Source organism: Prauserella endophytica (genome assembly GCF_005146945.1).
GTDB lineage: Bacteria > Actinomycetota > Actinomycetes > Mycobacteriales > Pseudonocardiaceae > Prauserella_A > Prauserella_A endophytica.
In genome coordinates, this window is record NZ_SWMS01000029.1 from 1 (window position 1) to 56,449 (window position 56,449).

At 68.5% G+C, this 56,449-nt stretch carries 54 protein-coding genes and 4 pseudogenes (1 of these 58 cut by a window edge); 25 read left to right on the forward strand and 33 right to left on the reverse strand.

Going from position 1 to position 56,449, the window contains the following annotated elements; translation table 11 throughout:
- Window positions 1-264: pseudogene (locus FCN18_RS32770) on the forward strand (integrase core domain-containing protein); the annotation flags it as partial.
- A gap of 13 nt (window positions 265-277) precedes the next feature.
- Here FCN18_RS32770 and FCN18_RS32775 read toward each other — a convergent pair.
- The gene (locus tag FCN18_RS32775) at window positions 278-1,297 is read right to left on the reverse strand and encodes a GlxA family transcriptional regulator (RefSeq protein WP_113642851.1); all 1,020 of its coding nucleotides are present in this window, start codon (window positions 1,295-1,297) and stop codon (window positions 278-280) included.
- A 131-nt stretch (window positions 1,298-1,428) separates the two neighbouring features.
- Here FCN18_RS32775 and FCN18_RS32780 point away from each other — a divergent pair, with 131 nt between their 5' ends.
- Window positions 1,429-2,007, forward strand: coding sequence for an HD domain-containing protein (locus tag FCN18_RS32780; RefSeq protein WP_112273746.1), 579 nt, complete (start codon window positions 1,429-1,431; stop codon window positions 2,005-2,007).
- Window positions 2,008-2,067: 60 nt separating this feature from the next.
- On the opposite strand, the pseudogene FCN18_RS32785 reads toward FCN18_RS32780, so the two are convergent.
- Window positions 2,068-2,399 (reverse strand): annotated as a pseudogene (locus FCN18_RS32785) (transposase); the annotation flags it as partial.
- Between the two features lie 288 nt (window positions 2,400-2,687).
- On the opposite strand from FCN18_RS32785, the pseudogene FCN18_RS40915 reads away from it, so the two are divergent.
- Together FCN18_RS40915 and FCN18_RS40920 are read left to right on the forward strand one after the other, a co-directional pair.
- Window positions 2,688-2,786, forward strand: a pseudogene (locus tag FCN18_RS40915) (cyclase family protein); the annotation flags it as partial.
- 23 nt (window positions 2,787-2,809) lie between these two features.
- Window positions 2,810-3,157, forward strand: coding sequence for a hypothetical protein (locus tag FCN18_RS40920; RefSeq protein WP_407675806.1), 348 nt, complete (start codon window positions 2,810-2,812; stop codon window positions 3,155-3,157).
- A 280-nt stretch (window positions 3,158-3,437) separates the two neighbouring features.
- On the opposite strand, the gene FCN18_RS32795 is transcribed toward FCN18_RS40920, so the two are convergent.
- The 7 genes from FCN18_RS32795 to FCN18_RS32825 all read right to left on the reverse strand — a co-directional run bounded on the left by FCN18_RS32795 (window position 3,438) and on the right by FCN18_RS32825 (window position 9,171).
- The gene (locus FCN18_RS32795; protein WP_112273722.1) at window positions 3,438-3,554 is read right to left on the reverse strand and encodes a methionine/alanine import family NSS transporter small subunit; all 117 of its coding nucleotides are present in this window, start codon (window positions 3,552-3,554) and stop codon (window positions 3,438-3,440) included.
- Window positions 3,555-5,066, reverse strand: coding sequence for a sodium-dependent transporter (locus tag FCN18_RS32800; protein WP_137096932.1), 1,512 nt, complete (start codon window positions 5,064-5,066; stop codon window positions 3,555-3,557).
- Between the two features lie 47 nt (window positions 5,067-5,113).
- A complete protein-coding gene (locus FCN18_RS32805; protein WP_137096933.1) occupies window positions 5,114-5,899 on the reverse strand; it encodes a 2-keto-4-pentenoate hydratase in 786 nt (261 codons plus the stop codon).
- Window positions 5,896-6,906: a 4-hydroxy-2-oxovalerate aldolase gene (dmpG, locus tag FCN18_RS32810; RefSeq protein ID WP_137096934.1), complete on the reverse strand. Its 1,011-nt coding sequence runs from the start codon at window positions 6,904-6,906 to the stop codon at window positions 5,896-5,898. The genes FCN18_RS32805 and dmpG overlap by 4 nt, the downstream gene beginning before the upstream one ends.
- On the reverse strand, window positions 6,903-7,784 hold the full coding sequence (locus FCN18_RS32815; RefSeq protein WP_137096935.1) for an acetaldehyde dehydrogenase (acetylating): 882 nt from the start codon (window positions 7,782-7,784) through the stop codon (window positions 6,903-6,905). Before FCN18_RS32815 ends, dmpG begins: the two co-directional genes overlap by 4 nt.
- Window positions 7,785-7,850: 66 nt before the next feature.
- Window positions 7,851-8,318, reverse strand: a complete 468-nt coding sequence (locus FCN18_RS32820; protein ID WP_137096936.1) for a RidA family protein — start codon at window positions 8,316-8,318, stop codon at window positions 7,851-7,853.
- A 130-nt stretch (window positions 8,319-8,448) separates the two neighbouring features.
- Window positions 8,449-9,171 (reverse strand): aspartate/glutamate racemase family protein, encoded by a 723-nt coding sequence (locus FCN18_RS32825; RefSeq protein WP_112273712.1) that lies wholly within the window; start codon window positions 9,169-9,171, stop codon window positions 8,449-8,451.
- Between the two features lie 42 nt (window positions 9,172-9,213).
- On the opposite strand from FCN18_RS32825, the gene FCN18_RS32830 reads away from it, so the two are divergent.
- Window positions 9,214-10,209 (forward strand): LysR family transcriptional regulator, encoded by a 996-nt coding sequence (locus tag FCN18_RS32830; RefSeq protein WP_137096937.1) that lies wholly within the window; start codon window positions 9,214-9,216, stop codon window positions 10,207-10,209.
- Between the two features lie 490 nt (window positions 10,210-10,699).
- Here the strand turns inward: FCN18_RS32830 and FCN18_RS32835 are convergent, their stop codons facing one another.
- Together FCN18_RS32835 and FCN18_RS32840 are read right to left on the reverse strand one after the other, a co-directional pair.
- Window positions 10,700-11,443 carry an SDR family oxidoreductase gene (locus FCN18_RS32835; protein ID WP_112273708.1) on the reverse strand — a complete coding sequence of 248 codons (744 nt, stop codon included), beginning with the start codon at window positions 11,441-11,443 and terminating at the stop codon, window positions 10,700-10,702.
- A 115-nt stretch (window positions 11,444-11,558) separates the two neighbouring features.
- Entirely contained in the window at window positions 11,559-12,449 is an 891-nt protein-coding gene (locus tag FCN18_RS32840; protein WP_112273706.1) for an alpha/beta hydrolase family protein, read from the reverse strand.
- Window positions 12,450-12,520: 71 nt separating this feature from the next.
- On the opposite strand from FCN18_RS32840, the gene FCN18_RS32845 reads away from it, so the two are divergent.
- Window positions 12,521-13,069, forward strand: a complete 549-nt coding sequence (locus tag FCN18_RS32845; protein WP_158303213.1) for a TetR/AcrR family transcriptional regulator — start codon at window positions 12,521-12,523, stop codon at window positions 13,067-13,069.
- Between the two features lie 96 nt (window positions 13,070-13,165).
- Here the strand turns inward: FCN18_RS32845 and FCN18_RS32850 are convergent, their stop codons facing one another.
- The gene (locus FCN18_RS32850; RefSeq protein WP_228714248.1) at window positions 13,166-15,883 is read right to left on the reverse strand and encodes a helix-turn-helix transcriptional regulator; all 2,718 of its coding nucleotides are present in this window, start codon (window positions 15,881-15,883) and stop codon (window positions 13,166-13,168) included.
- Between the two features lie 94 nt (window positions 15,884-15,977).
- On the opposite strand from FCN18_RS32850, the gene FCN18_RS32855 reads away from it, so the two are divergent.
- The 4 genes from FCN18_RS32855 to FCN18_RS32870 are packed head-to-tail and all read left to right on the forward strand — an operon-like array spanning window position 15,978 to window position 18,552.
- A complete protein-coding gene (locus FCN18_RS32855; protein WP_137096939.1) occupies window positions 15,978-16,364 on the forward strand; it encodes a nuclear transport factor 2 family protein in 387 nt (128 codons plus the stop codon).
- Window positions 16,361-17,017, forward strand: a complete 657-nt coding sequence (locus FCN18_RS32860) for a CatB-related O-acetyltransferase (protein ID WP_112273700.1) — start codon at window positions 16,361-16,363, stop codon at window positions 17,015-17,017. The genes FCN18_RS32855 and FCN18_RS32860 overlap by 4 nt, the downstream gene beginning before the upstream one ends.
- A complete protein-coding gene (locus tag FCN18_RS32865; protein ID WP_112273698.1) occupies window positions 17,014-17,895 on the forward strand; it encodes a Vgb family protein in 882 nt (293 codons plus the stop codon). The genes FCN18_RS32860 and FCN18_RS32865 overlap by 4 nt, the downstream gene beginning before the upstream one ends.
- A gap of 6 nt (window positions 17,896-17,901) precedes the next feature.
- Window positions 17,902-18,552 carry a DUF5701 family protein gene (locus FCN18_RS32870; RefSeq protein ID WP_113642836.1) on the forward strand — a complete coding sequence of 217 codons (651 nt, stop codon included), beginning with the start codon at window positions 17,902-17,904 and terminating at the stop codon, window positions 18,550-18,552.
- Between the two features lie 200 nt (window positions 18,553-18,752).
- On the opposite strand, the gene FCN18_RS32875 is transcribed toward FCN18_RS32870, so the two are convergent.
- The 9 genes from FCN18_RS32875 to FCN18_RS32915 form a co-directional block, all read right to left on the reverse strand.
- Window positions 18,753-19,523, reverse strand: coding sequence for a PIG-L deacetylase family protein (locus FCN18_RS32875; RefSeq protein ID WP_112273694.1), 771 nt, complete (start codon window positions 19,521-19,523; stop codon window positions 18,753-18,755).
- Between the two features lie 225 nt (window positions 19,524-19,748).
- Window positions 19,749-20,618, reverse strand: a complete 870-nt coding sequence (locus FCN18_RS32880; RefSeq protein ID WP_112273692.1) for an SMP-30/gluconolactonase/LRE family protein — start codon at window positions 20,616-20,618, stop codon at window positions 19,749-19,751.
- 32 nt (window positions 20,619-20,650) lie between these two features.
- Window positions 20,651-21,967 (reverse strand): MFS transporter, encoded by a 1,317-nt coding sequence (locus tag FCN18_RS32885; protein WP_158303214.1) that lies wholly within the window; start codon window positions 21,965-21,967, stop codon window positions 20,651-20,653.
- 2 nt (window positions 21,968-21,969) lie between these two features.
- Window positions 21,970-22,764 (reverse strand): VOC family protein, encoded by a 795-nt coding sequence (locus FCN18_RS32890; protein WP_158303215.1) that lies wholly within the window; start codon window positions 22,762-22,764, stop codon window positions 21,970-21,972.
- Between the two features lie 8 nt (window positions 22,765-22,772).
- Window positions 22,773-23,816 (reverse strand): phosphotransferase family protein, encoded by a 1,044-nt coding sequence (locus FCN18_RS32895; RefSeq protein ID WP_206078032.1) that lies wholly within the window; start codon window positions 23,814-23,816, stop codon window positions 22,773-22,775.
- A gap of 85 nt (window positions 23,817-23,901) precedes the next feature.
- Window positions 23,902-24,534 (reverse strand): TetR/AcrR family transcriptional regulator, encoded by a 633-nt coding sequence (locus FCN18_RS32900; protein WP_112273684.1) that lies wholly within the window; start codon window positions 24,532-24,534, stop codon window positions 23,902-23,904.
- Complete coding sequence (locus tag FCN18_RS32905) at window positions 24,531-25,739, reverse strand: acyl-CoA dehydrogenase family protein (protein WP_112273682.1); 1,209 nt, start codon at window positions 25,737-25,739, stop codon at window positions 24,531-24,533. The genes FCN18_RS32900 and FCN18_RS32905 overlap by 4 nt, the downstream gene beginning before the upstream one ends.
- Before the next feature lie 10 nt (window positions 25,740-25,749).
- Complete coding sequence (locus tag FCN18_RS32910) at window positions 25,750-27,351, reverse strand: AMP-binding protein (RefSeq protein WP_112273680.1); 1,602 nt, start codon at window positions 27,349-27,351, stop codon at window positions 25,750-25,752.
- A 29-nt stretch (window positions 27,352-27,380) separates the two neighbouring features.
- A complete protein-coding gene (locus tag FCN18_RS32915; protein WP_112273678.1) occupies window positions 27,381-28,196 on the reverse strand; it encodes an SDR family oxidoreductase in 816 nt (271 codons plus the stop codon).
- Between the two features lie 845 nt (window positions 28,197-29,041).
- Between FCN18_RS32915 and FCN18_RS32920 the strand changes: the two genes are divergently transcribed.
- Window positions 29,042-29,422, forward strand: coding sequence for a hypothetical protein (locus FCN18_RS32920; protein ID WP_206078033.1), 381 nt, complete (start codon window positions 29,042-29,044; stop codon window positions 29,420-29,422).
- A gap of 17 nt (window positions 29,423-29,439) precedes the next feature.
- The gene (locus tag FCN18_RS32925) at window positions 29,440-29,763 is read left to right on the forward strand and encodes a DUF4387 domain-containing protein (protein WP_137096941.1); all 324 of its coding nucleotides are present in this window, start codon (window positions 29,440-29,442) and stop codon (window positions 29,761-29,763) included.
- 451 nt (window positions 29,764-30,214) lie between these two features.
- Here the strand turns inward: FCN18_RS32925 and FCN18_RS40925 are convergent, their stop codons facing one another.
- The 4 genes from FCN18_RS40925 to FCN18_RS32945 all read right to left on the reverse strand — a co-directional run bounded on the left by FCN18_RS40925 (window position 30,215) and on the right by FCN18_RS32945 (window position 32,809).
- Window positions 30,215-30,406 (reverse strand): TetR family transcriptional regulator, encoded by a 192-nt coding sequence (locus FCN18_RS40925; RefSeq protein ID WP_137096942.1) that lies wholly within the window; start codon window positions 30,404-30,406, stop codon window positions 30,215-30,217.
- Window positions 30,407-30,858: 452 nt separating this feature from the next.
- Window positions 30,859-31,398 (reverse strand): 2,4'-dihydroxyacetophenone dioxygenase family protein, encoded by a 540-nt coding sequence (locus tag FCN18_RS32935; RefSeq protein ID WP_112273651.1) that lies wholly within the window; start codon window positions 31,396-31,398, stop codon window positions 30,859-30,861.
- 41 nt (window positions 31,399-31,439) lie between these two features.
- Window positions 31,440-32,213, reverse strand: coding sequence for an SDR family NAD(P)-dependent oxidoreductase (locus FCN18_RS32940; RefSeq protein ID WP_137096943.1), 774 nt, complete (start codon window positions 32,211-32,213; stop codon window positions 31,440-31,442).
- A complete protein-coding gene (locus FCN18_RS32945) occupies window positions 32,210-32,809 on the reverse strand; it encodes a hypothetical protein (protein ID WP_137096944.1) in 600 nt (199 codons plus the stop codon). The genes FCN18_RS32940 and FCN18_RS32945 overlap by 4 nt, the downstream gene beginning before the upstream one ends.
- Before the next feature lie 161 nt (window positions 32,810-32,970).
- Between FCN18_RS32945 and FCN18_RS32950 the strand changes: the two genes are divergently transcribed.
- Window positions 32,971-33,882 carry a LysR family transcriptional regulator gene (locus tag FCN18_RS32950; protein ID WP_137096945.1) on the forward strand — a complete coding sequence of 304 codons (912 nt, stop codon included), beginning with the start codon at window positions 32,971-32,973 and terminating at the stop codon, window positions 33,880-33,882.
- A 333-nt stretch (window positions 33,883-34,215) separates the two neighbouring features.
- Here FCN18_RS32950 and lipA read toward each other — a convergent pair whose 3' ends face one another.
- The 4 genes from lipA to pdhA all read right to left on the reverse strand — a co-directional run bounded on the left by lipA (window position 34,216) and on the right by pdhA (window position 38,830).
- Window positions 34,216-35,229, reverse strand: coding sequence for a lipoyl synthase (gene lipA, locus FCN18_RS32960; RefSeq protein ID WP_137096946.1), 1,014 nt, complete (start codon window positions 35,227-35,229; stop codon window positions 34,216-34,218).
- A 325-nt stretch (window positions 35,230-35,554) separates the two neighbouring features.
- The gene (locus tag FCN18_RS32965; RefSeq protein ID WP_206078034.1) at window positions 35,555-36,736 is read right to left on the reverse strand and encodes a dihydrolipoamide acetyltransferase family protein; all 1,182 of its coding nucleotides are present in this window, start codon (window positions 36,734-36,736) and stop codon (window positions 35,555-35,557) included.
- A gap of 10 nt (window positions 36,737-36,746) precedes the next feature.
- The gene (locus tag FCN18_RS32970) at window positions 36,747-37,742 is read right to left on the reverse strand and encodes an alpha-ketoacid dehydrogenase subunit beta (protein ID WP_112273641.1); all 996 of its coding nucleotides are present in this window, start codon (window positions 37,740-37,742) and stop codon (window positions 36,747-36,749) included.
- The gene (gene pdhA / locus FCN18_RS32975) at window positions 37,739-38,830 is read right to left on the reverse strand and encodes a pyruvate dehydrogenase (acetyl-transferring) E1 component subunit alpha (RefSeq protein WP_112273639.1); all 1,092 of its coding nucleotides are present in this window, start codon (window positions 38,828-38,830) and stop codon (window positions 37,739-37,741) included. Before pdhA ends, FCN18_RS32970 begins: the two co-directional genes overlap by 4 nt.
- Before the next feature lie 160 nt (window positions 38,831-38,990).
- Here pdhA and FCN18_RS32980 point away from each other — a divergent pair, with 160 nt between their 5' ends.
- Window positions 38,991-39,587: a TetR/AcrR family transcriptional regulator gene (locus FCN18_RS32980; RefSeq protein ID WP_137096947.1), complete on the forward strand. Its 597-nt coding sequence runs from the start codon at window positions 38,991-38,993 to the stop codon at window positions 39,585-39,587.
- 316 nt (window positions 39,588-39,903) lie between these two features.
- Here FCN18_RS32980 and FCN18_RS32985 read toward each other — a convergent pair whose 3' ends face one another.
- Window positions 39,904-41,499 carry a PucR family transcriptional regulator gene (locus FCN18_RS32985; RefSeq protein ID WP_137096948.1) on the reverse strand — a complete coding sequence of 532 codons (1,596 nt, stop codon included), beginning with the start codon at window positions 41,497-41,499 and terminating at the stop codon, window positions 39,904-39,906.
- A gap of 45 nt (window positions 41,500-41,544) precedes the next feature.
- Window positions 41,545-42,261 carry a hypothetical protein gene (locus FCN18_RS32990; protein WP_137096949.1) on the reverse strand — a complete coding sequence of 239 codons (717 nt, stop codon included), beginning with the start codon at window positions 42,259-42,261 and terminating at the stop codon, window positions 41,545-41,547.
- 360 nt (window positions 42,262-42,621) lie between these two features.
- Between FCN18_RS32990 and FCN18_RS32995 the strand changes: the two genes are divergently transcribed.
- The 4 genes from FCN18_RS32995 (at window position 42,622) to FCN18_RS33010 (ending at window position 47,302) form a co-directional block, all read left to right on the forward strand.
- Entirely contained in the window at window positions 42,622-43,353 is a 732-nt protein-coding gene (locus tag FCN18_RS32995; RefSeq protein WP_199542897.1) for a haloacid dehalogenase type II, read from the forward strand.
- A 156-nt stretch (window positions 43,354-43,509) separates the two neighbouring features.
- A complete protein-coding gene (locus FCN18_RS33000) occupies window positions 43,510-44,511 on the forward strand; it encodes an alpha/beta fold hydrolase (RefSeq protein ID WP_228714249.1) in 1,002 nt (333 codons plus the stop codon).
- A 174-nt stretch (window positions 44,512-44,685) separates the two neighbouring features.
- Complete coding sequence (locus FCN18_RS33005; RefSeq protein ID WP_137096950.1) at window positions 44,686-45,891, forward strand: CaiB/BaiF CoA transferase family protein; 1,206 nt, start codon at window positions 44,686-44,688, stop codon at window positions 45,889-45,891.
- 64 nt (window positions 45,892-45,955) lie between these two features.
- The gene (locus FCN18_RS33010; RefSeq protein ID WP_113642820.1) at window positions 45,956-47,302 is read left to right on the forward strand and encodes an SLC13 family permease; all 1,347 of its coding nucleotides are present in this window, start codon (window positions 45,956-45,958) and stop codon (window positions 47,300-47,302) included.
- A 118-nt stretch (window positions 47,303-47,420) separates the two neighbouring features.
- On the opposite strand, the pseudogene FCN18_RS40930 reads toward FCN18_RS33010, so the two are convergent.
- A pseudogene (locus FCN18_RS40930) lies at window positions 47,421-47,924 on the reverse strand (transposase); the annotation flags it as partial.
- Between the two features lie 152 nt (window positions 47,925-48,076).
- On the opposite strand from FCN18_RS40930, the gene FCN18_RS33020 reads away from it, so the two are divergent.
- The 7 genes from FCN18_RS33020 to FCN18_RS33050 all read left to right on the forward strand — a co-directional run bounded on the left by FCN18_RS33020 (window position 48,077) and on the right by FCN18_RS33050 (window position 55,440).
- Window positions 48,077-49,243, forward strand: coding sequence for an SMP-30/gluconolactonase/LRE family protein (locus tag FCN18_RS33020; protein ID WP_137096952.1), 1,167 nt, complete (start codon window positions 48,077-48,079; stop codon window positions 49,241-49,243).
- Between the two features lie 29 nt (window positions 49,244-49,272).
- Complete coding sequence (locus FCN18_RS33025; protein ID WP_158303216.1) at window positions 49,273-49,992, forward strand: SDR family NAD(P)-dependent oxidoreductase; 720 nt, start codon at window positions 49,273-49,275, stop codon at window positions 49,990-49,992.
- 63 nt (window positions 49,993-50,055) lie between these two features.
- Window positions 50,056-51,204: an acyl-CoA dehydrogenase family protein gene (locus FCN18_RS33030; protein WP_112273619.1), complete on the forward strand. Its 1,149-nt coding sequence runs from the start codon at window positions 50,056-50,058 to the stop codon at window positions 51,202-51,204.
- A gap of 79 nt (window positions 51,205-51,283) precedes the next feature.
- Window positions 51,284-52,183, forward strand: a complete 900-nt coding sequence (locus tag FCN18_RS33035) for an SMP-30/gluconolactonase/LRE family protein (protein ID WP_158303217.1) — start codon at window positions 51,284-51,286, stop codon at window positions 52,181-52,183.
- Between the two features lie 11 nt (window positions 52,184-52,194).
- Window positions 52,195-53,757 (forward strand): class I adenylate-forming enzyme family protein, encoded by a 1,563-nt coding sequence (locus FCN18_RS33040; protein WP_158303218.1) that lies wholly within the window; start codon window positions 52,195-52,197, stop codon window positions 53,755-53,757.
- A gap of 72 nt (window positions 53,758-53,829) precedes the next feature.
- Complete coding sequence (locus FCN18_RS33045; RefSeq protein ID WP_113642814.1) at window positions 53,830-54,648, forward strand: enoyl-CoA hydratase/isomerase family protein; 819 nt, start codon at window positions 53,830-53,832, stop codon at window positions 54,646-54,648.
- Between the two features lie 45 nt (window positions 54,649-54,693).
- Complete coding sequence (locus tag FCN18_RS33050; protein WP_267285381.1) at window positions 54,694-55,440, forward strand: SDR family NAD(P)-dependent oxidoreductase; 747 nt, start codon at window positions 54,694-54,696, stop codon at window positions 55,438-55,440.
- Window positions 55,441-55,666: 226 nt separating this feature from the next.
- On the opposite strand, the gene FCN18_RS33055 is transcribed toward FCN18_RS33050, so the two are convergent.
- Window positions 55,667-56,449, reverse strand: the 3' portion of a protein-coding gene (locus FCN18_RS33055) for a sodium:solute symporter family protein (RefSeq protein ID WP_137096957.1). The gene runs 675 nt beyond the window's last position; only the last 783 of its 1,458 coding nucleotides appear in the window; its start codon lies beyond the right edge, outside the window; its stop codon occupies window positions 55,667-55,669.

Sequence of the window (56,449 nt, forward strand, 5' to 3'; positions counted from 1 at the left end):
GGGCCTACCGCTACTCACTGCGGGCACTGTGTGCCGAGCACGGCATCCTCCAGAAGTTCATCAAGCCCCAATTGCCCCTGGCAGAACGGCAAGGTCGAGAGACTGAACCGCACCCTGGCGACCGAATGGGCCTACCGCCAGGTCTTCACCAGCAACGCCGAGCGAGCCACCGCCCTTGCGCCTTGGATCGAGCACTACAACACTCAACGCCGCCACAGCGCACTCGGAGCCAAACCCCCGATCAGCCGGCTGCCACCAACCTGATGGCCGGGTACACCTAGAGCGAGGGGTGCCTGTCCAGGTCAGGACGGGTCGAGAAGCGGCGGCGGTACTCGCCAGGGCTGACCTTGTACTTGCGGGCGAACGCGCGGTGCAGGCCGGTGACGGAACCAAATCCAGATGCCGTGGCAACCTTCGAGAGCGGCGCATCGGAGTGCAGGAGCTGATCGACGGCGGACTGCAGGCGCATTCCCTCGACGAGGGCGCCTGGCGTGGTGTTCATCTCCTCGCGGATGAGGCGGGACAGGTGACGAGGACTGACGTTGACTCGCGCCGCAAGCGTCTCGACAGACAGGTCCTCGCGGAGATGTTCGGGAATCCACGAGAGCAACGCCTCGAGCCGATCGGAAACGGACCGGCGAGGACCCAGAAGCGCACTGAACTGATGCTGGCCTCCCGCGCGACGGAGGTAGACGACCAGCCACTGGGCGACCTGCCTGGCGACCTCCTCGCCATGGTCCGCGGCGACCAGGGCGAGCGCGAGGTCGATGCCGGCCGAGACCCCGGCTGACGTCCACACGTGTCCATCCCGAACAAACACCGCGTCCGACGCGACCTCGGCCTCGGGATGCTCGGCGGCAAGGAGATCGGCGGTCGACCAGTGAGTGGTAGCCGAGCGCCCATCGAGGAGCCCCGCTGCGGCGAGCATGTGCGCGCCCGTGCAGACGGAGACGACGCGGCGCGGCACGCCGGCGAAAGTCCGCAGCCACGTCACGAGACCGTGATCGATCAGCGGATAGCGGTCGCCATCGTCCTGGAGGCCCCCGGGAACCACCAGCGTGTCGACATCGGCGCCAAGATCGTCCCATGTCCGCTCAGCCAATAGCGTCATTCCACCTGATGTCCGAACGGCTCCACGTTCGGCCGCGGCGATGACCACCTCGTACTGGGCGCTTCCCCTGGTCCGGGATGCGGTGCTGAAGACCTGCATGGGGCCGGCGACATCGAGCACCTCGACGCCATCGAAGACGGCTATCGCGACTACCCGCCGCGAGGGCGGCGAGGCGAGCTCATTCATGGCACGTCCGATCTCACGTGGCCGGTGACGTGGTTCGTCCACGGCGGCATGTCCTGATATGCAATGAGTATGTCATTGCAGACATGGTTCTGGGCGGGTGACGATCGGTCTAGCCTCAGAAAGGAGCCGACATGGCGCCCACGATCCCCGATACACCCACCGCACAGGCAGCCGCTGGCTTCGCGCACGAAGCGGCGCCTCCTTTCCTGCTGAACCACAGCTATCGCACGTACCTCTTCGGCGTAGCCCTCGTGACCAAAGACGTCGACCACGAGGCAGCCTTCATCGCGGCAATGATCCACGACCTCGGACTGACGGACGCCCACCGCGGCGACACGGACTTCGCCGAGGTCGGCGCCGCGCTGGCTGCCACGTTCCTGCAACAGCGAGGATGGGACAGGGACCGGATCCGGCTCGTCGAGAAGGCCATCCTTCGCCACACCGAACTCATTCCGGACGGCAACCCCACCGCGCGGGTTGTCCAACTCGGCGCACAGATCGACGTCGCCGGACGCGGCATGGAGGAACTCGACGAGGCCGCGCTCATCGGCATCCTGCGGACCTATCCCAGGCTTGACTTCGCCGCCCGGATGCGTCACAGCTTCCTCGAAGAAGCCAAACGCCAACCGAAAGGGTCCTTCGCGAAGCTTGAGCGGACCGTCCAGCTCTCCGAACGCTTCACCGCCAATCCCATCGACCATCTCGGCTGACCGGCAGCGCAAATCCGCGTGCTGGGGAGCGTCAGTTTTCGGTGTAACTGGTCGGTGTTCAGTTGCTGGTTGGGGGACGATGCGTCCGGGGGAGGTGATGGCGAAGGCGTTCAATGCCGGCTTCCAGCGCATCGCCCACCTAGCCCGGCCGGTGGGGTTGAGGGAGCGGGTGACGAGGTAGAGGTACTTCAATGCGGCTTGTTCGGTCGGGAGTGCCCGCGTGCCTTGATGGCCCGCCGGTAGCGGGCGTTGAGGCTCTCGATCGCGTTCGTCGTGCAGATCACCCGCCGGATCTCGACGTCGTAGTCGAGGAACGGCACGAACTCCCACCAGGCATTTCGCCACAGGCGCACAATCGCAGGGTATTGCTGGCCCCAGACCTCGGCGAACTCGGCGAACCTCTCGGTTGCGGTGGTCTCACTGCGGTGCGGACATCATGGCGGGAATCGAGGACCACCTGCCGGAGACGCGGGTGACGGACGACGCCGTCTACATGCCGTCGCAGTCCTCGACCCAGTGGGACGCGCTGTGCCATGTCTTCCACGACGGGTACTTCTACAACGGCCGCGGCCCGGAAACGGTGACCAGCCTGCGGCGCGCAGTTCAACAGCATCACGAAGGGCAAGGACCGTGCCGTCGGCCGGGGCGTGCTGCTCGACCTGGCCCGGCACCTCGGCCGCGTGCCCTGGCTCGAGCCAGGGCACGCCATCCAGGACGACGATCTTGTGGAGTGCGCACTGCGACAAGGAGTCGAGGCGGGGGAGGGAGACATCGTCCTGGTGCGCACCGGTCAGATCAGGCAGTGCCGCAGCCAGGGCAGCTGGGGCGACTACGCCGGCGGCGGCCCGGCTCCGGCCTCGGCCTCAACGCCGCCCACTTCCTGTGCGAGCGCCGCGTCGCCGCCGTCGCCACCGATACCTGGGGCATGGAGGCGAAGCAGTACGAGACCCCGGATGTGCTCGGCCCGCTGCGCATCGTTCTGCTGGTGAACGCGGGCGTACTGATCGGAGAGATGTGGGACATGGAACAACTCGCTGACGACTGCGCCGACGACGGCACGTACGAGTTCTTCGTGACGGCGCCGCCACTAGTGCCATCGGGGCCACCACCAGGCGCCCTTGCCGACCAGGGCCAGCACTGCGGGCACTGATGCTGTCGGGACGACCCTTCACTGGTCGCGAGCAGCCTGTCGGTCGCCGCCTCGGGGCTCGTGTCGGCGTCGGCCGGAGGAGATCCTGCCGTACGCAGTTCGTCACCCGGCATGCGCTCGCAGGCGAGGCCGGCGGGTCCGTCGCCGTCGACGAGTGACGACGAGGCCGGCGCTTCGGGCCGATGTTCAACGGGATGGTGGCGTTACGCGGCCTGCTGCGCCTGCATGGCTTCGTCGCCACCGTGGTTTCCTGTGCTTCTTGATCGATATGTTGCCGGGATCAGTCCTCCGGACGCGAATCGTCGGGATGCCGCCGCAGGTGCGCGAGGCACAGGGCCAAACCTCCCCAGATCAACCCGGCGAACACGGTGAGCATGACGATGGCTTCGGTGGACATTCAGAGCGTTCCTTCCCGGTCACGGACATCGGCGGACCCGCGAAATGATCGCCGGGCGAGGACGACGCTGAACACGATCACACCGACGACGACCGCCCAGCCCGCTGTTATCAGGAATGGGACTGGATAGCCACCGTAGGGGTCACTGAGCTCCGAGCGCAAGCTCTGGACCAACATCATGCCGAGGGCGATCGGAGTGATGACACCGAGCGCCAGCCGCCACCAGCGTCCGAGGGTGATCGACGATGTTCTGTTGACGTGGTCCTGAAGCATGGGCAGCTTCCGGGACCCCGCCACGACGATCACCAGGACGAGTGCGGAGAGCACGATGCCGTAATGCGACATGAAATGGTCGACGACGTCCAGCAGGTGCAGCCCGTGTGTCGTCGGGAACAGCAGCAGGGATACGGCGGCGATGCTGCCGCCGACGCTGGCCACGGCGACCGTCCTGCTGCTTCCGGTCCGCTCCTGAACGGCGGCGATGGGCACCTGGATAATGCTGATGAGCGAGGTTATCCCAGCCATGGCGAGACAACCGAAGAACAGTACGCCGAAGATCGTCGCCCCGCCCGGCATCTCGGAGATGACCTGTGGAAAGGCGATGAATGCCAGGCCGATACCGTCGGTGACGACCTCGTCTACACCGCTACCGGCGGACAGTGCCATGAATCCGATCACGGAGAAGACACCGATCCCCGCCAGAATCTCGAATGAGCTGTTGGCGAATCCCGCGGCGAGGGCCGGGCCGGTCAGATCGGCCCGGCGACGCAGGTATGAGGCGTACGTGGACATGATGCCCATGCCGATTGAAAGAGAGAAGAAGACCTGTCCATACGCGGCCATCCAGACGCTGCCGTCGGCCATCGCGGACCAGTCGGGAGTGAACAGCGCGTCCAGCCCCTCGGCGGCTCCGGGCAAGAACAGCGCACGGAGCACGAGGAGGCCGAAGACGACGAACAACGCCGGCAACAGAATCCGGTTCAGCCTCTCGACACCTCGCCGGATGCCGAAGGCGAGCACGCCGAGTGTGACGATCCACACCCCCAACAGCGGCCAGGCGACACTGCCCACCGGCGACAGAGAGATCCCTGGCTCTTCAGCGGTGCGCAGGTGTTCGTCGAAGAAGAACGAGTTGGGGTCATCGCCCCACCGTTGGTCGAAGGAGAGCCAGGTGTACCTGACCGCCCAGGCGACGAGCACGGCGTAGTAGGCCCCGACCACGACACAGAGCAGAGCCTGCCACCAGCCTATCGTCTCGGCGCGGCGGGACAGCCGGCCCAGCGCGGCCGGTGCCGAGCCGCGGAACCGGTGGCCGATCGCGTATTTCATGACCAGGAGCGGGAGTCCGGTTGTGAACAACGCCACCAAGTACGGCACGAGGAAGGCGCCCCCGCCGTTTTCGTAGGCCATGTAAGGAAATCGCCAGATGTTCCCGAGCCCCACCGCCGAGCCGATTGCGGCCAGCATGAAGCCAGTGCGGCCACTCCATTGTTCCCGCTGTTCTCCAGGCACCTCGCGATTCCCTTCTGCCGGTCAGGTAGGGCCGGTGACGAGCGTGTCTACTCGGAAAGGACTGCTGTCACGCTGCCGAATCCGTTGGTGGCGGCGACGACACAGTCACCGGCCGCGATAGGAACTGTTCTGGTCATCGATCCCGACAGCACGATGTGTCCCGGTTCTAATGCGATGCCCATGGGCGCCAGTGTGTTGGCCAACCACGCGAGCGCGTTCAAAGGTGAACCCAGTACCGCCGCGCCGGCGCCGGTCTCGGCGACGGCTCCGTTGACGGTGAGCACGCATCCAGCCAGCCGCAGGTCGGCATCGTCCAGCCGGACCGGGGTGCTGCCAAGAACGAACCCGCCGGATGACGCGTTGTCGGCGATGGTGTCGACAATGGTGATCCGCCAGTCGGCGATCCGCGAGTCGACGATCTCCAGAGCCGGCAAGACGAACTCCACCGCGCGAGCGGCGTCGGCGACGGTGACGTGCGGACCGCGTAACGGAGCCTTCAGGACGAACGCCAGCTCTGGCTCGACACGGGGTTGGAGGAACGCGGCCGAGGGGATCGGCTCGTGCTCCGGGTGGATCATCCGGGAGGTGAGATGGCCGTAGTCGGGTTCGGCGACCCGCATCTGCCGCCGGATCGCAGCCGAAACCAGGCCCACCTTGTGTCCGACGACCACCTCGCCCCGCTGCGTCCAGGCGCGGACTTGTTCCAGCTGCATCCGGTAGGCATCGGAGACCGTGGCATGCGGATACGTGTCGCTCAACGGGTCGATGGGTTTCCCGGTCTGGTATGCCGTGAGCAGCGAAGCGGCGGCGCTGCGAATCGAATCGGGCGTCATGGCCGGCCGATCGTGCCAGCCAGCTCGGCGGCCACGCTGACGATCATGTCCTCCTGGCCGCCGATGACTCCCCGCCGGCCGAGCTCGACGAGAATGTCCCGAACCGGGACGTTGTACGTCGTGGCCGCACGCTTCGCCGGATGGAAGAACGTCGAGTACAGGCCTGCGTAGCCGAGAAGCAGCGCGGTCTCGTCAATCACCTGCGGCTCGGTCATCATCGGCGCCATGACCCGTTCCGCCACATCGATGAGGGCGAAGATGTCGACTCCGGGGTCGTGACCGGCGCGTTCCAGCGCCGCCGCGAGTACCTCGGTTGGGGCGTTTCCGGCGCTTGCGCCAAGGCCACGCAGCGAACCGTCGAGATAACGCGCGCCATGTTCCATCGACGCCAGCGCGTTGGCGACTCCGACGCCGAGGTTGTTGTGAGCGTGGAATCCGATGTCCGCCTCGACGGCACCGCGTAGTGCGCTCACCCGAGCGGCGGCGCCGGATGGGACCAGCGCTCCCGCCGAGTCGACCACGTAGATCACCTGGGCCCCGTACGAATCCAGCTTCGCCGCCTGTTGGGCCAGCGCGGCCGGCTCCAGTTTGTGGCTCATCATCAAGAAGGACATGACGTGCATGCCGCGTTCGCGGGCGTACCGGATGGGCTGCTCGGCGCAGTCCGCCTCGGTGCAGTGCACCGCGACCCGCACCGTCGTGGCGCCGGCCTGATGGACGGCGTCCAGCACACCTAATGTGGAGATGCCCGGCACGTAGAGCACGGCGATCCGAGCGTCTCGCACCGCGCTTGCCGCCGCGCTGACGTACTCCTCGTCAGTGGCCGCCGCGAATCCGTACTGGACCGATGAGGCCCCGATCCCGATGCCATGCGCCACCTCGATCACCTGGATGCCGGCCGCGTCCAGCCCTCGAGCCACGGCGGCGACCTGTTCGGTCGTGAACTGGTGCGAGACGCTGCTCATGCCGTCGCGCAGGCTCGTGTCGACTATGGTGACGGGCTTCATCGGATGTCCTTTCCAGACAGGCGGTAGGCGGCGATCCGTTCCCCGACCGCAGTCGCGGCGGCGGTGATGATGTCGAGGTTTCCGGCGTAGGGCGGCAGGAAGTCACCTGCCCCTTCGACGTCCAGCATCACTGTCACGAGGTCGGAGTCGATGACGAGGAGGCGCAGCTGGTACCCCGGCACGTAGTTCTGGACTCTGGCCACCATCGCGCGGACGGCCGTCTCGATCTGCTTGTCGTCGCGGTGGCGGATTCGTGCGTAGATGGTGTCTCGCATCGCCATCGGCGGTTCGGACGGATTGATGACCGAGATCGCCTTCGCGTTGTCGACTCCGGCCACGATGGTGAGTGCGCGGCCGGTTTTCTCGCTGAACTCGCTCAGGTTCTGCCGCGTTCCGGGTCCGGCCGTGGCGCTCGCGATCGTGGCCACGATCTCGCCGTAGGAGACGTCGGCTACCTCGTTGATCGCGTGCAGGATGGGAATGGTCGCCTGGCCGGCGCAGCTGATCATGTTCAGGTTGGCGGAGCTGAGGTGTTGGTCGAGATTGACTGCCGGGACGACGTGGGGCCCGACCGCTGCGGGCGTGAGGTCAATGGCGGTGATGCCGGCGGTGGCATAGTGCGGAGCCGCCGCGGCGTGGACTTGTGCTGAGGTGGCCTCGAAGACGAGCGCGGGCGGCTCGGGTCGACTCAGCAGCCACCCGATCCCCTCGGCCGATACCTCTACGCCGAGGTCGGCGGCCCGCTTGAGTCCAGGGCTATCGGGGTCGATACCGACCATGTAACGGGGGTAGACGTTGTCGGCCCGGTTGAGCTTGTACAGCAGGTCCGTGCCGATATTGCCTGAGCCGACGATCGCCGCCGGTACCCGTAACGCCACGCTCTGTCTCCTTCGTGTTGGATGGTTTGATCGCCGGAAAGCGGGCCGGTCTGGATCGTCGAGGGGTCAGCCGGCTTTGACGACGAGTTCCACTTCGACTGGCGCGTCAAGGGGAAGCGCTGTCACGCCGACCGCCGACCTGGCGTGCTCGCCTGCTGAGCCGAAGACGTGACGCAGCAGCTCTGAGACGCTGTCGCCTACCGCTGGCTGTTCGGTGAAGTCCGGAGTGCAGGCGACGAACACGAGAACCTTGACGACCCGCGACACTCGGGAGAGATCGCCGAGCTGGGCCCGTAGCGCCGCCAGTGCGTTGAGTCCGCACTGGCGGGCGCATTCGCGGGCTTGCGCTGTGGTGACTGCTGCACCGACCTTCCCGGTGGCGAGCAGCGCGCCGTCTCGGAGCGGGACTTGCCCAGACGTGTGGACGAGTCCACCGGCAGCGACAGCGGGCCGGTACGCCCCAGCGGGGCTGACAGGTTCAGGAACGGCCAGGCCGAGGTCGGCGAGCCGTTCTTCAGGAGTTGCCGGCGGCATGGTCTCTTCCCTCCGGTAGGCATGGCTGACGGACGTGGCCGCCACGTCCGTGGCATCGCCGCGCCCATCGGTGAGTACTGGCCGGCTATCGAGATCTGTGCGGTGCCGGCCCAGGTCGGATGGTGTGAGTTCAGATCGGCCCGCCGCGCCAGCGGGGCAGCTCCCGCTGGCCAGTCGCGACCTCGAACGCGGTATGGGCGAGGAGTCGGGTGGAGTCGAGTGTGGGCAGGGCCGACACGTCAGGGGTGACGAGCAGCGGGATCTCGGTGCAGACGAGCGCTACGGCATCGCAGCCCCGGTCAGCGAGCCGGTCGATGATTGCCGCGTACGTGCGCCGTGACTCGTCGGTGAAGACCCCGGCGACGAGCTCACCGAAGATGATCTCGTGGATCTTGGCTCGGTCGTCCTCGTCGGGGATCACGGCGGCGAGGCCGCGAGCCGCGAGTGAGCGAGGGTAGAGGGGACCTTCCATTGTGTACCGGGTGCCCAGCAGCCCGATACGGGAGTAACCGTCAGCCAGGGCGCGATCGGCCACCACCTCGCAGATGTGCAGGCCCGGGATAGCGAAGTCGCTCCCGGGCCGCTCCAGTGCCATGTGGGCGGTGTTGTCCGGGCAGGCGAAGAAGTCGGCGCCGGCCTTGGCCAGCCGGTCGACGCTCAGCGCGAGGGTGGCGCGGATCGAATCGTGGTCGCCCGCGTCCCAGGCCGCCATGCTTCGTCCGAATGAGATGCAGTCCAGGGTGACGTCGGGGTGCTCGTGTCCTCCGAGCTGTTCGAAGCCGTCCTGGCAGAACGTCCGGAAGCACAGGGACCCGCCTTCCCAGCTGTGTGCGAGGACGCCGAAGTGCTTCATATCGCTTCTCCCGATCGCGCTGAAGGTCTGGTGAGGACCAGGGTGCATCTCGCCTACGGAGCCCTCAACCGTTTGGCATCGACTAGCATGGAACCTATGCCTGCAAGGTATGAGCTTCGGCTTCTCGACTATGTGATCGCAATAGCCGAGGAAGGTTCGCTCAGCGCTGCCTCTCGCCGCTTGCGGCTCAGCCAGCCGACGCTGAGTCGCCAGCTCGGCAATCTCGAGCAGCGGCTCGGGGCGAGCCTGTTCGACCGCACCGGCCACGGCCTGACGCCAACCGCAGCTGGCATGGCCCTGGTGCGGCGGGCACGACGCGTGCTGGCGGAGGCGGATGCGATCAGTGACGACGTGTGGCTGGCGGCGAACGGCAAGACCGGCCGGCTGACGATCACCTTTGCCGGATCCGGAATCAACGGAGCCCTCGGGGCACTCCTCGGCCGGCTCCGGGTCGAGCTGCCCGACGTCGACCTTGAACTGGTCGAGGTCTTCGATGACCTGAAGATGTCCGCTGGAGTGCTGGAGGGCGCGTTCGACATCGCGGTCCAACGGCTTCCGCTGAGAGACTCCCGGTTGCACCGCAGGGAGTGGACACGTGAGCCGCTGACCCTCTTCCTCCCGGCCAACCATCCACTGGCCCGATCTCGCGATCCCGTCCCCGTCACCGAGCTGGCCGATCTCCCGCTGGTGCTCTGGCCTCGCGCCGCCTCACCACGGGCATACGACGAGATCATCGTGTTGTATCACCAGATCGGCGCCCCGCCCCGGATCGTCACCGAAGCCCAGACCGTCCAGACCATCCTCACACTCGTGGCCGCGGGGTTCGGGACGACCATCATGGCCGACTCCTACCGCGTTCTGCACCGCGACGGCGTGGTTGCCAGGCCGATTCTGGGAACGGCGACCAGCCTGTCCTTCGTGTGGCGGGCCGGTGACACCAGCCCTCTCCTGGCGAGGTTCTTCGACGTGGTCGACGGGACCAACCCGGTCGACGGCGGCGGGTCAGCGGTCGTCACAAACGCGGCGTCGCCCGGGTGAGAGTCTCGCACCGCCAGGGCACGGTGCTCACCGGCCGTACCGCGACGACTGCGACTACGCGCAAGCGAAGTTCGAGCCCGACGACCTCGCCAAGCAGAATCACGAACTCCTCGCCCAGCGCGACGAGCTCCTCCAAGCCCACTACGCCGGAGCGGTCCCGGTCCCCAGCTCCAGAGCGAACAGGACCGCACCGGCACCGCGCTCGGCCACATCACCGCACGGCTCGACAGACCATTCCGCCGCCTGCTACGACGCGTACGCACTTCAGCACAAGGCCGACATGAGGCAGATCGACAGGCAGCCATGCGTCCTGCGGAAAGCAGTCCGGACCTCCAGGCCTGACCGGAAACCGGCCGAAGGCGAGTAACACAACGCCGCCCTCAGCTGCCTCGCTCGACGCCACTGCGGCGTCCTGTTCGCCATGCTCCGCGGCAACGCCTTCTACCGAGTGCCCGGAACCCAGGCCCGTCGATTGTCGTTGCGCTCGACATCACCCGAGTCCGCCGGTGACGTTGATGATCTGGCCCGTGATCCATCGACTGTCGGGGCTGGCGAGCATCGCGACGGCGTCGGCGATGTCGTGGGGCTGTCCGAGCCGGCCCAAGGGGGTCATCGCCGCGACCTGGGCGAGCGCCGCCTCGGGGTTCGCCCGGCGCAACAACTCGGTGTCCGTCGCGCCGGGGCAGACGGCATTCACCGTGATCTGCCTAGCGCCGAGTTCGAGTGCTGCGACTCTGGTGAGTTGCTCGATCGCCCCTTTGCTGGCGACGTAGGCTGAATTTCCGGGCGCAGGACGGCTGGTGTTCAGCGTCGAAATATGCACGATCCGTCCACCGGTTCGCATAGTCCTGGCCGCGTGCTGGGTCAGCAGGAATGCCGTTTTGGCGTTGACCGTCATGGTCTGGTCCCACACCAGCTCGCTCGTCTCGGATATCGGAGCTGTCGCGATATCGAGCGCGGCGCTGTGGATGACGATGTCCAGACCGTCGAGTTCCTCGTCGGCAACCGCCATCAACCGGTCAACCGCACCCGCTTCGGCCAAGTCCGCCTGCACCGACACAGCCCGGCCGCCCGCGGAACGGACCGCCTCCTCGACCGTCTTCGCGGCCTGTGTGTTGCTCGCGTAGTTGAACACGACTGCGGCACCATCACGTGCCAGCCGTTCGACGATCGAGCGACCGATGCCGCGGGACCCACCAGTCACGACCGCGCCCTTACCGTCAAGCACCGTCACGAGAACCCTCCAACTTGGACGTTGACTAGCAAACTTAGAAGTGGGCGAATCAGCTGCGCCGCTCGCGCCAACTCGCTGACCTCACCGCGCCATCCGCGCTGGCAAGCCAGATTGCTCAGCGAGTCGGCAGCCGTGGTAGTGCCAGGTCGTCCCACAGGGGGCGCATCCGAGCACGAAAGAACCCGTGATGACCAATCCGCTGCAGTCCATGGTCGCGAGGCGCCACCCGGCGCACGTTCGGACGCGATGCCGCGTAGAGGCTTTCCAACGCCTGGTGGCTTCGCTCGCCGAGCAGCTCGTCATCGGTGAACGTCAACGAATCCATCGACAGCGTGATCTCCCGCGCACGGTCGACGATGTCCGGAACGTCGATGCCATAGTACTTCGGGCTCATGCACCAGCGGGCCCATTGCCGCATCACATTGGGCGGAACATCGCCGAGCATCCGTAGGCGGCGACCCGGGTAGTACCCGGCGACCCGGATGGCCATCGGCGCGACCACCCTCAGCAGCGGAGTCACCCTCCGGATCCGTGGTGTGTTCCACCGGTAGTAGCCGAGACCAGAAGCGACCAGCAGAGCGTGGTCGATCAGATCGTGTCGCGCGAACGGGAGCAGTTGGCCGCCAAGGCTGTGCCCCAGCCAGGTCACCGGTAAGCCTGCCGGCGCCTCCTCCAGCATGGCCTGAAGGGCGCTCGCCGCGTCACCGGCCCAACGCAACATGTCGCCTTGCTCGGCGCGCATCTCCGAGGGCCCTCCCATCCCTCGGTAGTCGAAGGTGAGTGTCAGGAACCCCCGCTCAGCCAGCCAGCTTGCGAACGCACCGTAGAACGACGCTGGTGTGGCCATCGCGGGCACCAACAGGACCGCGCCGGATGGACCCTCGCTCGGGCGGAACCAATTGCCAGCCAGAACCCGACCATCGTCGGCGAGGAACGTCATCGGCTCCCGGCGGACCGCCGGCACCGAGTCACCTGCCTCCTCGGAGGGAACGAGCTCGTTCGTCATGGCAGCACTATGACAGGTGTCATAACCGGAGGCAATAGACTTCTGGGATGACCATGGACACGCGTACCCGGATGATCCTCGGCGCCGCCAAAGCGATCGCCACTGGTGGGATCGACGCGATGAGCCTGCGGTCGCTCGCCGAGAGCGAGGGTGTGCCGCTCGGCTCGATGTACCACCATTTCCCCGGCGGTAAGGCGGCGCTCGCCGAGGAAGCCGTGCGTTTCGTCGGCGTGCAGGTCACCGAGTTGATCGAACAGGGCCGTGGCGGCCACGCAAGGCAGGCTCTGCTTGCCTTCGCCGACCGGTGGCGCCGGGTTCTCGACGCCAGTGACTACCGCTCTGGTTGCCCGGTGGCCGCGGCGGCAACCTCGAGTGACGCGCGGCAGCGGCAAGTCGCCCGCGAGGTCTTCGCTGACTGGCACCGCGCGATGTCCAGCATGCTGGTCGACGCTGGAGTCGATCGGAGCCGCGCCCCCCGCTTGGCACGCACGATCCTTGCGGCGACCGAAGGTGCACTCGCTCTCGCCCGCGCCGCAGGCTCCAGTCAGCCGCTCGATGAGGTGACCGACGAGCTGTACACGCTACTGGGCGATGCGGTACCGGGGCAGGGAACACGGTAACCTGCCGCGTCCGCCGAGACCGTCGCGGTCGTAGGGACAACCAGGGGAGGTCGACGACAACGAGAAGGCTCGCGGCGAGGAAGCCCGTGTCCGGCCCTATGCGGGCGCCGGGCTGGAGGTCAGTTCGAGCGTGGCGAGTTCCGTGCGGGCGGTGATTCCGAGTTTCGGGAACGCTTTGTAGAGGTGGTAGCCGACCGTGCGCGGGCTGAGGAACAGTTGCGCGGCGATGTCCCGGTTGGACAGTCCGCGGGCGGCAAGTCGGACGATGTTGCGTTCCTGCGGGGTGAGTGTGGCCAGCCTTTCGTCCGCGGCGCCGGGCTTCGGCACGCTCTGCCCGGTTGCGTCGAGTTCGGTGCGGGCTCGTTCCGCCCATGGCGTGGCGCCCAGCCTGCGGAAGGTTTCGAACGCGTCGCGGAGCTGGGTTCTCGCCGCGGACTTGCGGCGCTGGCGGCGGAGCCATTCCCCGTAGAGCAGCGCGGTGCGTGCGCGGTCGAATGGCCGGTCGTCCGGGTGCAGCCGCAACGCCGCGTCGTACGACTCTTCGGCTTCGCTGTCCGCCGCGAGGAGGGCGTGGCAGCGGTGGACGTGTGCGTCGATCCACGGTTGCCCGGCCTGGTGTGCCCAGTCCGCGAACCGGGCGAGTGGCTCGTGGGCGCTGGCGGTCCGGCCGAGTCGCGTCGCCGCCTCGACGAGGTCGGGAACGCTGCGCAGGCCGGGAAGCTGGTGCCGCACCGGTCCGGCGTGCAGGGCCTCCAGCCGGGTGAGGGCCGATTCCCATCGGGCGTGGCCGAGGTCGAGCATGGCCAGCGCCCAGTGCGCCCAGGTCATGCCGGCCGGGGGAGCGCCGGGTTCGGGCGCGGTGAGCGCCTCGTCGGCGAAGGACTGGCAACGGGACTCGTCGCCTGACACGGCGGCCAGGTAGGCGAGCACACCGCTCGTTTCCGCGATCCACTGCCGGTGCTGGAGTTCTTCCGCGATGTGCAGTGCCTGGGTCGCCTCGTCCCACGCGTCGGCGTGGCGGCTGAGGAAGGTCAGCGCCCTGGCGACGCACGCCAGCACCGGCGGCGTGCGCCCGATCCAGCCGCGCTCGCGGCACTGGGTGAGCAGTTCGTCGGCCACGCGGTGGGCCTCGGTGTCGTGGCCGGCGACCTGGAGGCTGGTGGCACCGACGAGGATCGTCTCGTGTGGGCCGCCGAACCCGGTCCGCCGGGCCGCCACGATCCGCTTCGCGAGGGTCTCCGGGTCGCGATCCCCCTGACCGATCGCGGACCGCACGGCCCACGTCAGCAGGCGGGCGACGGGGGTGAGCGGGTCGTCGGACGGCAACGGCAGGGCGTCCAGCCGGTCGGCGGTGTCGGCGATCTCGTCCCGCCCGAGGTACCAGGCCGCGTGCACCGCGTCGAGCAGCAGGTCGGCGGCCAGCGCTGGGTCGCCTGTCAGGACTGCCGCCTCGGTCAGCAAGCGCAGGGCCGTGCGGAGGAAGCCCTGGTGGAACGCCGCCGCCGCGCGCACCCGCATGGCACGCACGGTCAGCGCCCGGTCCTCGGCTTCCACCGGGCTGGTGAGCTCCATCATGCGTTCGACGTCGCCTTCCTCGGCGGCGGCTTCGGCGGCCAGCACCAGGCGGCGGGCGTGGTCCTCGCCGGGTGGGCTCAGCCGGGCGGCCCGTTCGTAGGCCGCCCCTGCGGCGGCGTACCCGCTGCGCGCGGCGGCCCGCTGGGCGGTGCGTTCCAGGTCGGCGGCTACCTGCTCGTCGGGTCCGGTGGCGACGACGGCGTGGTGCCAGGCGCGCCGGTCGGCGTCGTCCGGCCGGTCGAGTGTTTCGGCGAGGGCGGTGTGCACCACGAGGCGGAGGCTGACCGGCGCTGCCTGATAGACGGCCGACCGCACGAGCGGATGGCGGAAGCGCAGGGTGTGGTGGTCGACATGGAGCAGCCTGGAAGTCTCCACGGGCACCAGGTCCTCCAGCCCGCAGCCGAGCGTGGCGGCGGCGCGCAGCACGATGCCGCGGTCGCCGGTGTCCTCGGCCGCCGCGACGAGCAGCAGGCGCTGGCTCGGCTCCGGTAGCCGCCGCACCTGATCGAGGAACGCCGCTTGCACCGCGTCCGTCATGGGCAGGGCCTGACCGGCGCCGGGCGCCCGGTCACCGGCGAGCGCGGCGGGAAGCTCGAGCAGGGCGAGCGGGTTGCCCTGTGCCTCGGCCAGCACCCGGTACCGGTCGGTGGGGGACAGCGTGGCGGCGTGCTCGGCCAGCAGCCCCGCGGCAGCGGGTGCGTCGAGCCCGGTCAGCGGCAGCTCGCGCAGTCCGGGCGCGGCGAAGCCGGGTCGGGCGGCGATGATCAGCGCGATGCCCTCGGCGTCGAGCCGCCGCGCGGCGAACAGCAGCGCCTCGGCCGACGGCCGGTCCAGCCACTGGGCGTCGTCGACGAGGCAGAGGACCGGCTCACCGTCGGCGAACTCGGAGAGCAGGGACAGTACGGCCAGGCCGACGAGCATGCGGTCGCCCGGTTCGGCGGCGGCGAGCCCGAACGCGCCGTGCAGGGCGCGGGTCTGCGGCTCGGGCAGGGCGCCGGCCCGGTCGAGGGCGGGCCGCAACAGCAGGTGCAGGCCGGCGAACGGCAGGTGCGCCTCGGACTCGACGCCGGTGCTGCGCACGATCCGCAGCCCGTCGGCCGCCGACGCCGCGTACTCCAGCAGCGCGGTCTTGCCGATGCCCGGTTCCCCGGTGATGAGCAGGGAGCCGCTGCGACCGGCGCGGCAGTCCGCCAGCACCCGGTCGATGACCGATGTCTCGTCGTCCCGTCCGTGCAGCACGTGGCGACAGTACTGAAACGGCCGGTCGATCCCGGGCCGGATTGCCTGGACGTGACGGATTCCGCACGGCGTCGCCGGCCGTAGCGTGATCGCCATGCCCGACATCGACGAGCTGGCCCGGCGGTACCTGGGAAGCTGGAACGAGCGTGACCCGGCCACGCGCCGGGCGCTCGTCGGCGAGCTATGGGCCGACGACGCCCGCTACATCGACCCGATCGCGGTGGCCGAGGGCCGCGACGCCATCGACGACGTGCTGGCCACGGCCCAGCGAAGATTCCCCGGCATGAGCTACCGGATGTCCGGCCGCCCGGACGTTCACCACCAGCTGGCACGGCTGGCGTGGGAGCTGGCGCCGCCCGGCGGCCCCGCGGTGATCATCGGCCTCGCCGTTCTCGTCACCGGGCAGGGCCGCCTGCGCCGCGTCTACGGTTTCCTCGACCCCGTGCCCGCCCGCAACCCCTCACCAGGAGCCACACGTTGACACCTGATCCCAGCACCCTCCACCCGCTGCCGGAGCACCAGCGGGTGGTGTTCCTGAGGCCGCTGGTCAACTCGCCGACGATCTCGGTGGGCGAGTACACGTACTACGACGACCCCGACGGCGCGACCGAGTTCCAGCAGCGCAACGTGCTGTACGCCTACGGGCCCGAACGGTTGATCATCGGCAGATACTGTGCCATCGCCGCGGGTACCCGGTTTCTCATGGCCGGCGGCGAACACCCGATGCTGGGCGTGTCCACCTTCCCGTTCACGATGTTCGGCGGCGAGTGGGCCGAGCAGACGCTCGACCTCGTCACCGGCATGCCCAGCCGCGGCGACACCGTGGTCGGCAACGACGTCTGGTTCGGCTCCCAGGCCACCGTCATGCCCGGCGTGCGGATCGGCGACGGCGCCATCATCGCGGCCGGAGCGGTGGTGACCGCCGACGTGCCGCCCTACACGATCGTCGGAGGCAACCCGGCCCGCCCGATCCGGCAGCGCTTCGACGACGCCGACGTCGACCGGCTGCGGCGAGCCGCCTGGTGGAACTGGCCCACCGAGCTGGTCACCGCGCATGCCCGGACCATCATGGCCGGCACCCCGGCCGACATCGCCCGCATCGCCGCGGAGCACGGCCTGGAGCAGACCGCATGACCCGCGTGCGGATCGAGGAGTACCCCGTGGCGGGCGGCGGCCCGTACGCGCTCACGACCGGGCCGGACCACGCCCTGTGGTTCACCATGGTCCACAGCGGCCGGATCGGCCGGCTGGTCCCCGGTGGTGAGCCCGGCTATCACCAGCTGGATCCGGAGTGCGGGCCGACGGTCATCACCACCGGGCCGGACGGAGCGCTCTGGTTCACCGAGTACCAGGCACACCGCATCGGGCGCATCACCACGGACGGCGTCGTCACGGAGTTCCCACTGCCCACCCCGGGCTGCGGACCATTCGGCATTGCCGCCGGCCCGGACGGCGCCCTGTGGTTCACCGAGACCGCCGCCGGTCGCATCGGCCGAATCACCGTCGACGGCGCCGTCACCGAGTACCCGCTGCCGGACCCAGGGGCGTTCCCCTCCGCGATCACCGCGGGCACGGACGGCGGGATGTGGTTCACCCTCAACAAGGCGAACGCCATCGGACGGATCGATCTCACGGGCACGGTCACCGTGCACCCGCTGCCCACCCCGGCCGCCGCACCGGTCGGGATCACCACGGGCAGGGACGGAGCGCTGTGGTTCGTCGAGATCGCCGCCGGGCAGCTCGGCCGGATCACCGTCGACGGCGCAGTGACCGAGTACCCCCTGCCCGACCGCGGCGGCAGGCCACACGCCATCACGCCCGGCGCCGACGGCGCGCTCTGGTTCACGGAGTGGGGCGGCAACCGCGTGGGCACCATCGCCGACGGGGTCATCGACCTTCACGACCTGCCCACGCCCGGCGCCGAGCCGCACGGGATCGCACTCGGCCCCGACGGTGCACTGTGGACGGCCCTGGAAAACGGTGCCCTCGCTCGCGTCGCTCCAGAAAGGTAGGAATCCATGAGCAACCAGCCGACGTTCGACGCCCGCACCGAGTTCGACCGCCAGCTAGGAAATCTCGTCGCCCGGGACTACCCGGCGCTGGCCGGGATGAGCCAGGACGAGTTCGCCGAGCTGCTCGCGCCACTGCGCGAGCTCGTCACCGACAGCGCACCCGGCCCCGTGCCGTTCCTGCTCGTGCTCACCCGGCACATCGTGCCCATCGAGCAGACGATGCCGCGCACCACGCTGCACGGCAAGCACCAGCCGGGTTTCGTCGACCATTCCTTCGAACCCGGCGCACTCGAACGGTTCGTCCCCACCGAACAGACCGGACTCGCCGGGCACCGCGCCTACCTGCTGCTGGACGTCGATCGGGGCGAGGAGTTCTGCGGTGTCGTGCCCGCCGAGGCCATGGCCACCATCAGCGACCGGAGCAGGACCCCGCTCACGATCGAGGAAGGGATCGCCCTGATCACCCAGTTCCCCGAACTCCTGGTGAAGAACAAGTGCTTCTCCCTCGGCGGCTCCCGATCCGACGACCGCCGGGTTCCCGCCATCTGGATCAGCAAGCACGCGCCCAAGCTCGGCTGGTGCTGGCAGGGCAACCCACACACCTGGCTCGGCATGGCCTCGGCCGGCGGCCGCCTGCTGCCCACAGCCGTCCAGTAGCCGCCATGCGTGACGCGGGTGACCGGCAGCGCCGCACTCAGCAGGACCCGATTGGGTCGACCACGGCCTCGGCTGTGCCGAACCCGGCGGCAGCCCCTTCCGCCACGGCGCCGCGACCCTCGCACTCGCCGCCAGCGCCGACCTCACAGTCCATCGTGGCTCGACGCGTCGCCCGGTGATGGGTGACCAGCTGACTCGGGTCAGTCCTGCATGGCTTCGGTGAGTGGCTCCGGTGGTGCCTGCAGGTCGCGGGCGCGGAACAGGACGGCGTGCTCGACGCCCATGGCTTTGCCGCTCAATGCGGTGAACTCCGGGATGAAGTCCTTGGGGGCGGGGTGGTCCGGGAGCGCGGCCAGGTACGCGGCGTGCGCCTCGAGCGAGGCGACGCCGCGGCGTAGCGGCTCACCGGTGACCTCGACGCCGTGGGTCGCGCCGGAGCCGGCGAGTGCGGGGACGATGAACCAGCGCACGGAGTGCGGTTCGAGGTCCTCGTCGTCGATCTGCTCCGGGAAGACCCACCGGTTGCCCGCGTCGCGCACCGCGTCGAGCGTCGCGAGCCCGGCCGCGCGGTGGTCGGCCTGGTCGAAGCCGTAGGGCGTCTCGATCTCGTACCCACCGCCGAGCACGACGTCGGGCTTGAACCGGCGGATCTCCCGGCAGATGTCCCGCCGCAGGTCGAGTCCGTAGACGAGCACACCGTCCGGATGTTCGAGGACGGTCAGGTGCTCGACGCCGACGACGGCGCAGGCCGCCTTCTGCTCGGCGACGCGCAGGCGAGCCGTCTCTTCGGGAGGGTTGGGCATGCCGGCCTCGCCGCGGGTGAGCAGGAGATAACCGACCTGGATGCCGCGTGCGGTCCAGCGAGCGACGGCCGCGGACGTGCCGTACTCCATGTCGTCGGGGTGCGCGACGACGCAGAGCACGCGCTGGAAGGACTCCTCGGGGAGGGCAGGCAATGTCATGTGGGCCATCCTGCCGCGTTCAGGGTCCCGCTGTCCGCCCCTTTGGACGTGCCGACGAGCCAACGCCTGGTCCGCCGGGCGTGCCCGGCCAAGCGGGGCGAGGCGCGGTCCAGCGCGTGTGCGAGCCGCTGGCGCTGCCGAGTCCGGCTCGGCGGTGCGGATCTTCTCGCACCATGGCCTGGCCGGCCGGATGTCGACGCCTGTTCACGCGACACGAAGTTCTCAGGTGGCGGCTCAGATCGGCACGGCGTCGATGCGCGCCCCGTTCAGCTCCAAGCTCTCCTTCAGGTCGGTGGTCGGGGCGGTGCAGAGGTACAGCGTCGTGCTACCCGCGCCGCCAGTGGCGCACGCTAGACAGAGTTGGTCGGCCTTGATCCGTCCGGTTTCCGTCCCGCCGTCACCGACGCGCCTGGCGCACAGGTGCATCGGATCGGCGACCCAGATCTCGCCCTCCGGGGCCAACGCGATCCCGTCCGGTGCGAATCCGAGGGGCCATTCCCGCCTGCCGCACAGGCGTGCGTTCTCGTCGATGTCGAAGACGGTCAATCGGGCACCGAAAGTCTCGGCGACCACAAGTCGCCTGCGGCGCTCGTCCACCACGATGCCGTTGGTGAAGACCAGGTCGCTGGCAGCGACGTGGCATGACCCGTCGGGCTCGACCGCGAAGATCCTGCTCGTCGAGGGCACCTCGAGTGGCCCATCGACGGACTCGGCGGTCAGCGCCGCGATCACCTCAGGCTGGGCGAGGAAGTCGTGGGGGTCGAAGCCCATCTCACCGACCCAGGCCCGGCCGGTGGAGTCCACCCACATGTCGTTGAGCATGCTGTCGACCTCGGCCGAGAGGTCGGCGTGCACGACGAGGCCCTGCGGCTCGAGGCGGAGGACGGTGCGGGCTTCCTGCTGTACGACGAGCAGCCTGCCATCAGGCAGCCACCCGATCCCGCCGGTGCGGCCGGGTACGTCCGTGACGACCTCCGGTTTCCGGCCGGGTTCGACGGCGAGAACCTGGCCGCGGTTCATGTCGACGAACCACAGCCGTCCCTCGTGCCAGCGGGGGGACTCGGTGAAGGCGTGTCCGTCACTGATTACTGATGTGTGGGGCATGCTGCTCTCCTTCTGGGTCGCGTTTGCGGATGTCAACGCAAGGGCTTGTGTGCGGTCTCCTCCATCCGCCACACCACGAGCAGCGAGACCGCGCCGCCCGCGACGAGGAGCACCGCCGGTGATGTTTCGTTGCCGGTAGTGGCGATCAGCCAAGTCGCGAGGAGCGGCGCGGTGCCGCCGAACAGCGCGGTGGCGACGTTGTTGCCGATGCCGAAGCCGGTGACCCGCACGCTTGTGGTGAACAGTTCGGTGGCGGCGGCGCCGGCCGGGCCGAAAAAGGCGGCGACCACAATGGCGAAGGCCAGCTGCGCCGTCAACACCGAAGCGAAGCCACCCTGTGCCAGCAGCACCATGAGCGGGTAACTCCCAGCCGCGAGCGCAAGATTGAACGCAATCAACAGCGGCTTGCGGCCGATCCGGTCGGACAAGACGCCCGCGAAAGGGACGAGGACAAGTAGCAGCGACAACGCGATTGAGTTGCTGAGAAGCGCGAGCGGCCGGTCGAGCCCGGCGACCTCGCTGGCGTATGTCGGCATGTAGATCAGCAAGACGTAGGCTGCGACGCTCGGGCCCACGAAGAAGCCGAGCCCGATCAGCACGGCCCTGCGGTACGTCGTCAACGCGGCCGCGAGCGGCACCCGCTCGGTGGCCGCGGAGCGCTCGAGGCGGCGGAACGCCGGGGTGTCACCGAGCCGGAGCCGGACGTACACGCCGACGAGCGCGAGCGCCGCCCCCAGCAGGAAAGGCACGCGCCAGCCCCAGGACGCGAACGCGTCCGCGGGAAGCACGGCGGAGGTCAGGGTCGCGGCCCCCGATCCCGCCAGCAGCGCGGCGGTCAGGGCCACCTGGTGCCAGCTGCAGTAGAGGCCGCGCTTGCCCTGGGGCGCGTATTCGGCGAGGAAGGTGACCGCGCCGGCGTTCTCCCCACCGGCGGAGAACCCCTGCAACAGTCGCGCGATCACGAGCAGGATCGGGGCCCAGACGCCAATCACGCTGTACGGCGGAAGCACGCCGATGAGCAGGGACGCGCCGCCCATCATCAACACTGACACCGCGAGCGCGTTGCGCCGCCCCAGCCGGTCGCCGAAGTGCCCGAACACCAGGCCACCGACCGGGCGGGCCACGAAAGCCAGCGCGAAGGCGGCGAACGCGGCGAGCAGCGACGCGGTCGGGTCTGCATCGGGGAAGAACTGTGCCCCGATCACGACGGCGAAGAAGCCGTAGAGCGTGTAGTCGAAGTACTCGACGAAGTGCCCGATCCCGGCGGCGACCGCCGCCCGGGTCGGCTTGGCGGTGCTCGTTGTCGGGGGGCTTTGCTCGGCGTCGTCAGTCAGCTTCGGGTCGGTCATGATCAGTCTCCCTCCGGGCGAAGGAGAACACCGGCCACCACTGCGGCGCCGTCGGCGACCGGCAGGTCGCGACTGGCCGCGCGGTGCAGCACGTCCGCGGGGTCGGCGCAGCGGAGCACGACCTCGTGGAGACCGGTGTCTCGCGGGTGGGCGCCGGGACGGAAGCCGATCCATCCGTCCGCGGTGGCACCGAGGTGGAGCAGGGGTGTTCCGTCGGGGCGGGCGGTGACCGGGCGATCGAGGAAGTGCCCCCACTGGCGTGCGCTGGCCCACGGATCGGCGGTCTTGAGTTCGGCACCGACGATGGCCGACGAAACCTCGATCCGTCGCGCGGCGCGCCAGTTCGGTCCCGCCCACGGCCATTCGGCGGGATCGTCGGGTTCCTCGACGGAAAACAGGATGCCGCCCGTGTCTCGCGGGTCGAGGTGGACTCCGTGAATGTCGGGTAGCGGCGATTCCCAGACCTCCCGCACACCCGCCTCGGCCAGCCTGCGCCGGACCTCGGCCAGTCCGGAACACTGCAACAGCACCATGTAGCCGCTGTCGCCACCCCGGGCGGCGAGGAAGCGCGCCGCGGGAGTGTCGGGGCGCTGCGGCGAGATCACCTCCAGGAAGGTGTCGCCTACAGGCAGGACCGCGTTGGTGATCCCGAATTCGTCAACGAGACCTGGCCCGCGCAGGGCAATCTCGTCCTCCGCCGTGAACCCGACCTCCAGGCCGAAGACGGCGCGAACGTCGTCGACGACCGGATCGAGCTGCTGGGCGATCAGCGCCACCTGGCGCAGCCGCGTTGCCATGATCCGCCTCACCATCCGTTCGTCTCGATGTCTGTCATTGCCCGTTCCAGCAGGCCCACGGCGCGTGCGTGCGCTTCCCGCCCGATGGCCGGAAGGGCTTGGCCGACGAGCGCTCGTACGTGTGTCCCCTCGACGATCACGGCGAGCCGGTAGCGCGCAAGAACCTCGAACCAGCGCAAGTCGTCTAGGTCTCGATCGCTGTGACGGGCGTAGTGGTCCAGCAGCTGCCTGCGGGACGGCAGCCCGGGCAGCGCAGCGGCGAGCGGTGCCCGCACCCGTCGGTCGTTGTCCTGCGGCCAGGTCGCCAGCAGGTGTCCGAGGTCGAGCAGCGGGTCGCCCTGCGTGCACAGCTCCCAGTCGATGACGGCGCGCACGGCACCGGAGCTTGGGTCAGCCAGAACGTTCGCCAGGTGGAAGTCACCGTGGACCAGCCCCGGCCGCCACGTCGGAGGACGGTGTTCGGCCAGCCACCTGGCGATCTCTTCCGCGCCGGGCAGGCTGCCGTCGCGATAGCCGCCGGTGCCGTGGTAGCCGGCCAGTTGCCGCCGCCAGCGGTCCGGCTGCCGCTCCAGCCACCCATCCGGTCGGCCCAGGTCGGCCAGCCCGACGCGGCGGGGTGTGACTCGGCCGAGTGCGAGCAGCGCGTCCACGACGGTCAGTCCCAACCGGTGCTGAGCGGTTTCGTCGGCCAATACCGTCTCGGGGATCTCGACGCCCGCGTTGAAGCCCGCGACTCGTTCGGTGAGGGTGAACGCCGCGCCGATCACCGCCGGATCACCGCAGTGGGCGACCAGCCTCGCGTGTGGCACGTCGGTTCGGCCGAGGGCCGTCAGCACCCGTGCCTCTCGCCGCATCGTCTCGTCGCCGCGTTGCCCCGAGTGCCGCGGCGGGCAGCGCAACACCAGGTCCCTGCCACCCCAGCACAGCACGAGCAGAAGGTTCTGCGTGCCGCCACCGAGCACCGTGGCCGATTCAATCGGCCCGGCGCCGAGTCCGGCCTGGCGCAGCCAGCGACCGACGCGGTCGAGCTCGACATCGATCGGTTCGGTCACCGGTCTCACCCTCCCTTGGGCGCGCGGTAGGTCCGTCCGTCTCGACGATCGACGGAACGGTAGGCGGACTGACGGTGTCGGTTGGTCAGTGAATGTCGAGCGACTTGACCCAGAGATGGACGACGGCGTCGACCACCTCGTTGACGTCGTCCACCGGGTATCCGAAGTTGAACACCAACTGTGCCACCCGGGACACCATCGAGCTCAGAGTCAGGCTGGCGAGTTCCGCCGGGACCGTCGAATCAGCCCGACCCTGTTTCTGCAGGGCCCGGATGCTCCGCGCGTTGCGTTCGATGAACACCGTCGCCCGCTCGATCCGCAGATTCCGGAAACTGCTGTCGACGGCAGACATCTGTTCGAAGATGCGCATGAGTCCGACGTTGCGCCGATAGGTCTCGAAATAGTGCTGGGTAGCCTGCCGAATCTCCTCGACCGGGTCGTCGGCAGTACCGCCGGAACGCGGCTCCGGGTGCAGGAGCTGCTCACGCATCTGCTCCAAGAGGATTCGGAACGTGTCCTCCTTGCTCTCGAAGTAGGTGTAGAACGACCCGGCGGCGACACCGGCCTCCGTGGTGATGTCGGTGACCTTGACGTCGAGGAACCCGTCGCGTTCGAAGACCCGCCGTGACGCCTCCAGCAGCTTCTCCCGAGTGGCACGGCCACGTGGTGTGAGTGGCATCGGTTTCGAACTCGTTGACATCATCATCTCCCCGGTCATCCCGCGATCCGATCCAGCTCGCGCTGGGCGAGCAGCCGCTTGTGTACCTCGTCCGGCCCGTCGGCGATGCGCAGCGTCCGTTGAAAGGCCCACATCGCCGCGAGCGGCACATCATCACCAACGCCGCACGCGCCATGCACTTGGATCGCCCGGTCGAGGACACGCAACGCGATCCGTGGCGCGGCCACCTTGATCGCGGCGATCTCGGTGCGCGCTTCCTTGTTGCCGGCGGTGTCCATGAGCCACGCGGTGCGCAGGATCATCAACCGCAGCATCTCGATGTCCACTCGGGACTCGGCGATCCAGTCCCGGATGTTGGCGTTGTCGGCGATCGCACGCCCGTAGGTCGACCTGGCGGAGGCGCGTGCGCACATCAGCTCCAGGGCCCGCTCGGCCATCCCGACCGAGCGCATGCAGTGGTGGATGCGGCCAGGTCCCAAGCGGGCCTGGCCGATCAGGAAACCGTCGCCCTCCGCCCCGATGATGTTGCCCACCGGCACCCGGACGTCGATGAACTCGATCTCGGCGTGGCCCTCGGGGTCCTGGTAGCCGAATACCGGCAGGGCTCGGCGCAGGTGGATCCCCGGCGTGTCGGCCGGTACGGCGACGATGCTGTGCCTGCGGTGCCGGGGCAGGTCCTCGTCGCCTGTGCGCCCGAAGACGAGGAAGACCGCGCAGTTCTTGTGATATGCGTTGGTCACCCACCATTTCCGTCCATTGAGGACGTAGTCGTCGCCGTCGCGGTCGATCCGCAGCCGGACGCCGGTCGGGTCGGCGCTGGCCACCTCCGGCTCCGTCATGCAGAAGGCGGAGCGGATTGTGCCCGCCAGCAGCGGCTCCAGCCACTGCTGGCGCTGCCGCTCGTCCGCGAACAGCGTGAGCACCTCCATGTTCCCGGTGTCGGGTGCCGAGCAGTTCGTCGCCTCCGGACCGATCAGACTTCGCCCCATGATCTCCGCCAGCGGGGCGTACTCCAACGTCGTGAGTCCGGGACCGTACTGGGGATCGGGGTGAAACAGGTTCCACAGCCCGCGTTCCCTGGCCGCCGCCTTCAGCTCCTCCATGACCGGAGGGTGCAGATGCGGATCGCCAGAAGCCACGATCTGCTCGCGGTACACGGCCTCGGCTGGATAGACCTTCTCCGCCATGAAGTCGAGCAGCCTTTCCCGCAGTTCCTGTGAACGGGCAGTCGGCTCAAGTCGCATTGTCGTCCTCTCACGTCGCGGGTGCGGCCGATTCGGCCGCCTCCCGGTCCCAGGTGTCCGGGGTGACTCCGCGGGCGCGCAGTTCCGCCTTCTTGACCCGCAGCGTGGCGTCCGTTCTCGGCAGGGAGTCGACGAACTCGATGTAGCGGGGCCGCATGAACTTCGGCATGCGCTCGGTGAGCCAGCCGGACAGTGTCGCCTCACTGAGCGCGCTGCCTGGTGAGCGCACCACGTAGACCATGACCTCGTCCTCGCCCAGTTCCGACGGGACCGCGACGGCCGCCGCCTCCAGCACGTCGGGATGCGCGCCGACCTGCGACTCAACCTCGAAGCTGGAGATGTTCTCTCCCCGTCTGCGTAGCGCGTCCTTGTACCGGTCCACGAAGTAGTAGTTGCCGTCGGCGTCGGCCCGGAAGGCGTCCCCGGTGTGGAACCAGCCGTTGCGCCATGCCTCCGCCGTCTCGCGCGGCATGTTCAGGTAGCCGGCGTTCATCGTCCACGGGTGATCGGCACGGACGATCAGCTCACCGACCTGCCCATCCGCGACCGGGTAGTCATGCTCGTCCACAATGCGCACCTGGTAGCCGTCGCGAAGCCGACCGCACGATTCCAGGTTGGGCAGCTCCAGGCCGGCCGACACGAACGGCAGGCCGATCTCGGTCATCCCGTAGTAGGTGTTGGTCCCCCGCACCTCGAACCGGCGGTGGAAATCGTCCAGGTCCGGAGGCAACGGCGCGCAGCCCATCGTGCGCAGTGGATTGTCGGCGTCGTCTGGCGTCGGCGGTGCGTTCATCAGCATGCGGACCATCGGGCCCTGGATGTTGACGTGGGTACAGCCGTGGGTGCGCACGTCCCGCCAGAAGTTACTGCTGCTGAACACCGGGCGCATCAGCAGCGACGCGCCCAGCTCCGCCGTGGCATAGAAGATCAGCTTGCCGCCGATGTGGAACGGCGGCATGAAGTGGTAGAAGACGTCGTCCGGGCCGGTGACACCGGTGACGACCTCGTTGAACAGATACATCTCGGCCCACGGCAGCATCACTCCCTTCGACGGGCCGGTCGTCCCTGACGTCCAGATGACGCAGGAGATGTCCCAGGGCTGCGGGTCCGTGGCACCGTCCGGCAGCTCCGCGACGGCCTCGTCGAGGAACGCGCTCCGGCCGACCACGCGCAGCGGTAACTCCGGCAACGCACCGTCCCCATCGGACACTACGACCGTCTCCAGCGTCTCCAGCTGGTCGGCGATCTCGGCCAGCCGGGGGAGGAACTGCTGCGGAACGACCATGACGCGGGCGTTCGCGGCCTCCACCGTGTAGCGCAGCATCCGCCCTTGGTAGCCCGTGTTGAGCGTGATCTCCACCGCGCCGAGCCACGAGAGACCGAGCCACGCGTGGTAGGCCTCAAAGGAGTTCGGCAGCATGGTCAGGACGGTGTCGCCGCGTCGCACGCCCAGCCGTCCCAGGGCATTCGCCCAGCGCAGGCACTCCTCGTGGGCCTGCCGATAGGTCTGTGTGCGCCCGTCGACGTGCCGGAGAAACGCCGCGTCGGGGGTTTCGGCGGCGCGTCTGCGCAGGACCTGGGGAAGCAGGTGTTCGGGCTGAATCCACTCCATCGTGTTCCTCCGCTGGCTGCTGGTGGCTGTCACAGCTGTTCCCCGAGGCCCGCGAGCGGCATGGCCATGGCTCCGCCGTCCACCACGAGCGTCTGGCCGGTCATCCAGGAAGACGCGTCACTGACGAGGAACAGCACGGTGTTCGCGATATCGCGAGGTACGCCGAGCCTGCGCAACGGCAGCTGGGCGGCCAGCTGCTTTTCCCTGCCCTCCCAGAGAACCCGGGCCATGTCGGTCTTCACGACCCCTGGTGCGATGGCATTGACCCGCACCGCCGGACCCAGTTCGGCAGCCAGCTGCGTGGTCAGATGGACCAGCCCGGCCTTGGTGACCGCGTAGAACCCGGCTCCCGGCTCGACGATGTACGCCCCGAGGGAGGCCATGTTCACGATGGCACCACCGTGGGCGGACATCCAGGCGTCGCAGACGTACCGGGTCCAGAACACCGGACCGATCAGATTGACCTGAACGGTCTTGGCTGCTCGTTCGACGTCGATGCCCGTCACCGGCCCGTAGTACGGATTGGTCGCGGCGTTGTTGACCAGGATGTCGATGCGGCCGTAGTCCTCAAGTACAGCCTGGACCGTGGCCTCTGCCTGGCTTGCCTCACCCGCGTTGACGACGTAGCGACCGGGCTCGGCACCTGGACACGCTCGCACGATCTCCTCGACCGCCGCATCCAGGTGTCCGGCATCCCGTGAGGCGACCGCGACCTGGGCGCCGGCTTCGGTCAGCAAGGTGGCGGTCGCCAGACCGATGCCCTTCGACCCGCCGGTCACAAGAGCGACCCGGCCCGCGAGCGCGAACTGGTCGGCAGATGACTGAGTGGGGCTTCCGCCGCCCATGCCGGTCCTCCTTGATCAACTTGGCGTTGGCGCCAAGTTCAATCAGAACGCTAGCCTTGGCTCTGCCGCCGGTCAAGACCTGGATCAGTCAGACCGGGGAGTGGCGCACTCTCGAGCGGTTAGGCACAAACTGGCTGTCTAGGCTCCGCCGTCTCGTGCCGCGAACTGACCGGTGACGAGCTGGAGCGAACCGGCGAGCAGCTGCCGGGTTGGTCAGGGACTCGGACTTGCGAGGCGGTCGCCGGACCCGGCAATCGCCCGCCGACCGTGGGAATGCACCGGGCCGCCGATCCGCACAGCTTCGTCAGGTGCAGCAGGCGCCCAAGATCGAGAACCCGTCGATCTCCGCAGCCTCTGTACGCCCGACCGGTTAGCGACGGGTGCTCAACCCACACCAAGCTCGGCTTCACCACTAGCGCCGAGATCGCAGCGTGGGCCGCGAATCGCCTCCGACCCTGGAACAGGGCACGTGAGCACTCTCCCGGAGGTCAGAGCGTTCGTTCCGCCGCAGTTGCGAGTGGCTTTCGCAGCTCCACGCTTCCTCCGCCATGAGGCCGGCAAGCGCTCGCATGCCCAGGAACGTACCGTGCAGGTTCACCTCGATGACCCGATATTGCTTGACGCGTGATCGGCGACGCGACCCGGTTGTTGCGGGTTTCCTGTGGCGATCACCGAGTAGCGGTAGTCCTTGCTGGGCGCGCCCAGCAGAGAGGTCCGGCCGTGTCCGGCGAACGGGGCGAAGCTCACTCACCGCAGCCCTAGGCCGAACTCTGCGCCACCTCGGCGAGAAGTACCTCGGCATCGCGGGGATCCGCGACCCGTACACCATCGCTCACATCGACACGGTGCTCGACCTGGTGCGCGGCGAGGTCGCCGCGCAGTTCGAGGGCATCGAGTACCACCTGAACTTCCGTGTCTCCGGCAAAGACGGCGTGATGGGGGAGTTGGAGCCGGTCACCGAGATCCGTTCGCACGAACTGTGCGTCGTGATAGAGGGGATCGCCGGGACCGGCGAACTCGCCGAGAGCGTGACGCTGATGGGCACCCGGCAGATCTTCTACGCGCGGCTGCCGGAGGTGAAGGGCACGGCGGGCACCGCGTCCTTCGTGGTCGACGACGTTCTCCCCGCGGGCAGCGCCTATGTCTGGTCGATGAACCACACGGTGCCGGTGAAGGACCCGATGGAACTGTTCGAACTGACGCTGTGTGACGTCGGCGCCTCGTGACTACCTTAGGAGCGACCATGGCAACCAGGACACTGGCCGAGCTGGCCAAGACGATCCGCAGCAAGAACGCGGGCACGGACCGCATCACCTTCGACGTCGTCTTCCACACCCGCGACGACTACGAGCACGTGAAGAACAGCGGCGTGCTGACCCGAGAGACGGTGGCCGCCTTGTTCAAGGTGGACGACGCGCGGATCGTGGACTTCGTCAACTTCGACCCCGCCTACGCGATCAAGTTCACCTTCGCCCGGCCGCAACCCAGCGGCAGCCCGGGCGAGGGTGACGTCTTCGGATGTCAGCAGTATCCGCCGTTGCTGGACATTCTCGTGCCGATGGACTGAGCACGGTACTCCGCGGCTCTGGGTGGCTCGATCCCCGGGTGCAGATGCCGACTCAATGGGCTGTGGATGATCACATCCGCAGCCCGTTTTCATGTCGTCGACCATCTTCGAACTCGGACCCATCGATAGCTCGTGGGCGTCTCATCCCCGACGAGCTTGGCGCGCTCGAATGCGGCCCGAAACGCGGTCACGCCGACCTCCGCGAGCATTTCAGCCAGTTGTTCGGGGGTGCCCCGTCCGCGCAGTGCGTCGGCGATTTCCGGCCGCGGCCAGTGCGAATTTCGTGCGTTCCCGTTCCTGGAGTTCCACACTGGTCCGGATCACCGCCCGACGTTGTCCGGCTGTGGGGACGATCTGGACCAACTGGTCACCCACGTGCCGCAACGCGGTCACCGTGGCATCCCACGGGCCGAGGTCCTCGCCTGCGGAGGTCGCCGCGTCTCTGGCGGCGTCAGCGTGCTGCTCCGAGCCGGCGAAGAGCACATCCCGTTTGTCCGTGAGATAGCGGGAGAAGGTGAGCCTGGTCAGCCCTGCGCGTTCGGGTGATATCGGAGACCGTGACGTTCTCGAATCCGTGCTCGAGGAACAACTCGACCGCTGCATCTCTCAGCCGCTCTTTCGCGCGAGGCATCCAGCGGGGCATTGATCAACTCTGGTCGATGTCCCATTGAGTCATCGCATGCGCGCGTGGGCCGATTCGTCGAAGCAGCGCCGGACTGTCTTGGCGAGGCGGCGATTCCGTGGGTTCGCGGGCGCGATGGCGATCGCGGGCCCACTGCTCAGCTGGTCGATTCTCGTCGCGCCCGGATGGCTGTGACCTCTTCTGGGCGCGGCCTTGTCGATCAACGGTGTGTCGACCGCGGTGGGGTGCCGCGAGCTCACGCGGACCCGGTGCCGCTCGGGCCTCGGCGGCGAGGGCCCGCATCAGACCGGTCATGGCAGGTGCATCGTGAGCGCGGGAGACGCTGCCCGATCTGCGCGCAACGATCGAGCAGCGCCGCCTGCGCTCCCTCCTCGGCGAACCGGACCGTGTGCGAGCAGCCCAGGCCCCGTGCGGCGCCGGTGCTCAGCGCGACCCGCCCGCCAGCCGCCCGGTCACCGCTGTGCCTCGCCGTGCATGTCGAGCGACGGGTCGGTGGCGTAGTCGACGACCTGGGTGAGTGCGACGGCGTTGTTGTCGCGTGCCATGTAGTAGTGCAGACGGGCGTCGGCGACGACCCCGAGCTGCCCATCGGGCAGGTAGCCGGCGATGGGCCCCTCGACGAACGCCAGCATGGTGGTCCCCTCGGGGGCGATCGGCTGGTGGACGGCGCCGGCGACCTCGCAGGTGTAGGTACCGGTGCGGCCTGGATCGTCCTGGTGGTAGTGGAAACCACCGTCGAGGATGTATGCCTGAACGTTGCCCATGTGCCAGTGCGGGGTGGCCTGCACCCCGGGGTCCACCTCCAGGATCACCGTGAAGCTGCCGCTGACGAGGTTGGCGTACAGCAGTTTGAAGCGCGTCCCGGGCATGAGCCAATCGGTCCATGGGATGTCGGCGGGATCGACGAACTCCTTCCGGGAGCCCTTGGGCGTGATGCCCGGATTGGTCATCCAGAACGCCGGGCCGGCGGGAGCGGGGACGGTGCTGGTCATCGGTGCTGCCTCTCTTCCGTTGCTGTTGCAGGGGTGCGGGTTCAGGTGAGGACGACGCCTCCGTCGACGGCGATGGTCTGGCCGGTCACGTTCGCGGCGCGATCGGAGAGCAGGAACGCCACCATCTCGCCGATGTCCTCGGGGGTTTGAGGTCTGCGCATGGGCACCATCGACTCGACGAAACCGGCGAAGATCTTGTCGGCGGATGAGCCGGCATGGGCGGGGTCGTTGGCCAGGAGCCATTCGCTGGTCTTCTGCCACATGTCGGTCCAGATCAGGCCGGGCATCACGGCGTTGGCGCGCAGGCCGGTCGGCGCCCCGACCCGGGAGACCACGTGGGTCAGCTCGATCACCGCGGCCTTGGAGGGGCCGTAGTCGGCCAGGACCTCCATGCCGAGGCGGGCACCGATCGAGGCGATGTTGACGATCGCCCCTGGCCTGCCGTCACGCCGCCGGAGCAGCTCCTGGCAGGCGAGGAAGGTGCCACGGGTGTTCACCGCGAAGGTGTGGTCCCACTGTTGCTCGGTCAGTTCGGTGAAGGGCACGAACATCCCGACCCCTGCGACGTTGGCCAGCGCGGTGACCTCGCCGAGTTGCTCCTCGGCGGCGGTGAACGCGGCCTGCACGGAGGCTCGCTCGCTGACGTCGCAGGTGGTGTGCGCGACCCTGGCGCCATCCGCGGCCAGCTTCGAGGCGACCTCCTTCAGCCGCCTCGCATCGACGTCGGTCAGCAACACCGCGTGCTCCTCGGCGAGGCGGGCCGCGATCGCGGCGCCGAGTCCACCGGCGGCGCCGGTGACCAGCGCGACGCTCACGGCAGGACCTTGTCGATCTCCGGAGCGAGCAGCTCCGCGGCGCGTTCGGCGGTGATGACGTCGGCCGGGTCCGGCTTGGTGATCTCGCGGGACGCGCCGTCCTCGTACACGTGCTCCCCGATCAGCCGGCACCGCTCGTCGTACGGCCATACGAACGCCATGGTGCGCTTGAGCAGGTACATCTCGCTCGGGTCCTCGCCGGCACGCACGTTGCTGAAGGCGCTCTCGCCGAGCATGGGCGCCGGGACGAACGCCTTGAACACGACCTCACCGGAGAAGCCGTGGTCGTTGACCGCGATGTGCTGGTCGGCCACCCACATGACCATCGCGTTGGCGGCCAGCAGCGACTCGTAGAACGCCGTCACCTCCGCCATCCCGTCCAGCACGATCGACTGGCCGCCCTCGTGCAGCCGGTACTGCGGGTGCTCAACGGTCATGTCCGGTGCCAGCAGCTCGCGATAGCGCCCGGCCACCTCCAGCAGGCCGTGGCGCCGGTAGTTCTTCAGAATCGCGCGGTGGCGGGGGTTGTCGATGCTCTCGAGCTGCTTCTCCAGCCCGGCGAACATCGTGACGAACTCCTGCTCGTAACGGCTCATGTCGCGGTACCTCCGTCGTTGGTGGTGACCTAGAGGCTGTCCCCGCGCATCGGTAGCGTCCAGGACAAACTGCGCCCAACGCGTTAACCATTCGGTTATTGTGCCCGGTCCGAGCACTTCACAACCCATGTCATGGGACACTGGTCACGAGAGGAGTCGGTGTGGACCTGAACCTGCATCTCGTGCGTTACCTCGCAGCCGTGGTCGACGAAGGTCACTTCGGCCGCGCGGCCGCCAGGCTCTTCGTCAGCGGACCGGCCCTGAGCAAGCAGATCCGCACGCTCGAGCGCAGGCTCGGTGTCGAGCTCATCGACCGCAGCGCCCATCCTGTCGTTCCCACCGAAGCGGGCCGGCGATTCCTCTCCGAGGCACGCACGGCACTGGCCGCGGCCGACCGGGCCGTTGCCGCCATCGAGGCCTACCGTCGCGACCTCCACGGCGTCCTACGGCTTGGCTTCATGAGCGCCGCCACCGGCACACACACCCGCCGAATCCTCGACCTGCTGCAACGCGATGCCCCCGCCGTGACCGTCCAGCTCACGCAGCTGCCCTGGCACGAGCAAGCGACAGCGGTCCGCGACAGAACCGTCGACGCCGCGCTCGTGCGTCCCCCGATCGCCGATACCGACGGGCTCCGACTCGATGTGGTGCGTCACGAGCCCCGTGTGGTCGCGCTCCCGATCGGCCATCGGCTGGCCACGCGTGCCACGGTCGTCCTGGCCGACCTCGACGGCGAGCCTCACGTCACCGACGACAAGAGTGACGAACAGTGGGTGCGATGGTGGGCCTGCGACCCACGCCCCAGCGGAGAGCCCGTCCGCTACGGACCCACTGTGCACACCATGGACGAACTCCTCGAGGTCGTCGCACGCGGCGAGGCGATCGCGATCACCGGTGGTTCCGTCGTGGACAGCTACCGGCACCCCGGCGTCGTGTTCATTCCGGTCACCGATGTCGAGCCCTGCCCCATCTCTCTTTGCACCCGTGACGAAGAGCAGTCCGCGTTGATTGCCGCACTGCGCCGCACCACACACGCCGTACGGGAGGCCTTCGAAGTCACCACCGGGGCATGACGCGGGGGCACGTCATGAGGGCGGCGGTTCTCCGGCGAGCCGGTGCCGGTTCCGGTCCGTCCGCCGCGCTGACGGACAGGGGATGCCGTCGCGGTTGAGCTCGCTGGCAAGCGCGCGGTCCCCGTTGCCGTCGGGACACCCGGCGAAGATGCGGCACGCGACCTCGGCGGGATGGTTCGTCGATCGCGAGCACGCGCAGCCGATACCGCTCGGCGGCTTCGCGCGGGTCCGGACGCGCGCCGCCGTCGGCCAAGGTCTCGACCTGCGTGGCGGCCGTCTACCGTTCGAAACCATCGACCACCCTTCGGACTCGCTCTCCGCAGCGGCCCTGTGTCATGGGATGCGTGGGTCGAGCTGTCCGCCCGGTTCCTGGAACAAAGGTCGATCCGAGGGACCATCAGCTCTCGTGCTGAGGGTCGAGGTCGCGGATGCCCGCCGGGACACGGACTGGGCGTAGAGCCGTCCGGCCCGATACGACGAGCGGACCAGCGGCCCGGCCAGCACGCCGGCGAACCCGATCTCCTCGGCCGTCGTCATGTGCTCGACGAACTCCTCGGGCCTGACCCAGCGCTCGACGGGGTGGTTCCGTGCGGACGGTCGCAGGTACTGCGAGATGGTGACGATCTCGCAGCCGGCTTCCCGCAGGTCGCGCAGCGCGCCGGTCACCTCGTCCGGGGTCTCGCCCATCCCGAGCATGAGGTTCGACTTGGTGACCAGCCCAGCCGCGTTCGCCTTGGTCAGCACCTCGAGGGACCCTTCGTACCGGAAGGCGGGCCGGATGCGGTGGAAGAGCCGCGCCACGGTGTCGAGGTTGTGCGCCAGCACCTCGGGCCGCGAGCCGAAGACCGGCCCGAGCCGGTCGTCGCGGCATTGGAAGTCCGGGATGAGCAGTTCGACGCCGGTGCCGGGGTTCAATGCGTGGATCTGACGCACGGTCTCGGCGTAAAGCCAGGAGCCGCCGTCATCGAGGTCGTCGCGGGCGACACCGGTGACGGTGGAATAGCGCAACCTCATCCGCCGCACGGATTCAGCCACGCGGCGGGGCTCGTCGCGGTCGAGTTCGGCGGGCTTGCCGGTGTCGATCTGACAGAAGTCGCAGCGCCGGGTGCACTGCTCGCCACCGATCAGGAACGTGGCCTCGCGGTCCTCCCAGCACTCGTAGATGTTGGGACAGCCGGCCTCCTCGCACACCGTGTGCAGGCCGCCGGAACGGACCAGCCCCTTGAGCTCCGTGTACTGCGGGCCGGTCCGCGCGCGGGTCCGGATCCAGGACGGCTTGCGCTCGATCGGGGTCTCGCTGTTACGGACCTCGAGGCGAAGCAGCCTGCGGCCGTGGGCGTTCGTCATCGTGGGGATCTCCGTTCGTCCGGACACGGGCGTGGTCGAAGGCCGCGCAGAAGGCCGCGTCAACCAATAAGGTCATCGTGATGTCCTGCAACCCGCAGGCGGTGAGGCACGGAACATGGACAGGGCGAACCCGGAAGTGGTGAGCTTCCGGCTCATCCGCGACCCGGCGGTGGCGAGCTTCGTGACGGGGGCGTTCGCACACCGGTCAGGCCCGGCTCCCCGGGCGGGTTGTCGCGTCGCCGGGTGGCGAATCCCGGGCGCCCAGGCGCCGGGATCGATGCGCTCCAGTGTCGGCGAGGTGGTACTGGACACTATTCGGCTCCACTCAGGCGATGACGCTCAACGGGTTTTCGAGTAGGCCGGTGAGCGTGGCCAGGAACTGACCGGCCAGGGCGCCGTCGATGATGCGGTGGTCGGCGGTGAGCGTGTAGCGCATGCGCGGGCGCGCCGGGGCGTCCGGCGAGCCGAGAACGTCGGTCGCGGCGCCGACGGCGAGGATCGCGCCCTGGGGCGGGTTGATGATGGCGGTGAACTGCTCCACCCCGAACATGCCGAGGTTGCTGACCGTGAACGTCCCGTCCGCCATGTCGGCCGGGGTCAGCGAGCGGTCGGCGGCTCGGCCGGCGAGGTCGCGTGCCCGTGCCGCGATGGTGGAGACCGGCGTCCGGTCGGCGTCCCGGATCACGGGGACCATCAGCCCGCTCGGTGAGGACACGGCGATCCCGACGTGCACCCTGCTGTGGAGCACGGTCTCACCCCGTCCGGCCGGGGAGTAGGAGGCGTTGATCCCCGGGTGGACCCGCAACGCGAGCGCCACGGCGCGGACGACGAGATCGTTGACGGTCACCTTCCCCGACCCCGCCGCGTCCAGGGCCTCGTTGAGGCGGGCCCGCAGGCTGAGGAGAGCTTCGACATCGGCGGACGCCGTCGCGGTGAACGTCGGAGTGGTCGTCGCGCTCTGGGTGAGCCGACTCGCCAGCGCGTGGCGGACGGCGTCGAACGGCATCCTCGTGGATGCCGGATCGCTGTCGGGTTCGGCCGGACTCGGGGCCGGGGGTGAGGTGTCCGTGCTGGGACTCGCGCGCAGGGCGTCCTCGATGTCCGCACGCACGATCCTTCCGCCAGGCCCGGTTCCGGTGACGGTGGTGAGGTCGATCCCGTGCTCGCGAGCGAGCCTGCGCACGAGGGGGGTGGCCACCAGGCGTCCGGTCTCTGCCGCTCGGCTGGACTCATCGGCCGGGCGGTCCCCGGGCCGGGCCGCCGGTCCGCCGATGCCGTCGTCGAGCCGGGCGATCGGTGACCCGATAGGGGCGGCGCTGCCCGCGGGCACGAGGATCTCCGCGAGCGTGCCGTCCTGGTAGGCCTCGAACTCCATGATCGCTTTGTCGGTCTCGATCTCGGCGAGGATCTGCCCGGCGTTGACCCGGTCACCGGGGCTCTTGTGCCACGAGGAGATGACGCCCTCCTCCATGGTGTCGGACAGGCGCGGCATCAGAATGTCGATCATCGTGCTCCCGTCAGCGACGCCTGGCGACGGCGTCGAGGGTCTGGCGTATCGCCGTGATGGCGTCGTCGGTGGAGGGCAGTGCAGCGGTCTCCAGTGGCTTCGAATAGGGCAGCGGGACCTCGGCCATGGCGACGCGCCGGACAGGTGCGTCGAGCCAGTCGAAGGCCCCGTCGGAGATGCTGGCGGCCACTTCCGCGCCGATCCCGTAGGTGAGCCAGTCGTCCTCGAGGACGACGGCGCAGTTGGTCTTGCGGACCGAGGCGATGACCGTCTCCCGGTCGAGCGGGCGGAGGCTCCGGAGGTCGACGACCTCCACGTCGATCCCGTCGGTCGCCGCCAGCTCCTCGGCCGCCCTGAGTGCGACCGCGGCCATGCGTGAGTAGGCGACGACGGTGATGTCGGCACCTTCGCGGGTGACGGCCGCTGTTCCGATGTCGGCGGGCAGGTCTTCGTCGGGCACCTCGCCCTTGGTGTTGTAAAGGGCGAGGTTCTCCAGTACGAGCACCGGGTCATCGTCGCGGACAGCGGCCAGCATCAGGGCCTTCGCGTCGGCGGGTGTGGAGGGTGCGACGACCTTCATCCCGGGCACGAAGGCGTAGTAGAGCTCGATGTTCTGTGAGTGGGTGGCCCCCAGCTGCTGTCCGCCGCCGCCGGGGGTCCGGATGACCATCGGCACGCGAGCCTGCCCGCCGAACATGCCGTAGATCTTCGCGGCGTGGTTGACGATCTGGTCCAGGGCGAGGAGCGAGAAGTTGATCGTCATGATCTCGACGACCGGCCGGAGGCCGAGCATCGCGGCCCCGATGGCGGCGCCGGTGAACCCCTCCTCGGCGATCGGGGTGTCCCGCACCCGCCGGGGGCCGAACTCGGCGAGCAGGCCGGCGGTGATCTTGTACGAGCCCTCGAAGAGACCGATCTCCTCGCCGATCAGAAACACCCGGTCGTCGCGGTGCATTTCCGACCGCAACGTGTCGTGCAGCGCCTGGCGATAGCTGATCAGGGTCATGCCGGAGCACCCATCGACGCGCCGATCGGGAAGAGGGGCTGTCCGGGCAGCCGGCGTGAGTCGTTCCGCACAGGAGTGGCGTAGGTGTGGTCGAACAGGGTCGCCACGTCCGGGAGCGGGCTCGCCTCGGCGAACGCGGCGGCCGCCTCGACCACGGTCGTGACCTCGCTGTCGATCTCGGCGCTCAGTGCGTCGCCGAGGACGCCCCTTTCCCGCAGACGGGCGGCGAACGCGGCCACCGGGTCGGCGGCCATGAGAGCCTCGGTCTCGGCCCGGTCGCGGTACTTCGCCGGGTCGACCACCGAATGGCCCTTCAACCGGCCCGAGACCGTCTCCAGCAGGCAGGGCTGCCCGGAGCGGGCGGTGCCGATGGCCTCGATCGCCGCCTCGTAGACGGCCTCGGGGTCGTTGCCGTCGACGCGACTCGACGGCATCCGGTAAGAGGACGCGCGCCGGAAGAGTTCCGGCTCAGCGGACGCCTGCTCGACGCTGGTTCCCATACCTCTGCCGTTGTTGACCACGACGTACACGATCGGCAGGTTCCAGAGCGCGGCGAGGTTGAGCGATTCGTGGAACGCCCCGATGTTCGTCGCCCCGTCGCCCATCAGGCACATCACGACCTGGTCGTCGTCTCGGTAGTCGATGGCGAGGGCTGCTCCGGTCGCGAGGGGGATCTGGCCCCCGACGATGCCGTAGCCGCCCATCAGCCGGGACTCGACGTCGAACAGGTGCATCGAACCGCCCCAGCCGCGGGATACTCCGTCGGTGCGGCCGTAGAGTTCGGCCATGACGCGACCCGGGTCGATGCCGCGTGCGATGGCGTAGCCGTGCTCGCGGTAGTTCGTGAACAGGTAGTCGGTCCTGTCGAGGGCGGCCATGAGGGCGACGACCGTCGCCTCCTCGCCGAGGTTGAGGTGGCAGTACCCACCGACCTTCGCCTCGGTGTAGGCGCGGGCGGCTCGTTCCTCGAACCGGCGGATCAGCACCATCTGGCGGTAGAGCCGGAGGGCGGGCTCGTCGTCGAGCACCGGGTCCGGGCCGGTCGCGGGAGCGCCGCCGCGGGTGGGCGCCCCTGCAGGGCTGGGCATGTGGGATCTCCTCTCGCCTCGGGGCGTCGTCGCGGTGTGGGCCGCCGTGACGACGCCCCGCGGGGGACCGGCGTCCGGATGTGACGCCGGCCTGGTCACGTCGACACGTTAAATGATACTACTTCCGTTTCATTAAGAGGTCTCGGTGTCAGGAGGGACGATGAGTGACCAGGGAGACGGGCAGGCGCCGCGCAAGCGCGGCCGACCCACGCGGGAAGAGCGCGCGCGACGACAGGAGGAAATCCTGGACGCGGCGGTGGGCCTGTTCGTGTCGAACGGGTTCCACGCCGTCTCACTGGACGACGTCGCCGGGTCGGCGCACGTCACGAAGCGGACGCTCTACGCCTACTTCGGGGACAAGTCGGAGATCTTCTTCGCCGCGGTCGCACGGCTGCGGCGCCGCGCCCTGGAGATGACGGGCCGCCGCTGCGACACGCCGGCACAGCTGGCGACCGAGATCGTCGTCGCGCTGCACTCGGACGAGGCGATCGGCCTGCACCGGTTGATGATCACTGAAGCGCACTCGTTCCCCGACCTCGCGAAGCGCTTCTACGACGAGGGACCGCGGTCCTACATCGCCGCTCTCGAGGGGCTGCTGCCGGAGGCGGACGCCGGCCGAGCCACCGCGTTGTTCTCCCTGTTGCTCGGCGAGCCCCACCGGCAGCGACTGCTGGGACTGCGGCCGGCGCCGACACGCGCACAGGCCAGGGCGCAGGCGGTGGCCGCGCTGGAAGCGCTCGGGCTGGAGGCGCGGTAGCGCTGACAAGCCGACGCGGGCGCGCCGGCAACGGGTGCGCAGGCGCTTCAGCCACGGCACGGGAACAGGTCAGGCCCGGATGCACCGGCTCCGCCGTTCCCTTCGCGGCCGAACGAAGATCACACCGCGGGCTTCAGTTGAGCGATGCGCACTGTCGATTCCGCGGAGTGCCGCGTCGAACCGTTCTGCTGTCGAGCGGGCAGGTCCGGCGGGCATGAGGCTTTCGTCGATCCGCGGGAGCCCTGTCTCGAGGGACGGCGCTCCATCCAACCGGATCGGCCTTCCGCAGCTGGCTTCAGAAGTCTGCTGGTTGAGTCTACGGCTGCAACTGGTCCGGCAACGAGCCCGCTCGCAGTTGAAGGTGCAGGGCCAGTCGTTGCGCCGGATCCTCTAAGTCGATTCCGGATATCTCAGCGAGCCGCCACAGCCGGTGCCGCAACGTGTTGGGGTGAAGGACGAGCTGTTCGGCTGCGGCGGACGTCGACCCGAAAACCTCAAGATACGTCCTCAACGTCTTGACGAATTCGGTGCCGTGCCGTTGGTCGTGCGCGGTGAGTCGTCGCAGATGCTCGGTGAGGTCTGAATCCGCGGCGGCGATCGCACGTTCGGCCGGCAGCAGGGTGAGATCCGCCCACAGTTGCTGTTTCGTGCCGATGACGCCGGAACCGCCCCGGCGTGCGAGTACGAGGAGTTGGTCGTCGACGTCGCTCCGCGAAAGGGGAACTTCCGCCAGGCTGGTGGCGCGTCTCCCGACGGCGGCGCACGTTTCGATGTCGAGTCGGTGGAGCTGGTCTAGTGCGGGCCGGAGTCTGCCGACGAGTTGCTCGTGACTCGCCGGTGTCAGCGCGGGCACAACCGCGTAGTAGGCGCCGTCGATCGACAGGACACCTGCGGCGGGATCGAGGCTGTGGACCTGTAGCGACAGCAGATGGATCAGGCGCTCGGTGAAGACCTCGGCCGAGGTCGCATCGGTGCGGTCCTGCGTGCGCACGGCGAACCCGACGACGGTGAGCCCTCTGTGGGGGTCGAGGCCGGAGTTGATCGCATGGGTGGCCAGCGTGGGACTTCCCTCGAGGAGGCCGCGAAGCATCTGCTCACGGGCGGTGCGGCCGGTGTCTTCGGCGATGCGATGACGCAGCATGAACGGCGCTGCCAAGGCGGCGGCGCGTTTGAGTGCCTCCTCGGCCTCGCTGGTGAGCGGCTGCCGTCCTTCCGCCACGGAGATCTCGCCGAGGATTTCCCCACCGGCATGGATCGCGATCCGCAATCGGGTCCGCATCTCCTCGTAACTGTCGACCCGGACTACCTCGTCGGGGTTGCGGAAGGTCTGGTAAGCCGACCGGTCGATGGTGAACCGCTTGATCCACTGCTCTGGGGTTCGTTTCCCGATGATCGCGTCCCGGCGCACGGTGTCTATCTCGTGGCCTTGCACGGCGTAGGCGATGACCCGGTGGGCTCGGTCGTAGAGGACCACGGAGCCGCCGACCATCACCGCGATCGCCTCCGCCAGTCCGTGCATGGAACTGGGTATGGGGTGATCAGGAAATTCCGTGGCCGTCTCGTCCTGGGCGGCTGAGGTCAGGGTGCGAAGCAGAAGCAGCAGCTGTGCCCAGCCGATGTGGGCATCGGCGAGGAGGACAGAGGTCCGGGTGTCGCCCGGCACGGCGTTCACGGTTACCGTGGACCGGAAGACGACCGCAGCGGCCCCTGTCGCGCCGCTCTCGGCGATCAGCGCACGTCCGGCGGGAGTGTCGAGCTGTAGTCCGACCGCCAAGATGACCTGGCCGGCTGCCGGGGGACACGCGGAATCGACGATGACGACGTCGTTGATCGGGGTCAGGCCACCGTTCACCAGGTGAACTGGTCGCAGTGGGCCCGGCCCGGCGGCCTCCAGCAGGTCGGACAGCTTCACATCGTTCTCCTGTCGGGTCGTTCACCGGCCGGGTCGTGTGTTCCTTCAGCGACGGTAAACGAGCCCGGCGACCGCCCGGACGTTGTTGCGCTGAAGAAGCCGCACCTGGGTGAACACCGATCGGCGGGTCGCGTGCTCGGTCAGCGACTCGGTCCAGACGGGTGTCTCGGCGTCCGTGGCGGCGAGAAAGCGCATCGTCCCGGCGGCCAGCCGTGGGCGGGGGCCGTCGTCTCGTGGAGCGCCGTAGCGGGCCGCCATCGCGAACAACACTCCGCCCTGGACGGCGCCCGCGCGGTTGGTCATCGCCGCGGTCGGCCTCAGCACGTACCCGTCTGGATGGTCGACCGTCGCCTCGGCGATCAGGTGATCGCCCCAGGACCGGCCCGCGTCGTCTGCGGCGCGCACGGCGCGCAACACCGCCTCGTCACCTGCGCCCAGATCACCCGGCTCCGGCGTGCGCGGGGTTTCGGGCCGGCTGGTGTCAACCGGATCGTCCCAGGGCAACGCGCCCTGCCGGCCCTTCGAGGGAATCGCAAACGTCGCAGTGCAATGTCCGAAGACGGCCTGCCTCCCACGGAACTCTCCAGCGGCGGTGCCGATGCCGTCCGGTCCGATGGCGATCTCGCCCGCCTCCGCGGTCGTGATCGTGCCGTCGGAAGCAAGCGGGCCGGCAAGGTCGAGTGTGAGGCTCAACGTCGGCAGGGGCCTGGTGAGCCCGACCTCCCGGCGAAGCGCTCCGCCCAGCGCGAAGTCCGCCAGCATCGCCATCTCCACCAGTCCCACTCGCCGCGGCACTGGCTCGCCCGCGACGCCCAGGGCGAACTTGCCCGGTGCTGATGGCGCTGCCCGGAGTCCTGCCAGGCAAGGCAGAAGTGGCGCCCCCGTCGACCGGGCGAGTGACAAGGCACGGAGTGCCCAGCCGATGGACGAGCCGGGACCCGGATCTGGCTGATTCAGGGTGGAGTGCACGACCTCACTATCCCCGGCGAAGGTTCTCCCAGCGACGTGGAAGTCACCAATGGTGGAGGTCAGGTGTCGGGCTTTCCTCCGATGCCGAGGTCCTGGGTTGCTCACTAGCGTTCGGCGTGACCGATTCTGATCTTGTCCCGTGGAGGATGCGAAGTGGCTGAACAGACCGAGTCCCTGATCGGCGTCAAGGCGCTCATGTTCGACTTCTACGGCACGGTTGTCGACATGCAGGGCAGCCTGACCAAGGCGATCACCCCCTATCTGGAGTCGAAGAACTACACCGCGCAGCCAGCGACGCGGGTCGTGACATGGTGGCGCCGGACGCACTTCGAGAACTCGATGATCGACGGCCTGCTCGGGCGCGAGCACATTCCCTACCGGGAGATCGGCCGGCAGGCTGTGGACTACACGCTGACTCGCGCGGGTATCCCGCACACCATGGACGAGGTCCGTTCCCTGGTCTCGGAGATCGAGCGGCTCGAGCCCTTCCCGGACGTCATCGAGGCACTGACGAAGCTGAGGAACGCAGGGTTCGAACTCGTCATCCTGTCCAATGGCGATCCGGACATGCTCGAGGCCGGGGTGAAGTTCTCCGGCACCGGGCACCTGTGGACCCGGGTGGTATCGGTTGAGGAGGCCGGCGCGTTCAAGCCGCACTTCAACACCTACGCGACCGGCGCCAAGGCCGTCGCCCTGGACCCGTCCGAGGTGTTGTTCGTGGCCAACCACGCGTTCGACTGCGTCGGTGCGAAGGCCGCCGGGATGCACACGGCGTTCGTCGACCGCCGGAAGCGTCCGTTCGGCAACGAGTACTACCCGCCGACCCTGGTCGTGGACGACTTCACACACCTCGCGAGCGAGGTCGTGGCCCTCACCAACGGCTGATCCGCCTCCCGCGGCAGGGGCACTTCCGCCCTTGGCCGCGCGGGATTCGTCGTTCGAGCGCCGCGTTGGGCCGGTGCCAGGCGAACCGTGTCGACATCTCCTTTCCCCGCCCCGCACGACCCTGCTGCGGCACCGCGCGCCGCAGGGGTGCGCGAGGTGGACGCCTCCGTCGCGGCAGCCGTCCACACGCCGGCCGAGCTGCTCGCCGCTCGTGAGGGACGGCAAGCACCGGATCTGACCAGCAGCGACGGTGATCGCCCAGCCGCGCCGGACGGCATCTCGCGGAGCTCCTCGACGAACATCGCATCCGTCGTTGATCGAGGAGAGGAGCTTTGTACAGTGCGCACTGACAGGTCAGGGAGCGGTCGGCACGCGACAGCCCAGGACGGCGCCCGCATCGGGTTCGAGGCCCGAGGAACGGGGGAGCCGCTTGTACTGCTCGCGGGCCAGGCGAACTCCCGTCGATGGTGGGATCCAGTGCGAGCCGACTTCGCGTCGTCGTACACGACGATCACTTTCGACTACCTCGGTACCGGTAGCAGCGACGGTCCGAAGGGCGCGGAGTGGAGCACCCGCCGGTTCGCGCGGGACGTGATCGCGGTCCTCGACGAGCTCGGAGTGACGCGCGCGCACGTGTATGGAACGTCGATGGGCGGGCGGGTCGCGCAATGGCTCGCGCTGGATCACCCCCACCGTGTCGGCGCGCTCGTACTGGGCTGCACCAGCGGAGGTGGTGACGGCACGGTGCCCACGGACCCCGACGTCATCCGGGCCCTGAACACGGATACCGGCACGAGGCGCGAGGCGTTGACCGATCTGATGGTCGGCCCACACCGGCGGTGGTCGCACACCGGCCCGCTGAACCTGCTCGGCGACGCATCGATGAGCGACCACGCGCGTCGTGCGCACCGTCGCGCCAGCGCTGCGCACGACGCGTGGGCCGCACTGCCCACCATCGGCAGGCCCACCCTGGTGCTACACGGAACCGCGGATCGCCTGACACCGCCCGGCAACGGCGTCCGGCTTGCCGAGCGCATCCCCGGTGCGCAGCTGCGGTTGTTCGGCGGAGCTCGCCACGCCTACTTCCTGGAGCGCCGCCAGGAGGCCAGCGCCGCCGTCCTGGCGTTTCTGGCCAGCCACACGATGACGCCAGCCTGAGGCGGGCTCGGCGGTCGCCGTCGTCGAAAGCTCCGACGACCGCGACCGAAGATCGTGCGATGTAACGAAGAGTCACGCCTGCCTGCTCCCTAACCTGATGGCATCACCACGCCGGTCGCCAGTCCCCGCGGCCGGGCACGGCCGAATCTCCCCGAACCGAAGGGCAGGCCAGTCATGTTCGATAGATCCACCTCGTCCGGCCCAAGGGACGACGACAGCTCCGTGTCCGCCGGGCCTCTCACCGGTTTGCGGGTGGTCTCACTGGAGCATGCCGTCGCTGCCCCGTTGTGTTCCCGGCACCTGGCCGATCTTGGTGCCGATGTGATCAAGGTGGAGCGGCCCGACGGCGGTGATCTCGCCCGCGGCTACGACACGGTGGTGGCGGGACAGTCGGCCTACTTCGTCTGGGCCAACCGGGGAAAGCGCAGTGTCGCGCTAGATCTGAAGACGGATGCGGGCAGACGCACGCTCGGGAACCTGCTGTCCGCGGCCGATGTCTTCGTGCACAACCTCGGGCCTGGCGCGGTGGACCGGCTCGGCTACGGCCGTGAGGTGGTCCGCTCTCGGTATCCGCGGCTCATCAACTGCGCGATCTCCGGCTACGGCGTGGATGGTCCCTATCGTGACCGCAAGGCTTTCGATTTGCTGATTCAGGGCGAGGCAGGCCTGATGTCGGTGACCGGTTCGCCCGACGAGCCTGCGAAGGTGGGTGTCTCCGTCGCCGACATGTGTGCTGCCGTGTACGCGTTGTCGGCTGTGCTCGCGGCCGTTCTTCGGCGCGGCGAAACCGGTGAGGGCGCCTTCATCGACATCTCGATGCTCGACTGTCTGAGTGAATGGATGATGGCTCCCACCTACCACCAGCTGTACGCGGGGCGGCAGCCTCCGCGCGCGGGCGCCCGGCACAACATGATGGTGCCCTACGGCGTGTACCGCGTTGGCTCCGATGCGTTCGTCAACTTCGCCGTCCAGACACAGCAGCAATGGCGAAGGCTGTGCGAGCAGGTCCTGCGGTCACCGGAGCTCATCGACGATCCGCGGTTCACGACGAACGAGGCGAGGGTACGCAACCGAGCGGAACTCGAGCCGATCATCCAACGTCATTTCCGTGCGCTGACCGAGGAGGATGCCCAGGAAAGCTTGCGGGCAGCGGGCATCCCCACCGGAGCGGTCAATGACCTCAAGCGGCTGGCGGAGCATCCGCAGCATGCCGCCCGGGCTCGCTGGTTCGAGGTGGACTCGCCGAACGGGCCAGTCCGCGCACTGCGGTCACCGTTCAATCTCGACGGCGTGAGCGACCCGGCTTCGGCGATTCCGGGCCTGGGGGAGCACACCGAGGAGATCCTCGCCGACTTGCGTGCGACGAGGCCCTCCGGCTGAGCAGAACCGTCGTCGGACCGATGCACTGCCATTCCGTTCGCTTCAATGACGAATCGAGGAATCCGTGTCCGCTCAAGTCATCGCGCTTCTCGCACTGGGAGGCGTCTTTCTCGTCGCGACCGTGACATCCGTGAACATGGGTGCGCTTGCCCTCGTTGCCGCGTTCGTCATCGGTGGCCTGGCCTACGGTGTCCCGGCCGACGATGTGCTGTCCGGATTTCCCGGCAGCATGTTCGTCATCCTCGTCGGCGTGACATATCTGTTCGCGCTCGCCAAGAACAACGGCACGGTCGACTGGCTCGTGCATGCCGCTGTCCGGGCTGTCGGCGGGCGGATCAGCTTGGTGCCGCTGGCGATGTTCCTCATCCCCGCCGCCATCACGTCGATCGGCGCCGCGGCACCCGCGGCCTGCGCCATCACGATCCCGGTGGCATTGCGCTTCGCCCAGCAGTACCGCATCCGGCCCTTGCTGATGAGCATGATGGTCATCCAGGGCACGACCGCTGGAGGGTTCTCGCCGATCGCGATCTACGGAGTGATCGTCCACGGCGTAACCGACGCGGCAGGACTGCCCAGCAACCCGGGACTGCTCTATTTGGGCACCTTCGGCGCAACCGCGCTCCTCGGTGTGATCGCATTCCTGACGCTGGGCGGACGGGACCTGATCGGCCGCCGGGACGAGACCGATTCCGAGCCGCTTCCCGCGTCGGCGGCGGCAGGGGAGCCTCCCAGCGGGCCGTCGACGCCACGCCGGCCAGGAGCGCGCGGTGTCGCGACGAGTGCACCCGCTCCGATCGACATCGCCCAGGCTTCTCGACTGACACTCGAGCGGGCGTCCACGCTCGCGGCTTTGCTCGTGCTCGTGGTCGCGACACTCGTCTTCGATCTCCACGTGGGAATGGTCGCGCTGACGATCGCCGTGGTGCTGACGCTCGTGTTCCCGGCCACGGCGAGGACCGCGGTCGAACAGGTGGCGTGGTCCACTGTGCTGCTCATCGGCGGGATCATGACCTATGTCGCCATGCTCGAGGAGCAGGGCACCATCGACTGGCTCGGTCGTGGAATAGCCGGCATCGGGGTGCCGCTGCTCGCCGCGTTCGTGCTGCTGCTCATCGGTGCTGTCGTGTCGGCTTTCGCCTCGACGACCGCGCTGCTGGGCGCGGTCATCCCGTTGGCGACACCGTTCCTGCTCAACGGCGACATCGGAGTCCTGGCTGTCGTGGTGGCGCTGTGCGTCTCCAGTTCCGTGGTCGACTGCAGCCCATTGTCGACCATGGGCGCTCTCGCTGTGGCCAACGCGCCTGCCGACCAGCGGGACAAGGTCTTCGGCGGGCTCATGGTTTGGGGGATGTCGCTGGTCGTGATCGCGCCCGTCGTGAGCTGGACGGTGCTGGTCCTGCCCGCTTCGTGACCGGGTGTGATCCTTCCGAGCGCAGGTCGCGCCCGGCACGAGGGGAAATCGCTTGCCGCAAGCGATCACGGTGGAGCTGACGCACGCACACACCACCGTCACAAGGGGACGTCGACCCTTACCCGTCCTCGCCCGTTTCCCCGCCGAGACGATGCCAAGTGTCGCAGGAGCCACGTGGGCCGCCACGTTGTTCAGTCCCACGAACGCGCCGGCGGCGCGACGTTCGCACGCTCATCCGGTCCCGTGCGGAGTGTCGGCGGTGGCGGTTGTAGAACCCTTCGATGTAATCGAAGATCGCGTTGGCGAGTTCGACGCGGGTCGGCCAGCGTTGCCGATCGAGTAGCTCGGTCTGCATGCAGGGCAAGAATGCTTCGGCCAGGGCGTGTCGTACGGATCGCCGACGGTGTCCGATGATGGCAGCCGGCCGGCGCGAGGGGCGCGTTCGGTGAAGGTCCAGGACGTGAACTGGGTGCCGTGGTCGCCGTAGATGATACCGCCGGGGACCTGGTCGGCGGTGCCGCGGGATTCGATGGCCATCCCGAGTGCGGAGGTGGCCAGGTCGGCTCGTTGCCGCGGAGTCGGTGGCCGGATGCTCGGTGATGTCGGTGACCCAGAGCTGGTCTGTCCCGCGGTCCAGGTCGATTGCCGGCCCCGGTGGGCTGAGCTCGGAGCACGCGAAGACGGCGCTGCGCGGCTGTGAGCCCTGGTGGTGGCCGGTGTTGACGCCTTCGGGTCCGATGCTATTATCTTGACTAACCAGTAAGGAAATTTATTGTGGACAACCAGGACGAGGAAGGCACAACGATGTGTTCTGTGAACGGGCGGAGGCGGCGATCGGCGGTTTTGCTGGCGACCGCGATGGCCGCCACCGTTGCCCTGTGGGGAGGCGCGACCGGAGCCGTCGCTGGGGCCGAAACGGGTGCCACTGAACGCGAATGGCTTGACATAAGGGTATTCGCCGAAGTTCCGGATCCGGGTCACCCAGAGGGCATCACGGTGGCCGACGACGGTACCGTCTATGTGGGCACCCAGCAGCACATCACCGAGATTCCCAAGGGGCCTTCCAAGATCTTCGCCTATGACCCGGGCGGGCACCTGACCCGAGAGTATGTGATCGAAGGCCAGGACCCGAATCGTGGCGCCGGGATCGTCGGTCTCGCTCAGGACGGCGACGGCATCGTCTACGCACTCGATCGGTACCCGCAGCGGGTCATCGCACTCGATCCCAGGACCGGCGAACAGCGGGACTACGCGACGTTCCATCAGGTGAAGGATCTTTGCGTGTCGCTTCCCGCCCTGGTGCTGGTCACCCAGTGTGTGGTGCCTGATGGGCTGACCTTCGGCCCGGACGGCTCGCTCTACGTCACCGATGTCGGTCAGGCCCTGATCTGGCGCGTTCCGCCGGGCGGCGGCAAGGCCGAGGTCTGGTTCTCCGATCCGCGCATCGAAAGCGTTCTCGGCGCGAACGGCATCGCGTTCGTGGACGAGGACACGCTGATGTTCGCCCAGACTCTCACCGGACCCTTCGACGGGCCCCTGCCGCGGGTCGACACCAGCAAGCTCTACACCCTCGACATCCGGCCGGACGGCAGTCCGGGAGCACTCGAGACCTTCTGGCAGAGCAAGCCGCTGGACGGCATCGACGGCTTCGCCATCGCGGAGTCGGGCAACATCTACATCGCCATGGCGCTCGCGAAGTCGGTTGTCGTGGTTTCCCCGCAGGGCCGGGAGATCGGCCGCAACCCGGCCAACCTCTTGGAGAACCAGCTCCAGGAAGTTCCCTTCGACGACCCGGCCTCGGTGGCGTTCCTGGATGACCGCGTCCTGGTGACCAACCACTCCCTCTTCCTCGGCAACCCGAACTCCTTCGTGGTGCACGACGTCTACGCGGGGGAGAAGGGCAAGCCGGAGTATCGGCCGATCATCCGGGCACGCTCATGACCGGTCGACTGACGGGCAAGGTCGCCGTGGTGACGGGCGGGGCACACGGCATCGGAGCGGCGATCGTCGCCAGGTTCGTCGCCGAGGGCGCCGCGGTGACCATCGCGGACGTCGAGGAGGTGGAGGGCAAGGCGCTGGCCGAACGGCTGGGGCCCAGGTGTCGGTTCGTCCCGTGCGATGTCACCAGCAGCTCTGAGGTGGCCGAGGCCATCGACTCAACCGTGGCGGAGCTCGGCGGGCTGGATGTCATGGTCAACAACGCCGGCTTCGGCGTCGGCTCGAAGATCATCGAGCTGGACGAGACGCAGTGGCGGCGGGTCGTTCAGGTCAACCTCGATGGCACCTTTCACGGCATCAAGCACGCCGCGCGCGCGATCCGGCGAGGCGGAGGAGCCATTCTCAACCTTTCCTCGATTGCCGCCGGCCGGGCGATGCCTGGGATGGCCGCGTACTCGGCTGCCAAGGCCGGCGTGGAAGCGATGACCTGCACGGCCGCGGTCGAGCTCCGCGAGGACGGAATCCGGGTGAACGCCATCGTCCCCGGATTGATTCAGACCGCCGCGGCAGCGCAAGGCTCGGACGTCCTGGCACGCGGGCTCGGCATGAGCGTCGACCAGTACTTCGCCACCAGGCAGGGTCGATGGGGAACCGCGGAAGAGGTCGCGGCCGTTGCCGTCCACCTCGTCAGTGACGAGTCCTCGTTCACATCGGGCCTGCTTTACCGAATCGACAACGGCGGCACCGCGTAGGTGTCGTGGCGGCCCGTGAGCACGTGGGCGACGAAGGCCCGTACCTGCACGAGAGGATCGAGCATGGAGACAGTCACAGCCGCTGACGCGGGGCGGCAGGAGTTCGTCGCCGCCCTGCGGGAGTTCACCAAACGCAAATGCGGCACCCGGGAGCAGCGGCTGGCGCTGACGGACGGCGGCCGGCTGACCCACAGCCAACCGCTGCATCAGGAGGTGGCCGACCTCGGCTGGGTGGGTTGTGCCCTGCCCGAGGCGTATGGGGGTGGCGGCGGAAGCGCCACCGATGCGTGTCACCTGGTAGAGGAGTTGGCGTACGGCCAGGCGCCGCTGTACGGATTGGCGGTCGCTTTGGTGAGCGCCTCCGTCGTCGAGCGGTTCGGAACCGAGTCGCAGAAGCAGGACGTTCTCACGTCGGTGTGCCGCGGTGAGCTGCTCGCGACCGCGATCAGTGAACCCGACACCGGGTCCGACGCGGCATCACTCCGTTGCAGGGCCGAGTTGCGTGGCGGAAACTACGTCATCAACGGGCAGAAGACCTGGATCTCGTGTGCGCACCTCGCTTCGCGGATCTTCGTGCTGTGCCGCACCGGCCAGGGCGAGGATCAGCACAGCGGCATCACCATGCTCGACGTGCCCGCCGACGCTCCGGGCGTGACGGTGCGGCCGATCCCCACCCTGGGCGGCGACGAGGTCAACGACGTCTACTTCACCGATGTGGTGGTGCCTGCCGATCGCGTCATCGGCGAGGTCGGCGGGGCGTGGAGGCAGATGATGAGCTGCCTCAACACCGACCGCCTCATGTGCGGGACGATGTTCCTCGGTCGTGCGCGACGCACGTTCGACGACGCACTGGAATACGTGCGCCAGCGAGAACAGTTCGGCAGGCCGATCGGGAGCTTCCAGGCGATCCGGCACCGGATGGCCGATCTCGCCACCGAGTTGGAGTGCTGTCGCCTGCTCGTCTACGATCTCGCGTCCAAATTGGATGAAGATCCGAACCGCCAGGTGCCTCGCGAGGCATCGATGGTGAAGCTCAAGGTCACCGAGACCGCCAAGCGGCTGGCCATCGAGGGCATGCAGTTGCTGGGCGGTGCCGGCTACACCAAGGAACACGACATGGAACGCCACCTCCGGGAGTCGGTGGCGGGCACGGTGTACGCCGGTACGAGCGAGATCCAGCGCGAGATCATCGGCAGGTCGTACGGCCTGTGAGTACGAGGCGCGACCGGGGTGCGGGCAGGTGGTACTGCGACGCCGCCCATCGCGCCGTCCCGACCGAAAGGGCAAGAACGTGGGTACGGAATTCCGCACGCTGGCCACGGGCGGCGACTATTTCGAGGGCGTTCGCTGGCACAACGGCAGTTGGTACGCGTCGGACGCGTTCCGCGGCGCTGTGCTCAGCCTGGATCGGGACGGGCAGTCGTCCGAGATCATGTGCGTCGACGCGTTGTGCTCCGGGCTCGGCTGGCTCCCCGACGATTCGATGCTTGTGGTCTCGATGAGGGACCGACGGTTGCTGCGGCGTGCCCCGGACGGGGAGGTGACCCAGCACGCCGACTTCTCCGGGCTTTCGGAGCACTGGATCAACGACATGTGCGTGGACGGGGCCGGACGGGCGTGGGTGGGCAGCATCGGCTTCGCCATCGTCGATGGCGCCGACCCTGTGCCCGGCGACCTGCTGTGTGCGGACCCCGACGGCACCGCGCGGGTCGCGGCGTCCGACCTCTGGTGTCCCAACGGCATCGTGGTCACCGCTGACGGGCGCACGCTGGTCGTGGCCGAGACCTTCGCGGGCAGGCTCACCGCTTTCACCATCGAGAACGACGGATCGCTCACCGACCGGCGCACCCTGGCGCAGTTCGGTGACACGCCCGAGCCGGGCGGCGCCGCCGAGATGCTCGGTGCGCTCGAACTGGCTCCGGACGGGTTGACCATCGACCGCGACGACCACGTGTGGGTGGCCGACGCCGCGGGGCGGCGATGCGTGCGGGTCTCGCCGGACGGCCGGATCACCGACGAGATCGCGGCACCGGGCGGCGCCAACCTCTATTCGTGCGCCCTCGGCGGTGCCGACGGCACCGAACTGCTCCTCGCTGTCGCCGAGGGCTTCTTCGAGGCCGCCCAGGGGCTGACCGGGACCGCCTCGCTGGTGGCGACCACGGTCGATGTGCCGGTCGGCGGCGACAACTAGGGAGAGAAGGCATGGATCCCGCACGACTTCTGCGCAGGGTCTCGCAGGACTACCGCGATCGGATCGCGGTCAAATGCGAGGAACGGACCCTGACCTATGCCGAGCTGGGCGAACGAGCGAGCCGACTGGCGAACGCGCTGGCCGACCGTGGTCTCGAGCGGGGCGACCGGGTCGCCCTGCTCGGCGACAACTGCCTCGAATCGCTGGAGCAGATCGTCGGGACGGCGATCGGAGGTTTCGTTCGCTGCTCGCTGCACGCCCACGACGCGCCCGAGCGCCATCGGTACCTGATCGAGCACACCGGCGCCAAGGCCCTCATCATCCAGTCAGGCCACTACCAACGGATGGCAGGCCAGCTCGAGGAGATCACCGGACTGCGCCACGTGATCGTGCTCGGCGATGCCGACGTAGCACCCGGAGCCAGCCGGTACGACGACGTGCTCGCGGCGGCGTCCCCCGAGCAACCTGACGTGCGGCTGGGCGACGATGATCCGCACGTCATCCGGTTTTCCGCGGGTACCACGGGGCTGCCCAAGGGAATCGTGATCTCGGTCCGCGCGACCATGGGCATGGGCAACGAGTTCGCGATGGTGCTGCCCAGTTTCGACGAGGAGGATCGCTATCTCGCCGCGGGGCCACTCACGCACGCTGCGGGCATGTTCATCTATCCGTTGCTGGCCGCGGGGTCGACCACGATCGTCATGCCGGGCTTCGACCCGGGATCCTTCCTCGAACTCGTGGAGCGGGAAAGGGTCACCACCACCCTGGTGGTGCCCACGATGATCCAGATGATCACCGACCATCCCGCGGCGGGGACGAAGGACCTCTCCAGTCTGCGAGCGGTCATGTACGGCGCGGCTCCGATATCGGAGACAACGCTCGTCAAGGCGCTCGGCCTGTGGGGCAACATCATGTATCAGCTCTACGGCCAGAGCGAGGTCGTCCCGATCGCGGTGCTCACGCCCCGGCACCACCGGGTGGACGGCCCGTCGGACCGGAACCGGCTCTCCTCGGCGGGCCGGCCGAGTCCGAACGCGTGCGTGCGGATCGAGGACGAGAACGGCGACGTCCTCCCGCCCGGCCAGGTCGGAGAGATCGTCGCACACGCACCGTGCACGATGTCGGGCATCTGGAAAGACGAGGCCGGGACCGCGGCCCGGTTCACCCCCGACGGCGGGGTCCGGACGAAGGACATGGGATACCTGAGTGAGGACGGCTTTCTCTATCTCGCCGACCGCAAGGAAGACCTGATCATTTCCGGAGGGTTCAACATCTGGCCCGCCGAGCTCGAGAACGCGCTGGCCGCCCACCCCGCCGTACAGGAGGCCGCCGTTGTCGGCGTCCCCCATCCGAAGTGGGGCGAGACCCCGCACGCGGTGGTCGTGGTCCGCGAGGGCAGTGAGGTGACCGAGCAGGAGCTGATCGAGTGGACCCGGCAACGGGTCGGCTCGTACAAGAAGGTCACGGCTGTCCGGTTCGCCGACGCGTTGCCCAAGACCCCGATCGGGAAGGTGCTGCGCCGCGAGGTGCGGGAACGTTTTCTCGCGGCCGCCGACGGACTGGGGCGGGCCTGATCTCTACCAGAACCATCCGATTGATCCTCCGACGGCGCGGTGTTGTCGGGGGAGTGAGGAGCGCGCTACATCGTGTCCGAGTCCAAATCCGACAACGCCGAGCCACCCGTTCTCTACGAACTCCGTGGCCCGGCGGCGTGGATTACGCTCAACCGTCCTGCCGCCCACAACGCTCTGTCGGCCGACGTGGTCGCCGGGATCGCGGACGGGCTGCGGCAGGCTGAGGCCGACCGGAATGCCCGTGTGGTGATCCTGGCCGGGAACGGCCCTTCGTTCTGCGCGGGGGCCGACCTGAAGATGGTGCTGGCCCGGGACCCGGACGGGGCCGGAGCGCGGCAGCTGTCCGGGTTTCTGCGCTCCGTCTCCGAGCTCTGTACCGCGATCACCCGTCACCCGCTGCCGGTGCTCGCCGCGGTACACGGCAACGTCGTCGCCGGCGGTTTCGAGCTGATGCTCGCCTGCGACCTCGTGCTGGCCTCGGAGGACGCCGCGATCGGCGATGGCCACGCCAGGTACGGGATGTTTCCTGGCGGGGGCGGCGCGATCCGGCTGCCGCGCAAGCTCGGCAGCAACCGGGCCAAGTACTTGCTGTTCACCGCTGCGTCCTGGGACGCGGTGCGCATGCGCGACTGCGGCGTGGTCAACGAGGTCGTGCCCGCGAACGAGCTGCGCGCGCGGGTGCAGGAGCTGGCCGAACAGCTCGCCACCCACAGCGCCGCCGGCCTCGCCGCGATGAAGCGGGTGGTGGAGCAGGGGCTGGATCAGCCGCTGGAGCAGGCTCTCGCACTCGAGCTCGCTGAGTGCGAGCGGTATGCGGCCGGCAGCGGGGACTTCGACGAGGGACTGCGAGCGTTCGTGGAACGACGCGCCCCGAGGTTCAGTGGCCGCTGAACGGCCGATGACGACTGAGGAGGCTCCATGAAACTCACGAACAAAGTGGCGCTCGTCGCCGGCGGCGCTTCGGGCCTGGGGCGTGCGGTCTGCGCGGACCTCGCCGAGCATGGCGTCACGATCGCCGTGCTGGACCGGGATGAGGCACAGGCCAAGGAGACCGTCCGCGACATCGGTGGCGGACTCGCCCTGGCCGTGGACGTCACGGATCCGGACGATGTGGAGCGGGCCGTCGACGAGGTGTTGCGCCAGTTGGGCGCCATCCACCTGAACGTCAACACCGCGGGCATCGTCGGTGCCGCGAAGATCGTCTCCCGCGGCGGCCACCCGGCGGCCTTCGAAGACTTCGACCGAGTGATCAGGACCAACTTGAGCGGCACCTTCAACGTGATGCGGCTCGCCGTCGCCGCCATGCTCCGCAACGAACCGGAGAACGGCGAGCGGGGCGTGGTGGTGAACACCTCGTCCGGCGCGGCGTACGAAGGGCAGTCGGGACAGGCGGCGTACGCGGCGAGCAAGGCCGGCGTCATCGGTCTCACCCTGCCTGCAGCCCGTGACCTCGCCGGCCATGGGATCCGGGTCAACGCGATCGCCCCGGGACTGTTCGAGACGCCGATGGCGGCAGGGTTGCCGGCGCCGGTCCAGGACGGCTTGCTCCGGATGATCACCGAGCCCCGTCGGCTGGGCCGGCCCGCTGAGTTCGCGCAGCTGGTGCGCAACATCGCCGAGAACGGTTACCTCAACGGCGAGTGCATCCGGCTCGACGCCGCTACCCGGCTGGCGGCGCAATAGGTCTCGGCCCTCATGACCGACTCCCCGCGCGGCGTTTCGCGCGGGGAGTCTTTTGTGCACGGACCACGACGCCTGCGGTTCGGCGGTGAGCCTGTGGGATCAACTGCCCGTACGGCGGGGTCCGCGTCACGGCGAGCCGGCCGAGCATCCGGATGGGGTGGGCCTTCGACGAAGCCCACCCCATCCGGCGTCTCTTGCCGACGTCGCGGCGGTTACCGGCGTCGGCTCAGTGGTCGCCACCGCGCGGGGCAGCCGTGGCGGTACCGCGGACCCTGGCCACCACTGCCTGCTCTCGGGCCGAAGGTCGACCAGTGAGACTGGCGAGCACCGTGACAGCGATCGAGACCGGGATGCCGATGAGAACCTCGGAGGAGTTCGGCAGATCGAGGCCGAGATAGCACGCCAGGAACGCGCCGGCCCCGGCGACCATGCCGGCCGCCGCGCCGATGGAAGTGCATCGAGGCCACCAGATGCCGAGGATCATCGGCGCGAAGAACGCCGAAGCCAGGAAACCGACGGCGGCCACGTACAGCACCACCAGGAACTCGGGCGGATTCAACGCGAACAGGATGGCGATGATGCCGACCGCCCAGGTCGAGACGGTGGACACCCGGACGACCTGCTTCGACGAGGCCCGTGGGTTGATCACCCGCGCGTAGAGGTCGTTGCCGATCGCGGAGTTGCACGCCATCAGGAGCCCGGCGGTGGTCGACATGACCGCCGCCAGGACGGCGGCTGCCATGAGTCCCTGCAACGCCGGGGACAGCACCGACGCGGAAAGCGCGAAGAAGACCGCATCCGGCTTCAGCTCCGCGATGTTCGGCAGGGTGGCCGCTACGGGGGTGAGCACGAACGCCACCGACAGCACGATCACGCCGTACAAAATCATCGCGTAGTTCAACGAAAGTCGAGCCGATCGCGTGCTGCGTGCCGAGTAGACCCGCATGATGACGTGCGGGAGCACGCAGATACTGGTCGCCGAGGTCACGAACCCACCGATGTAGGACCA

Bases quoted from the DNA above. Each gene is read 5' to 3' on its own strand.
- FCN18_RS32775 (WP_113642851.1), bottom strand. From the start codon at position 1,297: ATGAATGAGCTCGCCTCGCCGCCCTCGCGGCGGGTAGTCGCGATAGCC.
- FCN18_RS32780 (WP_112273746.1), top strand. From the start codon at position 1,429: ATGGCGCCCACGATCCCCGATACACCCACCGCACAGGCAGCCGCTGGC.
- FCN18_RS32795 (WP_112273722.1), bottom strand. From the start codon at position 3,554: ATGTCCACCGAAGCCATCGTCATGCTCACCGTGTTCGCCGGGTTGATC.
- FCN18_RS32805 (WP_137096933.1), bottom strand. From the start codon at position 5,899: ATGACGCCCGATTCGATTCGCAGCGCCGCCGCTTCGCTGCTCACGGCA.
- dmpG (WP_137096934.1), bottom strand. From the start codon at position 6,906: ATGAAGCCCGTCACCATAGTCGACACGAGCCTGCGCGACGGCATGAGC.
- FCN18_RS32820 (WP_137096936.1), bottom strand. From the start codon at position 8,318: ATGCCGCCGGCAACTCCTGAAGAACGGCTCGCCGACCTCGGCCTGGCC.
- FCN18_RS32825 (WP_112273712.1), bottom strand. From the start codon at position 9,171: ATGAAGCACTTCGGCGTCCTCGCACACAGCTGGGAAGGCGGGTCCCTG.
- FCN18_RS32840 (WP_112273706.1), bottom strand. From the start codon at position 12,449: ATGACGAACGAGCTCGTTCCCTCCGAGGAGGCAGGTGACTCGGTGCCG.
- FCN18_RS32845 (WP_158303213.1), top strand. From the start codon at position 12,521: ATGATCCTCGGCGCCGCCAAAGCGATCGCCACTGGTGGGATCGACGCG.
- FCN18_RS32855 (WP_137096939.1), top strand. From the start codon at position 15,978: ATGCCCGACATCGACGAGCTGGCCCGGCGGTACCTGGGAAGCTGGAAC.
- FCN18_RS32865 (WP_112273698.1), top strand. From the start codon at position 17,014: ATGACCCGCGTGCGGATCGAGGAGTACCCCGTGGCGGGCGGCGGCCCG.
- FCN18_RS32870 (WP_113642836.1), top strand. From the start codon at position 17,902: ATGAGCAACCAGCCGACGTTCGACGCCCGCACCGAGTTCGACCGCCAG.
- FCN18_RS32875 (WP_112273694.1), bottom strand. From the start codon at position 19,523: ATGGCCCACATGACATTGCCTGCCCTCCCCGAGGAGTCCTTCCAGCGC.
- FCN18_RS32880 (WP_112273692.1), bottom strand. From the start codon at position 20,618: ATGCCCCACACATCAGTAATCAGTGACGGACACGCCTTCACCGAGTCC.
- FCN18_RS32885 (WP_158303214.1), bottom strand. From the start codon at position 21,967: ATGACCGACCCGAAGCTGACTGACGACGCCGAGCAAAGCCCCCCGACA.
- FCN18_RS32890 (WP_158303215.1), bottom strand. From the start codon at position 22,764: ATGGCAACGCGGCTGCGCCAGGTGGCGCTGATCGCCCAGCAGCTCGAT.
- FCN18_RS32900 (WP_112273684.1), bottom strand. From the start codon at position 24,534: ATGACCGGGGAGATGATGATGTCAACGAGTTCGAAACCGATGCCACTC.
- FCN18_RS32905 (WP_112273682.1), bottom strand. From the start codon at position 25,739: ATGCGACTTGAGCCGACTGCCCGTTCACAGGAACTGCGGGAAAGGCTG.
- FCN18_RS32910 (WP_112273680.1), bottom strand. From the start codon at position 27,351: ATGGAGTGGATTCAGCCCGAACACCTGCTTCCCCAGGTCCTGCGCAGA.
- FCN18_RS32915 (WP_112273678.1), bottom strand. From the start codon at position 28,196: ATGGGCGGCGGAAGCCCCACTCAGTCATCTGCCGACCAGTTCGCGCTC.
- FCN18_RS32925 (WP_137096941.1), top strand. From the start codon at position 29,440: ATGGCAACCAGGACACTGGCCGAGCTGGCCAAGACGATCCGCAGCAAG.
- FCN18_RS40925 (WP_137096942.1), bottom strand. From the start codon at position 30,406: ATGCCCCGCTGGATGCCTCGCGCGAAAGAGCGGCTGAGAGATGCAGCG.
- FCN18_RS32935 (WP_112273651.1), bottom strand. From the start codon at position 31,398: ATGACCAGCACCGTCCCCGCTCCCGCCGGCCCGGCGTTCTGGATGACC.
- FCN18_RS32945 (WP_137096944.1), bottom strand. From the start codon at position 32,809: ATGAGCCGTTACGAGCAGGAGTTCGTCACGATGTTCGCCGGGCTGGAG.
- lipA (WP_137096946.1), bottom strand. From the start codon at position 35,229: ATGACGAACGCCCACGGCCGCAGGCTGCTTCGCCTCGAGGTCCGTAAC.
- FCN18_RS32965 (WP_206078034.1), bottom strand. From the start codon at position 36,736: ATGATCGACATTCTGATGCCGCGCCTGTCCGACACCATGGAGGAGGGC.
- FCN18_RS32970 (WP_112273641.1), bottom strand. From the start codon at position 37,742: ATGACCCTGATCAGCTATCGCCAGGCGCTGCACGACACGTTGCGGTCG.
- pdhA (WP_112273639.1), bottom strand. From the start codon at position 38,830: ATGCCCAGCCCTGCAGGGGCGCCCACCCGCGGCGGCGCTCCCGCGACC.
- FCN18_RS32980 (WP_137096947.1), top strand. From the start codon at position 38,991: ATGAGTGACCAGGGAGACGGGCAGGCGCCGCGCAAGCGCGGCCGACCC.
- FCN18_RS32990 (WP_137096949.1), bottom strand. From the start codon at position 42,261: ATGCTGGCGGACTTCGCGCTGGGCGGAGCGCTTCGCCGGGAGGTCGGG.
- FCN18_RS33005 (WP_137096950.1), top strand. From the start codon at position 44,686: ATGTTCGATAGATCCACCTCGTCCGGCCCAAGGGACGACGACAGCTCC.
- FCN18_RS33030 (WP_112273619.1), top strand. From the start codon at position 50,056: ATGGAGACAGTCACAGCCGCTGACGCGGGGCGGCAGGAGTTCGTCGCC.
- FCN18_RS33040 (WP_158303218.1), top strand. From the start codon at position 52,195: ATGGATCCCGCACGACTTCTGCGCAGGGTCTCGCAGGACTACCGCGAT.